General features: G+C 63.4%; 58 protein-coding genes and 1 pseudogene (2 of these 59 running past the window's edge). 38 read left to right on the top strand and 21 right to left on the bottom strand.

Going from position 1 to position 54,716, the window contains the following annotated elements:
• Positions 1–22, top strand: partial view of an SsrA-binding protein SmpB gene (gene smpB, locus BSY16_RS08955; RefSeq protein ID WP_069059336.1) — the 3' end only. It extends 458 nt beyond the left edge of the window; only the last 22 of its 480 coding nucleotides appear in the window; its start codon lies beyond the left edge, outside the window; it ends in the stop codon at positions 20–22.
• 23 nt (positions 23–45) lie between these two features.
• On the opposite strand, the gene BSY16_RS08950 is transcribed toward smpB, so the two are convergent.
• Both BSY16_RS08950 and BSY16_RS08945 read right to left on the bottom strand, forming a co-directional pair.
• On the bottom strand, positions 46–513 hold the full coding sequence (locus tag BSY16_RS08950) for a hypothetical protein (protein ID WP_069059335.1): 468 nt from the start codon (positions 511–513) through the stop codon (positions 46–48).
• A gap of 204 nt (positions 514–717) precedes the next feature.
• The gene (locus BSY16_RS08945; protein WP_069059334.1) at positions 718–1,293 is read right to left on the bottom strand and encodes a LabA-like NYN domain-containing protein; all 576 of its coding nucleotides are present in this window, start codon (positions 1,291–1,293) and stop codon (positions 718–720) included.
• A 411-nt stretch (positions 1,294–1,704) separates the two neighbouring features.
• Between BSY16_RS08945 and rpoZ the strand changes: the two genes are divergently transcribed.
• From rpoZ to era, 8 genes are all read left to right on the top strand, one after another.
• Complete coding sequence (gene rpoZ, locus BSY16_RS08940; protein ID WP_069059333.1) at positions 1,705–2,109, top strand: DNA-directed RNA polymerase subunit omega; 405 nt, start codon at positions 1,705–1,707, stop codon at positions 2,107–2,109.
• 113 nt (positions 2,110–2,222) lie between these two features.
• On the top strand, positions 2,223–4,451 hold the full coding sequence (locus BSY16_RS08935; RefSeq protein ID WP_069059332.1) for a RelA/SpoT family protein: 2,229 nt from the start codon (positions 2,223–2,225) through the stop codon (positions 4,449–4,451).
• Positions 4,452–4,621: 170 nt separating this feature from the next.
• Positions 4,622–4,774: a DUF3563 family protein gene (locus BSY16_RS08930; protein WP_069059331.1), complete on the top strand. Its 153-nt coding sequence runs from the start codon at positions 4,622–4,624 to the stop codon at positions 4,772–4,774.
• Positions 4,775–4,882: 108 nt separating this feature from the next.
• Positions 4,883–5,476: a DUF2062 domain-containing protein gene (locus tag BSY16_RS08925; protein WP_069059330.1), complete on the top strand. Its 594-nt coding sequence runs from the start codon at positions 4,883–4,885 to the stop codon at positions 5,474–5,476.
• Entirely contained in the window at positions 5,473–5,883 is a 411-nt protein-coding gene (gene acpS / locus BSY16_RS08920; protein ID WP_069059329.1) for a holo-ACP synthase, read from the top strand. Before BSY16_RS08925 ends, acpS begins: the two co-directional genes overlap by 4 nt.
• Before the next feature lie 93 nt (positions 5,884–5,976).
• A complete protein-coding gene (lepB, locus tag BSY16_RS08915; protein ID WP_069061455.1) occupies positions 5,977–6,720 on the top strand; it encodes a signal peptidase I in 744 nt (247 codons plus the stop codon).
• Positions 6,717–7,430: a ribonuclease III gene (gene rnc, locus BSY16_RS08910; protein WP_069059328.1), complete on the top strand. Its 714-nt coding sequence runs from the start codon at positions 6,717–6,719 to the stop codon at positions 7,428–7,430. Before lepB ends, rnc begins: the two co-directional genes overlap by 4 nt.
• A 100-nt stretch (positions 7,431–7,530) precedes the next feature.
• Positions 7,531–8,475, top strand: a complete 945-nt coding sequence (gene era / locus BSY16_RS08905; protein ID WP_069061454.1) for a GTPase Era — start codon at positions 7,531–7,533, stop codon at positions 8,473–8,475.
• Between the two features lie 4 nt (positions 8,476–8,479).
• On the opposite strand, the gene BSY16_RS08900 is transcribed toward era, so the two are convergent.
• From BSY16_RS08900 to BSY16_RS08890, 3 genes are all read right to left on the bottom strand, one after another.
• Positions 8,480–9,445 (bottom strand): glycerophosphodiester phosphodiesterase family protein, encoded by a 966-nt coding sequence (locus BSY16_RS08900; protein WP_069059327.1) that lies wholly within the window; start codon positions 9,443–9,445, stop codon positions 8,480–8,482.
• A gap of 69 nt (positions 9,446–9,514) precedes the next feature.
• A complete protein-coding gene (locus tag BSY16_RS08895) occupies positions 9,515–11,878 on the bottom strand; it encodes a putative bifunctional diguanylate cyclase/phosphodiesterase (RefSeq protein ID WP_069059326.1) in 2,364 nt (787 codons plus the stop codon).
• Positions 11,865–12,914, bottom strand: a complete 1,050-nt coding sequence (locus tag BSY16_RS08890) for a polyamine ABC transporter substrate-binding protein (protein ID WP_069059325.1) — start codon at positions 12,912–12,914, stop codon at positions 11,865–11,867. The genes BSY16_RS08895 and BSY16_RS08890 overlap by 14 nt, the downstream gene beginning before the upstream one ends.
• Positions 12,915–13,149: 235 nt before the next feature.
• On the opposite strand from BSY16_RS08890, the gene BSY16_RS08885 reads away from it, so the two are divergent.
• Both BSY16_RS08885 and bla read left to right on the top strand, forming a co-directional pair.
• Positions 13,150–15,459, top strand: a complete 2,310-nt coding sequence (locus BSY16_RS08885) for a Tex family protein (RefSeq protein ID WP_069059324.1) — start codon at positions 13,150–13,152, stop codon at positions 15,457–15,459.
• Between the two features lie 140 nt (positions 15,460–15,599).
• On the top strand, positions 15,600–16,493 hold the full coding sequence (gene bla / locus BSY16_RS08880) for a BKC/GPC family carbapenem-hydrolyzing class A beta-lactamase (protein ID WP_069059323.1): 894 nt from the start codon (positions 15,600–15,602) through the stop codon (positions 16,491–16,493).
• A 30-nt stretch (positions 16,494–16,523) separates the two neighbouring features.
• On the opposite strand, the gene BSY16_RS08875 is transcribed toward bla, so the two are convergent.
• Positions 16,524–16,847 carry an ArsR/SmtB family transcription factor gene (locus BSY16_RS08875; RefSeq protein WP_069059322.1) on the bottom strand — a complete coding sequence of 108 codons (324 nt, stop codon included), beginning with the start codon at positions 16,845–16,847 and terminating at the stop codon, positions 16,524–16,526.
• 72 nt (positions 16,848–16,919) lie between these two features.
• Between BSY16_RS08875 and BSY16_RS08870 the strand changes: the two genes are divergently transcribed.
• Positions 16,920–17,408, top strand: coding sequence for an SRPBCC domain-containing protein (locus BSY16_RS08870; RefSeq protein ID WP_069059321.1), 489 nt, complete (start codon positions 16,920–16,922; stop codon positions 17,406–17,408).
• A 65-nt stretch (positions 17,409–17,473) separates the two neighbouring features.
• On the top strand, positions 17,474–17,836 hold the full coding sequence (locus tag BSY16_RS08865) for a glyoxalase/bleomycin resistance/dioxygenase family protein (protein WP_069059320.1): 363 nt from the start codon (positions 17,474–17,476) through the stop codon (positions 17,834–17,836).
• A 3-nt stretch (positions 17,837–17,839) separates the two neighbouring features.
• Here BSY16_RS08865 and BSY16_RS08860 read toward each other — a convergent pair whose 3' ends face one another.
• The gene (locus tag BSY16_RS08860; protein ID WP_069061453.1) at positions 17,840–18,574 is read right to left on the bottom strand and encodes a L,D-transpeptidase; all 735 of its coding nucleotides are present in this window, start codon (positions 18,572–18,574) and stop codon (positions 17,840–17,842) included.
• 350 nt (positions 18,575–18,924) lie between these two features.
• Between BSY16_RS08860 and recO the strand changes: the two genes are divergently transcribed.
• From recO to vapC, 7 genes are all read left to right on the top strand, one after another.
• The gene (gene recO / locus BSY16_RS08855; protein ID WP_069059319.1) at positions 18,925–19,689 is read left to right on the top strand and encodes a DNA repair protein RecO; all 765 of its coding nucleotides are present in this window, start codon (positions 18,925–18,927) and stop codon (positions 19,687–19,689) included.
• A complete protein-coding gene (locus BSY16_RS08850) occupies positions 19,686–20,195 on the top strand; it encodes a PaaI family thioesterase (RefSeq protein WP_069059318.1) in 510 nt (169 codons plus the stop codon). The genes recO and BSY16_RS08850 overlap by 4 nt, the downstream gene beginning before the upstream one ends.
• Positions 20,196–20,292: 97 nt before the next feature.
• Complete coding sequence (locus tag BSY16_RS08845) at positions 20,293–23,181, top strand: DUF2339 domain-containing protein (RefSeq protein ID WP_069059317.1); 2,889 nt, start codon at positions 20,293–20,295, stop codon at positions 23,179–23,181.
• A gap of 36 nt (positions 23,182–23,217) precedes the next feature.
• The gene (locus BSY16_RS08840) at positions 23,218–23,871 is read left to right on the top strand and encodes an HD domain-containing protein (protein WP_069059316.1); all 654 of its coding nucleotides are present in this window, start codon (positions 23,218–23,220) and stop codon (positions 23,869–23,871) included.
• A gap of 79 nt (positions 23,872–23,950) precedes the next feature.
• A complete protein-coding gene (locus tag BSY16_RS08835; protein ID WP_069059315.1) occupies positions 23,951–24,796 on the top strand; it encodes an MOSC domain-containing protein in 846 nt (281 codons plus the stop codon).
• A gap of 81 nt (positions 24,797–24,877) precedes the next feature.
• Positions 24,878–25,111 (top strand): type II toxin-antitoxin system VapB family antitoxin, encoded by a 234-nt coding sequence (vapB, locus tag BSY16_RS08830; protein WP_069059314.1) that lies wholly within the window; start codon positions 24,878–24,880, stop codon positions 25,109–25,111.
• Entirely contained in the window at positions 25,111–25,509 is a 399-nt protein-coding gene (gene vapC / locus BSY16_RS08825) for a type II toxin-antitoxin system tRNA(fMet)-specific endonuclease VapC (RefSeq protein WP_069059313.1), read from the top strand. Before vapB ends, vapC begins: the two co-directional genes overlap by 1 nt.
• Before the next feature lie 35 nt (positions 25,510–25,544).
• Here the strand turns inward: vapC and BSY16_RS08820 are convergent, their stop codons facing one another.
• Positions 25,545–26,537, bottom strand: coding sequence for a magnesium transporter CorA family protein (locus tag BSY16_RS08820; RefSeq protein ID WP_069059312.1), 993 nt, complete (start codon positions 26,535–26,537; stop codon positions 25,545–25,547).
• 299 nt (positions 26,538–26,836) lie between these two features.
• Between BSY16_RS08820 and BSY16_RS08815 the strand changes: the two genes are divergently transcribed.
• The 5 genes from BSY16_RS08815 (at position 26,837) to BSY16_RS08795 (ending at position 32,540) form a co-directional block, all read left to right on the top strand.
• The gene (locus tag BSY16_RS08815) at positions 26,837–28,072 is read left to right on the top strand and encodes an MFS transporter (protein WP_069059311.1); all 1,236 of its coding nucleotides are present in this window, start codon (positions 26,837–26,839) and stop codon (positions 28,070–28,072) included.
• A 169-nt stretch (positions 28,073–28,241) separates the two neighbouring features.
• Positions 28,242–29,321 (top strand): quinolinate synthase NadA, encoded by a 1,080-nt coding sequence (gene nadA / locus BSY16_RS08810; RefSeq protein ID WP_069059310.1) that lies wholly within the window; start codon positions 28,242–28,244, stop codon positions 29,319–29,321.
• Between the two features lie 87 nt (positions 29,322–29,408).
• A complete protein-coding gene (locus BSY16_RS08805) occupies positions 29,409–31,007 on the top strand; it encodes an L-aspartate oxidase (RefSeq protein ID WP_069059309.1) in 1,599 nt (532 codons plus the stop codon).
• 39 nt (positions 31,008–31,046) lie between these two features.
• Positions 31,047–31,952: a carboxylating nicotinate-nucleotide diphosphorylase gene (gene nadC, locus BSY16_RS08800; protein WP_069059308.1), complete on the top strand. Its 906-nt coding sequence runs from the start codon at positions 31,047–31,049 to the stop codon at positions 31,950–31,952.
• A gap of 69 nt (positions 31,953–32,021) precedes the next feature.
• Positions 32,022–32,540 (top strand): superoxide dismutase family protein, encoded by a 519-nt coding sequence (locus BSY16_RS08795; protein ID WP_069061452.1) that lies wholly within the window; start codon positions 32,022–32,024, stop codon positions 32,538–32,540.
• On the opposite strand, the gene BSY16_RS08790 is transcribed toward BSY16_RS08795, so the two are convergent.
• The 5 genes from BSY16_RS08790 to ygfZ form a co-directional block, all read right to left on the bottom strand.
• The gene (locus BSY16_RS08790; protein WP_069059307.1) at positions 32,541–33,383 is read right to left on the bottom strand and encodes a mechanosensitive ion channel family protein; all 843 of its coding nucleotides are present in this window, start codon (positions 33,381–33,383) and stop codon (positions 32,541–32,543) included.
• 105 nt (positions 33,384–33,488) lie between these two features.
• Positions 33,489–34,466, bottom strand: a complete 978-nt coding sequence (locus BSY16_RS08785; RefSeq protein ID WP_069059306.1) for an NUDIX hydrolase — start codon at positions 34,464–34,466, stop codon at positions 33,489–33,491.
• Entirely contained in the window at positions 34,463–34,996 is a 534-nt protein-coding gene (locus BSY16_RS08780) for a tyrosine phosphatase family protein (RefSeq protein WP_069059305.1), read from the bottom strand. Before BSY16_RS08780 ends, BSY16_RS08785 begins: the two co-directional genes overlap by 4 nt.
• Positions 34,997–34,998: 2 nt before the next feature.
• On the bottom strand, positions 34,999–35,580 hold the full coding sequence (locus BSY16_RS08775) for a YfbR-like 5'-deoxynucleotidase (protein ID WP_286157212.1): 582 nt from the start codon (positions 35,578–35,580) through the stop codon (positions 34,999–35,001).
• Positions 35,581–35,624: 44 nt separating this feature from the next.
• Complete coding sequence (gene ygfZ / locus BSY16_RS08770; RefSeq protein WP_069059303.1) at positions 35,625–36,470, bottom strand: CAF17-like 4Fe-4S cluster assembly/insertion protein YgfZ; 846 nt, start codon at positions 36,468–36,470, stop codon at positions 35,625–35,627.
• 217 nt (positions 36,471–36,687) lie between these two features.
• Between ygfZ and BSY16_RS08765 the strand changes: the two genes are divergently transcribed.
• A complete protein-coding gene (locus tag BSY16_RS08765) occupies positions 36,688–37,290 on the top strand; it encodes an amino acid transporter (RefSeq protein WP_069059302.1) in 603 nt (200 codons plus the stop codon).
• 2 nt (positions 37,291–37,292) lie between these two features.
• On the opposite strand, the gene BSY16_RS08760 is transcribed toward BSY16_RS08765, so the two are convergent.
• From BSY16_RS08760 to BSY16_RS08745, 4 genes are all read right to left on the bottom strand, one after another.
• Positions 37,293–38,075 carry a hypothetical protein gene (locus BSY16_RS08760; RefSeq protein WP_069061451.1) on the bottom strand — a complete coding sequence of 261 codons (783 nt, stop codon included), beginning with the start codon at positions 38,073–38,075 and terminating at the stop codon, positions 37,293–37,295.
• A gap of 58 nt (positions 38,076–38,133) precedes the next feature.
• Positions 38,134–38,403, bottom strand: coding sequence for a hypothetical protein (locus tag BSY16_RS08755; RefSeq protein WP_150129906.1), 270 nt, complete (start codon positions 38,401–38,403; stop codon positions 38,134–38,136).
• A gap of 92 nt (positions 38,404–38,495) precedes the next feature.
• The gene (locus tag BSY16_RS08750; RefSeq protein WP_083242862.1) at positions 38,496–38,921 is read right to left on the bottom strand and encodes a TIGR02301 family protein; all 426 of its coding nucleotides are present in this window, start codon (positions 38,919–38,921) and stop codon (positions 38,496–38,498) included.
• A complete protein-coding gene (locus BSY16_RS08745; RefSeq protein ID WP_069059300.1) occupies positions 38,918–39,352 on the bottom strand; it encodes an NUDIX domain-containing protein in 435 nt (144 codons plus the stop codon). Before BSY16_RS08745 ends, BSY16_RS08750 begins: the two co-directional genes overlap by 4 nt.
• A 60-nt stretch (positions 39,353–39,412) precedes the next feature.
• Here BSY16_RS08745 and BSY16_RS08740 point away from each other — a divergent pair, with 60 nt between their 5' ends.
• Positions 39,413–40,177: an SOS response-associated peptidase gene (locus tag BSY16_RS08740; protein ID WP_069059299.1), complete on the top strand. Its 765-nt coding sequence runs from the start codon at positions 39,413–39,415 to the stop codon at positions 40,175–40,177.
• A gap of 30 nt (positions 40,178–40,207) precedes the next feature.
• Here BSY16_RS08740 and BSY16_RS08735 read toward each other — a convergent pair whose 3' ends face one another.
• Complete coding sequence (locus BSY16_RS08735; protein ID WP_069059298.1) at positions 40,208–40,390, bottom strand: hypothetical protein; 183 nt, start codon at positions 40,388–40,390, stop codon at positions 40,208–40,210.
• Positions 40,391–40,573: 183 nt separating this feature from the next.
• The gene (locus BSY16_RS32330) at positions 40,574–40,732 is read right to left on the bottom strand and encodes a hypothetical protein (RefSeq protein ID WP_171902396.1); all 159 of its coding nucleotides are present in this window, start codon (positions 40,730–40,732) and stop codon (positions 40,574–40,576) included.
• A gap of 302 nt (positions 40,733–41,034) precedes the next feature.
• Between BSY16_RS32330 and cysS the strand changes: the two genes are divergently transcribed.
• From cysS to rarD, 7 genes are all read left to right on the top strand, one after another.
• The gene (gene cysS / locus BSY16_RS08730; protein WP_069059297.1) at positions 41,035–42,468 is read left to right on the top strand and encodes a cysteine--tRNA ligase; all 1,434 of its coding nucleotides are present in this window, start codon (positions 41,035–41,037) and stop codon (positions 42,466–42,468) included.
• Entirely contained in the window at positions 42,465–42,947 is a 483-nt protein-coding gene (locus tag BSY16_RS08725; protein WP_069059296.1) for a GFA family protein, read from the top strand. The genes cysS and BSY16_RS08725 overlap by 4 nt, the downstream gene beginning before the upstream one ends.
• Positions 42,944–43,435, top strand: a complete 492-nt coding sequence (locus tag BSY16_RS08720) for a GFA family protein (RefSeq protein ID WP_069059295.1) — start codon at positions 42,944–42,946, stop codon at positions 43,433–43,435. The genes BSY16_RS08725 and BSY16_RS08720 overlap by 4 nt, the downstream gene beginning before the upstream one ends.
• Before the next feature lie 2 nt (positions 43,436–43,437).
• Positions 43,438–43,911, top strand: coding sequence for a GFA family protein (locus tag BSY16_RS08715; RefSeq protein WP_150129905.1), 474 nt, complete (start codon positions 43,438–43,440; stop codon positions 43,909–43,911).
• Positions 43,908–44,867 (top strand): prolyl aminopeptidase, encoded by a 960-nt coding sequence (pip, locus tag BSY16_RS08710; protein ID WP_069059293.1) that lies wholly within the window; start codon positions 43,908–43,910, stop codon positions 44,865–44,867. The genes BSY16_RS08715 and pip overlap by 4 nt, the downstream gene beginning before the upstream one ends.
• Before the next feature lie 3 nt (positions 44,868–44,870).
• Complete coding sequence (cimA, locus tag BSY16_RS08705) at positions 44,871–46,487, top strand: citramalate synthase (protein ID WP_069059292.1); 1,617 nt, start codon at positions 44,871–44,873, stop codon at positions 46,485–46,487.
• 111 nt (positions 46,488–46,598) lie between these two features.
• The gene (rarD, locus tag BSY16_RS08700) at positions 46,599–47,543 is read left to right on the top strand and encodes an EamA family transporter RarD (protein ID WP_069059291.1); all 945 of its coding nucleotides are present in this window, start codon (positions 46,599–46,601) and stop codon (positions 47,541–47,543) included.
• Positions 47,544–47,606: 63 nt separating this feature from the next.
• Here rarD and BSY16_RS08695 read toward each other — a convergent pair whose 3' ends face one another.
• A complete protein-coding gene (locus tag BSY16_RS08695; RefSeq protein WP_069059290.1) occupies positions 47,607–48,227 on the bottom strand; it encodes an LOG family protein in 621 nt (206 codons plus the stop codon).
• A 161-nt stretch (positions 48,228–48,388) separates the two neighbouring features.
• On the opposite strand from BSY16_RS08695, the gene BSY16_RS08690 reads away from it, so the two are divergent.
• Both BSY16_RS08690 and BSY16_RS08685 read left to right on the top strand, forming a co-directional pair.
• Positions 48,389–50,764 carry a LysM peptidoglycan-binding domain-containing protein gene (locus BSY16_RS08690; RefSeq protein ID WP_171902395.1) on the top strand — a complete coding sequence of 792 codons (2,376 nt, stop codon included), beginning with the start codon at positions 48,389–48,391 and terminating at the stop codon, positions 50,762–50,764.
• A 165-nt stretch (positions 50,765–50,929) separates the two neighbouring features.
• The gene (locus tag BSY16_RS08685; RefSeq protein ID WP_286157196.1) at positions 50,930–52,822 is read left to right on the top strand and encodes an ABCB family ABC transporter ATP-binding protein/permease; all 1,893 of its coding nucleotides are present in this window, start codon (positions 50,930–50,932) and stop codon (positions 52,820–52,822) included.
• Here BSY16_RS08685 and BSY16_RS33235 read toward each other — a convergent pair.
• Positions 52,823–53,469, bottom strand: a pseudogene (locus BSY16_RS33235) (VOC family protein).
• 152 nt (positions 53,470–53,621) lie between these two features.
• On the opposite strand from BSY16_RS33235, the gene BSY16_RS08675 reads away from it, so the two are divergent.
• Both BSY16_RS08675 and BSY16_RS08670 read left to right on the top strand, forming a co-directional pair.
• Positions 53,622–54,131 (top strand): hypothetical protein, encoded by a 510-nt coding sequence (locus BSY16_RS08675; RefSeq protein WP_069059287.1) that lies wholly within the window; start codon positions 53,622–53,624, stop codon positions 54,129–54,131.
• A 106-nt stretch (positions 54,132–54,237) separates the two neighbouring features.
• Positions 54,238–54,716 carry the 5' portion of a phosphatidylserine decarboxylase gene (locus tag BSY16_RS08670; protein WP_069059286.1) on the top strand. 220 nt of this gene lie beyond the right edge of the window, so only the first 479 of its 699 coding nucleotides appear in the window; its start codon is at positions 54,238–54,240; the stop codon falls past the right edge of the window.

The following is a 54,716-nucleotide window of genomic DNA, read 5'->3' as shown; positions in this document are numbered from 1 at the left end:
TCTTCTGCGCGACCGTGGCTAATCCACGTCTTAGACGTTACTCTTTTAGAACTGGCTATAGAGCTGTGCGATCACCGACTGCTGGGCGGTGCGCGCTGCCTGTGCACTGTTGGTCTCGGCAGGCACGTCCGGCGACGGAGCGGGGTTGGCGCTCGGGGTCCGGGTGAGGAACGACGACATCAGGCTGTTGAGGTCGGTGCTCTCGATGGCGAGGCGTGCGGTCGGGTTGCGCTCGGCCGTGACGCGTTCGTTCGTCGCCGCCTGCGAAGGCGGGACCGCGTAGGCGGGCAGGGTGGAGACGCCGGGCAGGCCATTCGGCGCGTAGAGGAAGCTCAGATCACCGATGTCTTCCGCCGTTTCCGACGGCGTCGAAACCCGGGTGACCGGCTGCGGCAGGGCAAGCGCGGCAAGAGCCGCGACGGCTGGCCGGGTTTCGGGCGTGGTCGAGCGCAGATCGAGCACGTTTGATGCGGCCCGATAGCTGTTTGCCGAGAAGGATACTGCGTCGACCATCGTTCTGATATTCCAATGCGAAATGACTGTACGGTATTGGGAATATCAGGCGAGTCTTGAAGAACCTTGATGCCGGGCAATGGTAATTGAATCGATGTTTAACGAAGCCTTGAAACCGTTGGTTTTCAGGCTTTTGCGCGCAAAAAAGCAGAAAACCCCGGCTGTTTCAGGCCGGGGTTTGTGTTCTTTTCCGAGGCGTATGTCTCAGTCGGCGACGGTTTCCACGGGGTCTACCGCCCGTTGCGGACGTTCGGACGGGTCGCGGCCGATTTCAGCCTTGAGCGTGCCGAGGTCGATGAAATAGTCGGCCTGGCGGCGAAGATCGTCGGCGATCATCGGCGGCTGGGTCTGCATGGTCGAGACGACGGAGACCTTGCGGCCCCTGCGCTGCAACGCTTCGACGAGCGAGGTAAAGTCGCCGTCGCCGGAGAAGATGACGAAGTGGTCGACCGTCTCGGACTGCTCCATCGCGTCGATGGCCAGCTCGATATCCATGTTGCCCTTGATCTTGCGGCGGCCGAGCGAGTCGGTGAATTCCTTGGCGGGCTTGGTGACGACCTTGTAGCCGTTGTAATCCAGCCAGTCGATCAGCGGGCGGATCGACGAATACTCCTGGTCCTCGATGAGCGCCGTATAATAGTAGGCACGCAGGAGATAACCGCGCTTCTGGAAGGCCTTCAGGAGTTTCCTGTAGTCGATATCGAAACCGAGTGTTCTGGAAGCCGCATAGAGATTTGCACCGTCGATGAAGAGGGCGATTTTCTCGCGGGGATCGAACATGTCAGGCAATCCTTGAAATGGATGTTGAGGTAAATAGGTGGTTTTCGTCAAAGTGTTATCCGTTCCGGATGCAATATCCAGTTGAATTAACTCTTTTTCATATAATCTTCATTTAGGGCAGTGCGGCGTGCTTTCCAAGCAAACTTAAGTTGCGCCTGCGATTTTTCCCACCGGCATCGTTTCAGCTCAATCGGAATGTGCCAAAATGAAGAATAGTTCCCGCGTCTTAACGTATTTGTCGGATATTTTCGTTTTTGACCTCCCGTAACGTCAGTGTTCAACCGGAAATTACATGGGCAGCCTTACGACACCCATTGCCGGAGGTGCGGGCAAGGAAAAACTTGAATTTTGCGCCCGATGCCTGTATCGGGCATGCAAACTCCTGAAATTCTCGATCACAAAGGACAGGCAATGGCCCGTGTCACCGTTGAAGATTGCATTGACAAGGTAGACAACCGCTTCGAGCTGGTTCTTCTTGCAAGCCATCGCGCCCGCCTCATCTCGCAGGGCGCCGCCATCACCATCGATCGCGACAACGACAAGAACCCTGTCGTGGCGCTGCGTGAGATCGCTGACGAAACCCTTTCGCCCGACGACCTCAAGGAAGACCTGATCCACTCCCTGCAGAAGCATGTTGAAGTGGATGAGCCCGAGCCCGATCCGGCAAGCCTGGTTGCTGATGCCGATTCGGCGACGGCCGCGTCCAACGAAGACGAGGACCAGCCGGAAACGATCACCTTCGACCGCATGTCGGAAGAAGAGTTGCTCGCGGGCATCGAAGGTCTCGTTCCGCCGGAAAAGAGTGACGATTACTGATTTCGGTCCCTTTACCGAAACCTTTGATATTGCGAATGTCGGTGCGCCCCTCATAGGATCGGGGCGCACTTTTTGTTTGCCCCCGCGGATGCGGGGAAGGGAGCCGACCGAGGATGATGCGTCAATATGAACTCGTCGAACGGGTTCAGAAATACAAGCCGGACGCCAATGAGGCCTTGCTGAACAAGGCCTATGTCTATGCGATGCAGAAGCATGGTCAGCAGAAGCGGGCGAGCGGCGACCCCTATATTTCGCATCCTCTCGAAGTCGCCGCCATTCTCACCGACATGCGCCTCGACGAATCGACCATCGCGGTGGCGCTGCTGCACGACACGATCGAGGATACCAGCGCGACCCGCGCCGAGATCGATGAGCTGTTTGGCGAGGATATCGGCGCGCTGGTCGAAGGCCTCACCAAGATCAAGAAGCTCGATCTTGTGTCCAAGAAGGCCAAGCAGGCGGAAAACCTGCGCAAGCTGCTGCTCGCCATTTCCGACGATGTGCGGGTGCTGTTGGTCAAGCTCGCCGACCGGCTGCACAACATGCGCACGCTGGACCATATGACGCCGGAAAAGCGCGCGCGCATCTCGGAAGAGACGATGGACATCTATGCGCCGCTCGCCGGCCGCATGGGCATGCAGGATATGCGCGAGGAGCTGGAAAACCTTTCCTTCCGCCATATCAATCCGGAAGCCTTCGAGACCGTCACGCGCAAGCTGGAAGAACTCTCCCAGCGCAACGAGGGCCTGATCCGCAAGATCGAGGAGGAATTGCGTGAGCTGCTCGTCACCAACGGTCTCGAGGATGCGCTGGTCAGGGGCCGCCAGAAGACGGCCTATTCGGTCTTCCGCAAGATGCAGTCGAAGTCGCTCTCCTTCGAGCAGCTCTCCGACGTCTATGCGTTCCGCATCCTCGTCGACGACATTCCCGGCTGCTACGCGGCACTCGGCATCGTGCACACGCGCTGGCGCGTCGTGCCGGGCCGGTTCAAGGACTATATCTCGACGCCGAAGCAGAACGACTACCAGTCGATCCACACGACGATCGTCGGCCCGTCGCGCCAGCGTATCGAACTGCAGATCCGCACCAAGCGCATGCACGAGATCGCCGAATACGGCATCGCCGCCCATTCGCTCTACAAGGACAAGGAAACGCCGAACGGCGAAGTCGTCCGATCGCCGCGCTCCAACGCATATGCCATGCTGCGCCGGACGATCGAAGCGCTCGCCGAAGGCGACAATCCGGAAGAATTCCTCGAGCACACGAAACTCGAACTCTTCCAGGACCAGGTCTTCACCTTCACGCCGAAGGGCCAGCTGATCACCCTGCCGCGCGGCGCGACGCCGATCGACTTTGCCTATGCCGTGCACACCAATGTCGGCGATACCTGCGTCGGCGCCAAGATCAACGGCCGCATCATGCCGCTCGTCACCCGCCTCAGCAACGGCGACGAGGTGGAGATCATCCGCTCGGGCATCCAGGTGCCGCCGCCGGCCTGGGAAGAGATCGTCGTCACCGGCAAGGCGCGCGCCGCGATCCGCCGCGCCACGCGCGCTGCCGTACGCAAACAATATGCCGGCCTCGGCTACCGCATTCTGGAGCGCACCTTCGAGCGTGCCGGAAAATCCTTCTCCCGCGATGGCCTGAAGCCCGTGCTGCATCGTCTCGGCCAGAAGGAGGTCGAGGATGCGATCGCCTCGGTCGGGCGCGGCGAACTCTCCTCGCTCGACGTGCTGCGCGCCGTCTTCCCGGATTATCAGGACGAGCGCGTCACGGTGAAGCCGAGCTCGGACGACGGCTGGTTCAACATGCGCAGCGCTGCCGGCATGGTGTTCAAGCTGCCGGGCAAGACAAAGGCGGCCCTCGAAGGGGCCGCATCGGAAACGGGTCCCGAGGCACTGCCGATTCGCGGTCTTTCCGGCAATGCGGAGGTGCATTTCTCCGCCGGCGGCGCCGTGCCGGGGGACCGTATCGTCGGCATCATGGAGAAGGACAAGGGTATCACCATCTACCCGATCCAGTCGCCGGCGCTGCAAAAGTTCGATGACGAGCCGGAGCGCTGGATCGACATTCGCTGGGATCTCGACGAGGCGAACAACACCCGCTTCATGGCGCGCATCGTGATCAACGCGCTGAACGAGCCGGGCACGCTGGCCGAAGTCACCCAGACGATTGCCACCAGCGACGTCAACATCCGCTCCATGTCGATGACACGCGTGGCGACGGACTTCACCGAGGTGCATATCGACCTCGAGGTCTGGGATCTCCGCCAGTTGAACCAGTTGATGGGCCAGCTCAAGGAGCTTCAGTGCGTCTCGACGATCAGCCGCGTCTTCACATGACAGTTTCTATGCAAAATTGTGGCAACCTGCCTTGAAAAAGGCAGGTTTGCCCAAGATTTAACCAGGCGTTATGCGCTGTTCGCATGGCTGTGTTGGCATAGTGTCGCTGGTGCCTTTGGGGTGTTGATCCTATCTTCTGTCTCGGGAGGTCAACCGTAAGAGGTTTACCAATGTTGAAGCAGATCAAGAACTTTGCCCGCGCTCTGCGCGTACCGAATGCCGACGACCGCGAAATGGCCTATCTCAATGGCGCCATCGACCGGATCGACCTGGAATACCGCCAGCGTCAGATCGACCGCGGCCTCTTCCGCAAGTCCTACTAAAATCCACGGATCCGTGTGGCGCACCTCAAATGCGCCACGGCGATCGCCGCTGCTGGCGCCATGAGGGCGCCATTGAAATGCCACTAACGGATCGGCTATGTCTGCATCATGTTGTTCAGACGCCGAATAAAGGCCACATGGGCCGACCGGTTGCGGGAATTCTTCTGGCCGCGCAAGGGGTTGACGCGTCCGGCGCGTTACCTCGCCAAGCGAATCCTGCGTCTTTCCGCCTCGCCGCATGCGGTGGCGGCGGGTGTCGCGGCCGGCATCTTTTCCGCCTTCACGCCGCTTATCGGCTTCCACGTCTTGCTGGCACTTGCGCTTGCCTACCTGATGGCGGGCAACCTGCTCGCCGCAGCGCTTGCGACGACCATCGCCAATCCACTGACCATTCCGTTCATTGCGCTCGCGACCTTCCGGCTGGGCGAAGTGCTGCTCGGCATCTCAACCGCAGAGGCGGTCACGGCGAGCGAGCTTTTCCATCGCCTGGAACATCTTGAGCTTTCCGAACTCTGGCAACCGGTGTTGAAGCCGATGCTCGCAGGCGCCGGCATTCTCGGCGTCTCGGCGGCTTTCCTCGCCTATGTGGCCACACGTTTCGTCGTGCGCTCCTTTCGGGCGCGCCGTCATGCCCGGCTTCTGGAACGCGCGACGATTGCCGCGTCCACGCCCGTCCTTTCCCGTGGAGATACTTCCCTATGATCATCGGTATCGGCAGCGACCTCATCGACATCCGCCGGGTGGAGAAGTCGCTGGAGCGTTTCGGCACGCGCTTCACGGAGCGTTGCTTCACCGACATCGAACGGGCGAAGTCCGACGGGCGCAAGAACCGTGCGGCCTCCTATGCCAAGCGCTTCGCCGCCAAGGAGGCCTGTTCCAAGGCGCTTGGCACCGGGCTGGCGCAAGGCGTTTTCTGGAAGGATATGGGCGTCGTCAACCTGCCGGGCGGCAAGCCGACTATGCGCTTGACCGGCGGCGCGCTGGAGAGGTTGGCGCAAATGCTTCCCGCGGGCCACGAGGCGCGCATCCACATCACCATCACCGACGATTTTCCACTGGCACAAGCTTTCGTGATCATTGAAGCGCTGCCGGTCGCAACGCCCGGATAACCGGCTTTCGCGTCTTTTTGACCGATACGATTTCCAACCGACAACCTTTCCTCTATAGAGGGCCCCATGTTTGCAGATAAGGACAGATCCGGCGTGGCAGAGAAGACTGAAAAGGCCCAGAGCGGCCTGTGGGAAAACGTCAAGGTCATCATTCAGGCGCTGCTGCTCGCCGTGGTGATCCGCACCGTACTTTTCCAGCCCTTCACCATTCCGTCGGGCTCGATGATGCCGACGCTGCTCGTTGGCGACTATCTCTTCGTCAACAAGTTCTCCTACGGCTATTCGAAGTACTCGCTGCCGTTCTCGCCGAACCTGTTTTCCGGCCGCATTTTCGCGAGCGAGCCGACGCGTGGCGACATCGTCGTCTTCCGTTTTCCGCCGAACCCGGACATCGACTACATCAAGCGTCTCGTCGGCCTTCCGGGCGACCGCATCCAGGTGCGCGACAGCGAGCTTTTTGTGAACGGCGTGGCGGTGAAGCGCGAGCACAACGGCTTCTTCCGCGCCGACGACCAGTACGATACGGGCGAAGACGTGCCGGTGTTCCGCGAAACCATGGATAACGGCGTGACCTATGACACGCTGGACACCCGTCCGGGCACCGTCGGCGACAACACGCGCGAATTCATCGTGCCCGAAGGTCATTATTTCATGATGGGCGACAACCGCGACAACTCGGCAGACAGCCGCTTCGACGTCGGTTTCGTCCCGGCGGAAAACCTGATCGGCCGCGCCAGCCTGATCTTCTTCTCGCTCGGCAACGACACGTCCTTCAGCGAAATCTGGAAATGGCCGACGAACCTGCGGTGGGACCGCCTCTTCAAGGCTGTTGAATGAAAGGCGCTATCCCGCTGAACGCGAGCAACCGTAACGCTCTTGAGGACCTGATCGGCTACGTCTTCACCGACAAGGACCGGCTTGATCGCGCGATCACGCATGCGAGCGCGCGTCCGGGCAAGGGCAGCAATTATGAGCGGCTGGAATTCCTGGGCGACCGTGTGCTCGGGCTCTGCATTGCCGAGATGCTGTTCCGGACGTTTCGCGATGCGAAGGAGGGCGAGCTTTCGGTTCGCCTGAACCAGCTTGTCAGCGCCGAAAGCTGTGCTGCCGTCGCGGATGACCTCGAGTTGCATCGCTTCATTCGCACCGGCGCTGACGTCAAGAAACTCACCGGAAAAGCCATGCTGAATGTGCGGGCCGATGTGGTAGAGTCGCTGATCGCCGCGATCTATCTCGACGGCGGGCTGGAAGCGGCGCGGGGTTTTATCCTGCGCAACTGGCAGGGCAGGGCGGCGCGCGCGGAAGGCGCGCGGCGCGACGCCAAGACCGAATTGCAGGAATGGGCGCATGCCCGCTTCGGCTTGACGCCGAATTACCGCGTGGACGAGCGGGCTGGGCCGGATCACGACCCGCGCTTCACCGTGACGGTGGATATCAAGGGCGTCGCGCCGGAAACCGGCATCGACCGCTCGAAACGGGCCGCCGAACAGGCGGCCGCGACGAAGATTTTGGAACGCGAAGGCGTCTGGCCCAAGGGCAGCGCCTAGAGCAATTCCAGCAAAGGCGCGGTGCGGTTTTGCTTGTCGAGAATTGCTAGAAACAACGGATGGAGCATTTCGCGGAAATGCCCCAGGATTGACGGATATCATGACCGAAGAAAACGCAAACCCCGCTGAAAGCAGCACGACCGACGCTGGCCCGACCCATTCCGGTTTCGTGGCGCTCATCGGCGCGACGAATGCCGGCAAGTCGACGCTCGTCAACCGCCTCGTTGGCGCAAAAGTGTCGATCGTCAGCCACAAGGTGCAGACGACTCGCGCCATCGTGCGCGGCATTGCCATCCACAACAACGCGCAGATCGTGTTCATGGACACGCCCGGCATCTTCAAGCCGCGCCGCCGGCTCGACCGCGCGATGGTGACGACCGCCTGGGGCGGCGCCAAGGATGCCGACTTCATCATGTTTCTGATCGACAGCGAGCGCGGCCTCAAGGGGGACGCGACGACGATCCTGGAAGGCCTCAAGGAAGTCCACCAGCCGAAGATTCTCGCTCTGAACAAGGTCGACCGGGTGAACCCGGAAGACCTGCTGAAGCTTGCGGCCGCGGCCAACGAGGTTGTCAAGTTCGAGCGCACCTTCATGATCTCGGCGACCACCGGCTCAGGCTGCGAAGACGTGATGGATTACCTCGCTGCCGAGCTGCCGGAAGGGCCGTGGTATTATCCGGAAGACCAGATTTCCGACCTGCCGATGCGCCAGCTCGCCGCCGAAATCACCCGCGAAAAGCTGTTCCTGCGCCTGCATCAGGAGCTTCCCTATTCCTCGCATGTCGAGACGGAGAAGTGGGAAGAGCGCAAGGACGGCTCGGTGCGTATCGAGCAGGTGATTTATGTCGAGCGCGACAGCCAGAAGAAGATTGCGCTCGGCAAGAATGGCGACGCCATCAAGGCGATCTCCACCGCCTCGCGCAAGGAACTGTCGGAAATCCTCGAACAGACCGTGCACCTCTTCCTCTTCGTGAAGGTGCGCGAGAACTGGGGCGACGACCCGGCCCGCTTCCGCGAGATGGGCCTCGAATTCCCCAGGTCCTGACGGATCAGGGCCGTGCCTTGACGGCCGGCCCGATCTCCAGAATGCGGTTGGTCCAGATATAGCCGGGGAATTGCTCCGGCAGGTTTTCGACCTGCGCAGCCGTGTCTATGCCAACCGTTCCGCCGCCCGAATAGGGACCCACCAGGATGACATCGCTGCCGGCATCCTTCATGCGCGTCATGAAGCGGTTCGGCCAGCCCCAGAGCAGCCAGGCGTAGTTGCTTGGCACCGGTACCAGGGTGTTGCGGCAGGCCTCCGGCACGTAGCCGATCCAGGCGGTGCCCAGGTAGCGCATGAGGCAGGACATGGCTGACTTGCCGGTGTAACCCTTCAGGACCGGAATGGCGGCGAGTGTCGCGTCCGTCGGCTCCGCACCGCCATAGACGCCGAAAACCTTGTCCCGCCACGCCGGATTGGCCTGTAGCAGCGCGGCGAGCACTTCGCCTTCCTCCGCCCGCCGGCTCTTGAAGTTGATCAGCAGCTTGCCTGCCGGATTGGCGGCAAAGACCTCCTCCAGCATCGGCATCTGGCCGACGCCCTTGCCGCGGAACGGATAGCTCTTGCCGCCATCTGCCGTATAGCCATAGCCGATGTCGAGCGCTTTCAGTACCGCGCTGTCCGTCTCCTCGGTCACGCCCTTGCCGTCCGTGCGGCAATCGAGCGTCCAGTCGTGGAAGACTGCGAACTTTTTGTCCGGCGTCAGGTGCACATCAATCTCGACCACCTCGGCACCCGCCGCAAAGGCCGCCTGCATGCCGGCAATCGTGTTTTCCAGATAGTCGTGGCTCGGTGGGTCGATCAGCGTCGCCGTGCAGGTATCGTTCTCGACACCCTCATGGCCGAATGCCTGATGGGCACCGCGATGCGCCAGCAGCCTGGTTTCGCCTTCCGGCGCACTGGCGATCAGGGAACTGTTGAAGGACCAGATGAGCAGGGCAAGGCCCAGCACGAAGATCGGCGCATTTTTCATGAAACTCCTCCTGTTGCCCCGGCAGAGTGATAGGGGCAGGACGGGAGGGCGGCAAGCCGTGGAAAATGGTCAGGCGCGGGCGCGGCGTTCCGGATTATGGGCAGCGTCGCGGGCCTGTTCCACAAGCCGCTGCATCGCCCAGATCCCAATCTCCTCGAGGGGGAGAGGGCGGCTGATCAGGTAGCCCTGGTAGAGATCGCAGCCGGCAGCGGCAAGCAGCGCCATCTTCTCCGTCGTATCGACGCCTTCGGCGATCACCGACATGTCCTGCGCGTGGCAGAGCGCGATGAGCGCGCGCAGCGTCGGCAGGGCGGCAGAGCGCGAGAGGCTTTCGACGAGTTCCCGGTCGAGCTTGATGGTCTCCGCCGGATATTCGATAATCTGCTGAACCGAGGTGTAGCCTGCACCGAAATCATCGATCGAGATGCGGAAGCCACGGGCGCGCAGGATCTCGATGTTGCGGCGCGACTGTTCGCCGAGTTTCACGGCAAAGGTTTCCGTCAATTCGATCTCGATCAGGCGGGTATTGACGCCGTGCCGGTCGGCACATTCGCAGAAATGGGTGCTGATCGACTTGGTATAGAGTTCTGCCGACGAGATGTTGATGCAGAGGATCGTCTCCGCGCCGAAGAGCTTCTTGAGCTGGGCATGCTGGCTCATCGCCTGGTCGATCACCCACCAGTCGATCTTGCTGAACAGGCCGGTGGTTTCGGCAATCGGGATGAACTCGTCCGGCGTCACGCGGCCGAGCACCGGAGAGTTCCAGCGCAGCAGCGCCTCGCAGCCCGTCACCTTGCCGTGGCCATCGACGATCGGCATGTAGACGAGATGGAATTCGTTGTCCGGCTCGAGGAGGCGCAGTTCTTCCTCGATTCGGGTTTGGCGGTTGCGTTTCTCGTGCAGCGAGCGGGAGTAGCGCGCCGACCCGTTCTTGCCCTGGGATTTGGCCTGGTACATGGCCGCGTCCGCATTGGCGACGAGTTCAGGCAGCGTCAAGGCATCTTCCGGATAGACGGCGATGCCGATGCTGGCGGTGACCGGGTAGGCCTTTTCCAGCACCTCGAAACCCTCGGCGAAGAGCGCAAGAATAGCGGTCGAGATTTCCGTGATCGTACCGCCGCCCGGCTGGCAGCGCAGCATGATGGCAAATTCGTCGCCGGATAGCCGGGCGAAGAGACCGTTCGGCAGGTCCCGCTCGGAAACGATACGGTCGACGATGGTCGAGATACGGTCGGCCAGCGTCTTCAGCAGTTCGTCGCCGATCTTGTGGCCGTGTTTGTCGTTGACGAACTTGAAATTGTCGACGTCGATGAACAGCAGTGTGCAGCCGATGTCCTCGGCTTCCGCCTCTTCGAGGATCTGCGTGGACCGGATATTGAAATATTCGCGGTTGGAAATGCCGGTCAGCGTGTCCGTCCAGGAGGCGTTCTGCACAAGGTCGAAGGACTGTATGGACTGGTCGTGCAGCCGCTTGACGTTTGCCGAAAGGCGGCCGATCTCGCCGATTTCGTTCATCTCCGGCAGCGCACTGCGGTTGCCCGTCATCACGTCGGTGAGTTGGCGGTCGAGCCGGGCGATTGGATTGGTGATGTAGCGGCGCACCAGCCCGAGCACGAGAGCGATCGTGCAGAGGCTGAGTGCCACGGCGCCGAGGGCGAGCAGGGACTTCAGCGTCGAGAGCCGGTTTTCCAAAAAGGTTGCGTCGGGCGTCAGGCGGGCGAAGAGCGAGGGGCTCAACGACGCCGTTGCCGAAAGCGCGCCCTGTGCCAGGAACTGGTGCTGGCCGATCTCGATCTTCGCACCATACTCCTTTTCAAGCGCCCGCTTCATGTCGAGAAAGGCCTTCGGCCGCACGGCGGTCTGCACGAGGATCGAGTCGCGCTTGGCGCTCGCCACGGGCCGATTGAAGGTCAGCGGGTCGATGAATTCCGAATGCACGATCAGCGGCTCGATTTCCGGCGCATCGATGAAGGCCCAGGACGAGAGCCGCGGGCTATCGATCATCTGGCGGGCATGGTCGAGCTGCTGCCGCGTGATTTCGGCGAACGGATCGTCGCTGTCTTCGAAATAGTAGTCGACGGTCAGCGGAGGGCGGATGATCGCGACCGAGATGAAGCGCTTGCGGTCGTCGGAGAGCGAGGTGATGCTTTGCTGCAGTCGTACGCCGAGTGCGGTGTTGCGATAGGCCGCATCCGGCTCGTTGACGAAGAGGCGCACTGCGCCGCCCTCGACGAGCGAGTAGATGAAGCTGCGGTTCTGTGTCACGTCGTTCTGGAAGACGGCGGTGAGCAAGCCCATCTGCTGCCAGAGGCGCGCACGCTCAAGCCCGAGGATCGATGAACTCTGGAAATAGTAGATAAGCGAGGCCGCGAGAACGTAACCCGCCAGGACGACCGGAAAGATGAGGGAGAGGGCGCGTTTACCGAGCGTCACTGAATTGAGCCAGACTGCTGATGATGCGGCGGCGGGCCTGGACCGATTGAACGGTCAGTTCCTCCTGAAACTGGCTCTTTGCCAGGATTTCCGGTGCGGCATAGATTTCGGGATTGGATCGCATGTCTTCCGGCAGCAGGGCGAGGGCCGTTGTACTTGCGGTCGGCATGTTGAGCTTGATGGCGTTGCGCGCGCCGTTTTTGGCATTGCTGATGTAATCGACCAGCTTCAGCGCCAGGTCCTTGTTCTTCGAGCGTTCGCTGACGGAAATGCAGTCGAGCCAGGACAACGTGCCTTCCTTGGGGACGACGTAGCGCCAGAGGCCGGGCATGCTGACCTTCTCGTTCAGCGTATACTGGTCGCCGCTATAGCCGAGCGCCATGTAGATATTCGGCCCCTTGTCGGCACTCTGGATCGAGGTGACGACGTAGTCGTAGGTCAGCACATAGGGCGCCTGCGCCTTCATCAGCTCGTAGGCGGCCTTCAGTGTTTCGTTATCGTTGGCGTTCACCGACTTTCCAAGCAGCACGAGCGGTGCGACGAAGGCCTCGGCATGATCGTCATACATGGCGATATGGCCGCGCAGGCTTTCGTCGGGCGTCATCATCTCGGCCCAGGAGACCGGCGGCGTGGTGATCTTGTCGGAGCGATAGAGGATGCCCATCGTGCCCCAGAGGTAGGGGACGCCGAAACCGCCGCAGCGTTTTGTCCAGTCTTCGGTGTAGTCCTTCAGGGATGGAACATTCTGGGTGTTCAGTGGCGCGATGACGCCACGGTTGCCGTAAAGCTTCGCGCCGTTCTCGTTGGTCACGACAACATCGACATTGCTGTTGGGATCGGCGAGGATTTCGTCGCGCACATCGCCGCTGTCGTAGAAGGTCTGGCGGACCTCGACGCCGGTCTCGGCCGCAAAGTCGGCGAGGATCTTCTCGTCGATATATGTTTCCCAAATCAACAGGTTAAGCGTTGCCGCGCCCGCGGGGCCGGCAGCCGCAAGGGCCGTCAGTGAGACTGCTGCAAGATACATTCCGCGCATGTCGAAGGCCCCGTTGCCGCTACGTTGGGCAGGATAGTCGGCAAGACTTTATGAAGGGTTACAACCCAAGAGCCCGTCATGGCCTATGTTCAACCATGGCATGGTTCTGACGGCGGCCACCGGACGTGATATATTGTGGACGTGCCCGCCTGTGAGCAGCCTTTCGGTTGGCCTGTCGGAAGCCGCGCACTATGGTCGCCCCCGCCGCCCGTGCGTCACCCCAGAGGAGTTCCCCATGGCCCCGACCCCGCTCAAGATCGCGAACCTGATCGCCGCCGAAATCAAGGCGACCTCCGCGCAAGTGACCGCCGCCATCGGCCTCATCGACGAGGGCGCCACTGTTCCTTTCATTGCGCGTTACCGCAAGGAAGTGACGGGCGGGCTTGACGATACGCAGCTGCGCAATCTTGCCGAACGGCTGACCTATCTGCGCGAACTGGAAGCCCGCCGGACCTCGATCCTCGAGTCAATTTCGGGGCAGGGCAAGCTGACGGACGAGCTCAGCGCCAAGATCGCCGCCGTCACGACCAAGGCCGAGCTCGAAGACATCTATCTGCCCTATAAGCCGAAGCGTCGCACCAAGGCGGAAATCGCCCGCGAACGCGGCCTCGGCCCGCTCGCCGAGCAGATCCTGGCCGACCGCGCGCTGGTGCCCGCGGACCTGGCGGGAAAATTCCTGTCGGCCGACGTGCCGGACGTCAAGACGGCGCTTGAGGGTGCGCGCGACATCGTCGCCGAGCAGCTGACCGAAAACGCCGACCTGCTGAAGCGCCTGCGCGAGTACATGAAGGGCAACGCCTATCTCCGGTCCCGCGTGGTGGAAGGCAAGCAGGAGGCCGGTGCCAAGTTCTCCGACTATTTCGACCAGACCGAACGCTGGGCAACGGTGCCGGGCCATCGCGCGCTCGCCATGCTGCGCGGCTGGAACGAAGAATTCCTGTCCGTCGATATCATCGTCGACCAGGACAATGTCGAGCCGGTCAAGCCCGTCGAGCGCATCATCGCCTCCTTCTATGCGGTCGGCACGAAGCCGGGCGACAAGTGGCTCGCCGAGGTGATCGGCTGGACCTGGCGTGTGAAACTCTCCATGTCGCTCTCGCTCGACCTGATGCGGGAGATGCGCGAGCGCTCGGAAGAGGAAGCGATCCGCGTCTTCGCCCGCAACCTCAAGGACCTGCTGCTTGCCGCACCCGCCGGCACCCGCGCCACGATGGGCCTCGATCCGGGCATCCGCACCGGCGTCAAGGTCGCGGTGGTCGACAACACCGGCAAGGTGCTTGAGACGACGACGGTCTATCCCTTCCCGCCGAAGAACGACGTGCGCGGCACGCAGGCGGAGCTTGCAAGCCTTATCCGCAAGCACAAGGTGGAGCTGATCTCGATCGGCAACGGCACCGGCAGCCGTGAAACCGAAAAACTGGTGGCGGATATGTTGGCCCAGCTTCCAGCGCCGAAGCCGACAAAAGTCATCGTTTCGGAAGCCGGTGCTTCGGTCTATTCCGCCTCGGAGACGGCAGCGGCCGAATTCCCCAACCTCGACGTCTCGTTGCGCGGCGCCGTTTCCATCGCGCGCCGTCTCCAGGATCCGCTGGCCGAGCTCGTCAAGATCGAGCCGAAGTCTATCGGCGTCGGCCAGTACCAGCACGATGTCGATCAGGGCAAACTTTCGCGTTCGCTGGATGCCGTGGTGGAAGACGCGGTGAACGCTGTCGGCGTCGATCTCAACACGGCCTCCGCCCCGTTGCTTGCCCGCGTCTCGGGCCTCGGCAAGTCGTCGGCGGAGGCGATCGTTTCGCATCGCGACGCCAATGGGCCGTTTGGAAGCCGCAAGGAGCTGATGAAGGTCGCCCGCCTCGGCGCCCGCACCTTCGAACAGTGTGCCGGCTTCCTGCGCATCCCGAACGGCAAGGAGCCGCTTGACGCGTCCTCGGTACATCCGGAAGCCTATGGCGTCGCCAAGAAGATCGTTGCCGCCTGCGGCCGCGACGTGCGCACGCTGATGGGCGACAGCGCGGCTCTCAAGCAGCTGGATCCAAAAATGTTCGTCGACGAGCGCTTCGGCCTGCCGACGGTGAAGGACATCCTCGCCGAACTGGAAAAACCCGGTCGCGACCCGCGCCCCGAATTCAAGACCGCGACCTTTGCCGATGGCGTCGATGACATCAAGGACCTGAAGGTCGGCATGCTGCTGGAAGGCACCGTGACGAATGTCGCCGCCTTCGGCGCCTTCGTCGATATCGGCGTGCATCAGGACGGCCTCGTGCATGTCTCGCAGCTCGCCGACCGTTTCATCAAGGACCCGCACGAGGTGGTGAAGGCCGGCGACGTGGTGAAGGTGCGCGTCACCGAAGTCGATGTGCCCCGCAAGCGCATCGCGCTCACCATGCGCAAGGAGGGCGGTGCAGCAGCCGCCCGCGACAACGCCCCCCGCAACGACAAGAATGCGCAGATGAATCCGAAGTTCAGCCAGGCGGCGCCGAAGCAGCAGGCACCGTCGCAGGGCGCATTCGGTGCGGCACTCGCCGAGGCGATGAAACGAAAATAAGGCCAAATTTTCCTAATGGCTGACGGCAGAAATCGTCGTTTGTTCTAGGCCATGCGCTTTTGCATATTGCGGCACGGGCGGGCTCGAACGGGCCGGCAAGGTGCGATGCGCTTCCGGCGACGACAGACAGGAAAATGGATATGACGATGACGATTTCACGCCGGCAGGCGATTGCCGGCGCCTTGCTTGCTGTTCCCGCGGTTTCCGCCTTTGCCGGCGGCACCGCTGCTGCGGCGGGTGGCGCCTTGGAAAAGCGGCTGGCGGAGCTGGAAGCGCGCCACGACGGCCGCCTTGGTGTTGCCATACTTAATCTCGCGACGGGCGCCCGGCTCGGCCACCGCACGGACGAGCGCTTCTTGATGTGCAGTACCTTCAAGGCGCTGCTCGCCGGGCACATCCTCGCTCGCGTGGACCGTGAGGAAGAAGCGCTCGACCGTCGTATCGTCGTCAAAAAATCTGACCTCGTGGACTGGGCGCCGGTGGTGGAAAAACGCGTCGGCGGCGATGGCATTTCGATTGCCGAACTCTGCGAGGCGACGATCACGCTCAGCGACAATGCCGCCGCCAACCTGCTGCTGGCAGCCTCCGGCGGTCCGAAGGCGGTCACGGAATTCCTGCGCGGCTTCGGAGACGATATCACGCGCCTTGACCGCACGGAGCCGGCGCTCAACTATCACGAAACGCCGGACGACGAACGTGACACGACCACCCCGGTCGCCATGGTCGAGACGCTGCGCAAGCTGATCTTCGGCGATGTGCTGTCGCCACGCTCGAAGGCGCAGCTCGCCGCCTGGCTCGTCATGAACAAGACAGGCGATACACGGCTGCGTGCCGGCTTCCCCGCCGACTGGATGACCGGCGACAAGACCGGCACCAACGGTGACAAGGCCGGCAACGCCAATGACGTCGCCATCGGCTGGTCGCCGAACCGCGGTGCGATCATCGTCAGCGCCTTCGTGGAAATGCCCGGTATTTCCGGCGACGAGCGCAATGCCGTCATCGCCGAGATCGGTCGCATCGCCGCCGAAGTCTGATCTTCGCGAGGCGCTGCAGATTGCGGCGCCTCACGCCTCCAGGTCGCCCTTCAGCGCCGACAGCACATTCATCGCATGGCCGGCATACTGGCTGATCCAGCGGTCATGGATCGCCTGGATCGGCAGGGCATTGAGGTGGTTCCAGCGCTCGCGGCCCTCGCGGCGCGGGATGACCAATTCGGCGTCTTCCAGCACCTTCAGGTGCAGCATGACCGTGCAGCGGTCCATCTCCGGAAACTTTTCGCACAGTGCGCCCGTCGTCAGCGGCGCGTGCTTGATCGCGTCCAGCATTTGCCGCCGCTTCCCATTGGCGAGCGCCTTGAAGATGGCGTCTTCTTTCGATTCGCTTGACATGTTATGTTTTTATAACATATTTTGTCCGGGTACAAGACGGAGGAGGGCGCAATCGCCCCGAAGGAGGACGGCATGACGCTGGAATTTCGTGTGAACGGGCGGATCGGCAAACCGGTCGCCGAGGTTTTCGACGCGGTGGTCAATCCGCAAAAGCTGAGCGGCTACTTCACCACGATCGGCGGTGCGAGCGGTCCGCTCGTCGAAGGCACCACAGTCACCTGGTGGAACATGGCGCCTGTCATCGTGGACAAGGTCGAGGAGAACGCGCTCATCGCCTTTCGATGGGACGCCATGATCGAGGAGGGCGAGGAGCCCTACAAGACGCGCGTCGAGATGCGCTTCAAGGAGCTCGATGACGGCGGCACGATGGTGACCATCGCCGAAGCAGGCTGGCGCGAAAACGAACGCGGCCAGAAATCCTCGTACATGAACTGCGAGGGCTGGTCGCAGATGCTCGCCTGCATGAAGGCCTATGTCGAATACGGCATCAACCTGCGCGACGGCTATTACCCGAGCGAACTCAAGGGCGTTGTCGCCGCAGAGCAGCAGGATTTCACCTAGGGCAATTCCAGCGAACGTGTGCAGCGGTTTCGCGTTCGGAATTGCGCAAGAACAAGGAGAGCATCATGACAACGGAAATCAAAGGCGGCATCAATATCGCCATGAAGGTGCCGTCACACCAGTACGAGGCGACGATCGCCTTCTATCGCGACGTCGTCGGCCTGAAACCGTTCGCCGAGAAGGCACCGGCCACGGGTTTCGAACTGGGGCCGAACCGGCTGTGGATCGACGAAGCGCCGAACTACAGCAAGGCGGAAGTCTGGCTCGAGCTCTTCACGCCGGATCACGCGGTGGCGCTTGGCCATCTCGAGCAAAACGGCGCCGTGCGTTGCGATGCCGTCGAGGATCTCGGCGAAGGTTTTCGCGGCGGCTGGATCATGAATCCGGCCAACATCGTGCACATGGTGCGCGAGCCAGACGCCTGGTAAGCCTTAAATTGCTGCCGGCGGCACCAGGCCGTCGGCGGCGGCCATCGGCACGGGCTCATGCGCCGGCGTCTGATGCTGGAGCACCACGACGCGGCTTCCGGTCGGCACACGACCGTAGAGGTCAATGATATCCTGGTTGAACAGCCGGATGCAGCCGCTCGATACCGCCTTGCCGATCGACCATGGCTCGGATGTGCCGTGGATGCGGAAGAGCGTGTCCTTGCCGTCCTTGTGCAGGTAGAGCGCACGCGGCCCGAGCGGGTTGGTCAGTCCCGGCTCCATGCCGGCCGCCCATTTCAGGTTCCGCTCCGGCTCGCGCGCGATCATGTTCTGCGTCGGCGTCCAGCGCGGCCATTCCGCCTTGCGGCCGATGCGCGCGCCACCCTCGAATTCCAGCCCCGCCTTTCCGACGCCGATGCCGTAGCGCATTGCCATGCCGCCATCCTGCACGAGGTAGAGGAAACGATCCTGCGTATCGATGACGATTGTGCCGACCGGTTCCACCGTCTGGTAGGCCACCAGCTGGCGGAAATATTGCGGATCCACCCGGCTGATATCCATTGCCGGCAGCGGGAAACGCTCCTCCGGATGCGGCCCGTACATCGCGACATGCATCGGGTCCGGCCCCTTCTTCTTCACTGGTTTGGCGGTGGTGACGCAGCTTGCAAGCGTGGCGGCAAGCGCAAGGAGAGCGAGGGAACGGAGAGCCGCGCAAGCGCGGATGCGGGACACACACATGAGTTGGGCACCTGTCATTTCGATTTCAGTTTCGGCCTTGGCGGCCTTTGGGCGGTTCTTCGAAGGCAAAGCGGGCATCGGCAGGGCGAGAAGAAAGCGAAACTATGGCAAGGGCTTAGGTGTGGCGATCGGGCCACGCGTCGTTCCGCCGCATGAGGCGCGGCCATGTTTCAGGACCGCCCCCTCATCCGCCTGCCGGCACCTTCTCCCCGAGGGGAGAAGGGGAAGATCGGTGGCTTCACGTTTCCCTTCTCCCCGCCGGGGAGAAGGTGGCCCGAAGGGTCGGATGAGGGGGTTGTGCAAGAGAGCTCCCGCTTGCTCCCAACCGGCCGAGGGCGTAAGGCTTGGCCATGCAGTGGAGTGATGAAGCCATCGTTCTGGGCGTGCGGCGCCATGGTGAGACATCGGTGATCGTCGAGGTGATGACGCGCGACCGTGGCCGCCATCTCGGCATGGTGCGGGGCGGCCGCTCGCGAACCATGCAGCCGGTACTACAGCCGGGCAATTCCGTGGACGTCACCTGGCGGGCGCGGCTCGATGAACATCTCGGCGAATTCCGCATCGAACCTTTGGAACTGCGCGCCGGCCGGCTGATGGAAACGGCAACTGCCGTCTACGGCGTGCAGGCCATGGCGGCACTTCTGCGCTTCCTGCCCGAGCGTGATCCGCATCCCCATCTCTACAATACGCTGGCCGTCATCCTCGATCATCTGCACGAGCCGGCCGATGCCGGCGAACTCTTCGTGCGCTTCGAACTTGCCGTGCTGAACGACCTCGGCTTCGGCCTCGGCCTGCTCGAATGCGCCGCCACCGGTACGCGCGAAAACCTCTGTTACGTTTCGCCGAAATCCGGCCGTGCCGTGTCGCGTGAGGCCGGCGCGCCCTGGGCCGACAAGATGCTGGCACTGCCTGCCTTCCTCGGTGACGAGAGCCGACACGCCGCCGATGCCGCCGCCCTCGCGGATGGCTTCCGGCTCACCGCCTTCTTCCTCAACCGGCATGTCTGCGAACCACGCGGGCTGGAGCTTGCCAGTGCCCGCGACGGCTTCGTACAGGCGGCGCTGAAGGCGCTGAACATGCCAGGACACGATCAACCGAAAGAGGCGAGCGCATGACGGTCGAAATCTATCCCGGCCTGACGGTCGGCGGCATCGGCACGCTGCCGTTTGACGTGGTGAAGCGTGACGGCGGGCTCAAGGTGTTGCAGGCGATGCTTGCCGGCGATCTGCCGGCGCCGCCGATGGCCAGGACACTCGCCTTCAGCATGACCGAGGTGGAAGATGGCCGCGTCGTCTTTGCCGGCATGCCATCGGTCGATCACCTCAACCCGCTCGGCACGGTGCATGGCGGCTGGACGGCGACGGTGATGGATTCGGCGCTTGGCTGCGCCGTCTTTTCCGTCATCAAGCCGGGCGAAGCCTACACGACCATCGAATTCAAGCTGAACCTCGTGCGCCCCGTGTTGCCCGGCATGGGCGAAGTGTTCTGCGAGGGAAAAATCGTCCACCGCGGCCGCACCATCGCGACCTCCGAGGCGTGGCTGCGCGACGGCAACGGCAAGCTGCTCGCCCATGGCACGGAAACCTGCGCCATCTTCCCGATCGAAAATCTCACACGCTGACAAGCGAAGAGAATGCCGGCCTGAAACGTAACCCCATTTGGCGTTTGGAAAAAACCGGGTAGTCTCGCCGCCCGGATACTGCCGTGCTGGAGTCGCAATGCTGGAAATCCTCTCCCTGGTCGCCATCGGCCTGGCCCTCTACACCCTCAATGCATCGCGCAACAGCGCGCAGAAGATCGGCGAAGAGGTGATGCGCCTGAAGCGCGAGGTCGAGGCGTTGAAGGCGGGTGACGTTGCTGTTCTGGCCGAGGCAGCCGCAGCGGCGGCGACGGCGGCAATCGAGGCGGCGCCTGACGAGACGTCGGAGGCAGCGCGGGAAGAGGTGACCGAAGCGCCGGCGCAAACCGAGTTTACGAGCCCCTGGAGCGGCGCGCGGGACGAAGTGGAAAAAGGCCGGTCGATCTTCGGCGGCACGACGCCGGCGACGCCGACGGATGCCGTTGTGGCAAACGAGACGGCTGAAGGCGTCGTTGTTCCTGCTGCTGCTGCCGTCGCAGCTAAGCCGAAGGAAAGCTTCGAAAGCCGCATCGGCGCGCGCTGGGCTGTCTGGGTGGGCGGCATCGCGCTGGCGCTCGGCGGTATCTTCATGGTCAAGTATTCCATCGAAGCCGGCCTGCTCAGCCCAGCCGTCCGGCTGTCGCTTGCGGCGATCTTCGGCCTCGTGTTGATGGCGATCGGCGAGTTCGTGCGCCGCCGCACCCAGCCGCTCATCGCCAATGCCTTCCAGAACGCCATGATCCCCGGTGTGCTGACGGCCGCCGGTGCCATCACGCTCTTTGCCGTCACCTACGTCTCCTACGAATTCTATGGCTATGTCGGCCCGGTGGCGGCGTTCGTCCTTCTGGCCGCCGTTTCTTTCGCGACCATCGGTCTGTCGCTGCTGCACGGGCAGGCGCTTGCCGGCCTCGGCCTGCTTGCCTCCATGCTGACGCCCGCGCTCGTCTCCACCGAAGAGCCGAGCGCCTGGAGCCTGTTCGGTTTCCTGAGCGTCGCCTGGCTTGCCACCTTTGCCGCCTCCCGCATCCGCCATTGGCAGGTCGTGCCGGCGCTCGCCAATGCCGGCATGGCGCTCTGGGCCGTGCTCTACCTGTCCGCGGCGGACAAGGTCGAGGTCCTGCCGGTGCTGGTCGCGCTGCTGGTGCTGGCCGTTGGCCATGGCCTGCTCTGGCCGGGCAACATCGCGGAGGAAGACATGCCGGTGCCGGCCGGTGCCGCCTCTGCCGGTCCGCTGGACCGCCTGTTTACCCCGCCCGCCGTCGCCGTGTCGCTGACCGGTGCGCTTGCCCTGGTCTTCCCGGCACTGCTGCTGGCAAGTGCCGTGCCGGCACTTCCGCGCGCAGATTACGGTTTCGCCATCGTCGTGATGGCGCTGGCGGTGCTCGGCGCCCTGCGCTTCTGGGCGATCTATCCGGCAATCCTTTCCGCGGTCGGTGCCGTCGCCGGCGTGGTGGCGATGGCAAACCTGCCGGGTGGCGTGCTGATCGACGGTTTCGGCGGTCTCGCGCTGCCGGCGCTGGACGGCGTCATTCCCGCGCCACCGATGGCGGAAGGCACTATGCCCGTGGCGGCTCTCGGTTCGGTGCCGGTCAACCTGCTGCTGGTTCTCGCGGTCGCCTATTCCGCCGTCGCTCTTGCGGGGGTACGGCTGCGCATGGCCGGCTCAAGCGCTTTCGCGGCGCTCTGGAGCCTGCTGGCCCCCGCCGTGCCCTTCGCGATCCTCGCCATCAGCTTCCTCAATTTCGGCAATCTCTCCTTCGACCTGAAGCATGGCCTGCTGGCCACTTTGCTTGGCCTCGTCTTCTTCGCCGCAGCGGAGGTCTTTTCGCGCGAACGAGGGGAGGAGGATGGTCTTTTCATTCCGCAATGGGCGCTGGCCGCCGGCGGCTTCGCCTTCCTCGTCCTGGCGCTGCATGCGCTGACGGATGGCCTCGCTACGACACTCGGCCTCATGGTGCTCGGCGCGGCCGCCGTCTTCGCAACGCGTATGCGTGGCTGGCCGGTGCTGCCCTGGCTGTTGGCGGGTGCAGCGGCCGTCGTTGCCGGCCGCATCGCTTGGGAACCAACCATCGTCGGTGCGGCGAACCTGTCGAAGACGCCGGTCTTCAACCAGCTTCTCGCCGGCTACGGCATTCCTGCAGTGCTTCTCGCAATCTCTGCCTTCGAGCTTCGTCGCTGGCCGGGCGAGCGTATCCGCAACCTCATCCAGGCACTCGCCAGCCTCTTCGTGCTGCTGACCGCGGCGATCCTCGTGCGCCATGGCATGAATGGCGGCATGCTCGACAGTTCCGTGCCGACGCTCGGCGAACAGGCGACCTATACATTGCTCGTCATCGGCGCCTCGGCGATCATGATGTCGCTCGATCTGAAGTCGCCGAGCCCCGTTTTCCGCTATGGCTCGATGGTGGTCGGCGGGCTGTCGGTCCTGTCGGTGCTGAGCGCCCATTTCATCGGCCTCAATCCGTATTTCACCGGCGAACTGCTCGGCAAATGGCCGGTCCTCGATCTCCTGCTGATCGGCTACCTGCTGCCCGGCGTGGCCTATGGCGGCCTTGCCTGGTATGCGCGCAATCGTCGTCCGCTGCCCTATGTCATCATGCTGGCGCTGACCGGCGTTGCGCTCGTCTTCGCCTGGGTCACGCTCTGCGTTCGGCGCTACTGGCACGGCGAGGGCATTGCCGACTGGAAGGGGTTCCTCCAGCCGGAGACCTACACCTATTCCGTCGTCTGGCTGCTGCTCGGCGTGCTGCTTTTGGTGGTCGGGTCCAAGGTCGATTCCAAGAGCATCCGCCTGGCGTCGGCCGGCCTCGTGCTGATCGCCGTGATCAAGGTCTTCCTCATCGACATGGCGAACCTCGAAGGCATCCTGCGGGCCCTGTCGTTCATCGGCCTTGGCGCGGTGCTGATCGGCATCGGCCTGTTCTATCAAAAGATCCTCTCCGGAAAGTCCGGGACGGGCGAAAAGGCGGAATTGAACGCAGAGGCGTGACGGGTTAGGTCATGGGCAACCACATCTGGATTGCCCATGTCCTTCACCTGCCTCGCCGCCGCCTTTCAGCCTCTCGGGGGCCTTGCCGAACGTCTGTTGCCGCAGGCCTTTGCCGCCGATGACGGCTCGCACGATGCCGCCCATCTCATCCGCGTGTGGAAGAACGCCCGCCGCATCCAGGCTGAAGAGGGTGGCGACTTGCGTCTGCTCGCCGCATCCGTCCTGCTGCATGACTGCGTGGCGGTCGAAAAGAATTCGCCGCACCGGGCCGAGGCCTCGCGCCTCGCCGCCGAAAAGGCGTCCGGCCTGCTGGCCGCCGAAGGCTGGAACGACGCGGACGTGGCAGCCGTCGCCCACGCCATCCTCACGCACAGTTTTTCCGCCAACATCGCGCCGGAAACGCTGGAGGCGAAGACCGTGCAGGATGCCGATCGGCTCGATGCCATCGGCATGGTGGGTGCTGCGCGCTGCTTCTACATTGCCGGACGCATGGGCAGCGGTCTGTACGATCCCATGGACCCGCTTGCCGAAAACCGCCCGCTCGACGACAAGGCCTTCGCCATCGACCATTTCGAAGTGAAGCTGTTCAAGCTGGCGGATGGCTTCCAGACGGCGACGGGCGCGCGCATGGCCGGGGAGCGCACTCAGCGCCTGCGGGTGATCCGCGACATGCTGCTGGATGAAATCTGAAGAAAAACATGCTTTTGTTCCGCCGGATTGAATCGGTTCGGCAGCGCGTTGAATCGAAATTTCAGGAAAGGTCGCTGCAATGAAGGTCGAAGGCCTCAACATCCACCCGCTGAAGAGCGGCCGCGCCATCCCGGTCGAAAGCGCGAGCGTCCGCTTCGACGGTCTTGCCGGCGACCGGCGCTACATGATCGTTGAGCCCGACGGCCGCTTCATCACCCAGCGCGAACTCCAGGCGCTTGCCCGCGTCGAGGCGACGGCGGTGGGGGAAAGCCTGCATCTCGAAATGGGGGGCCGCCAGCTCTTCGCCAGCTTCGAACCGGACGACCGCCTCGACGTGACCATCTGGGACAGCCCGGTGAGTGCTGCCGTCGCCGACGAGGCGGTCAACGAGACGCTCTCGGAGTGGTTCGTTCGTCCCGTCAAACTCGTGCACATGGATGCGGCGGCCAGGCGTGCCGAGGGCGAGGACTGGGCCGGCGAGCCGGCGCCGGTCGGTTTTGCCGATGGTTTTCCCGTCCTCGTCACCACGACCGGGTCGCTCGCCGATCTCAACAGGACGCTCGCCGCCAAGGGCCAGGAGCCCGTCGGCATGGACCGCTTCCGCACCAACATCCTCGTCACCTGCGACGAGCCCTGGGCGGAAGATCTTTGGGAGGCGATCGAGATCAACGATATCGTCTTCGACTTCGTCAAACCCTGCGCCCGCTGCATCATGACGACGCAGGACCAACTGACCGGCGAACGCATCGGCGGCAACCCCATCCAGGGCCTCGCCGAAAAGCGCATGTCCGCCGACCGCCGCGTGCCCGGCGTGCTCTTTGGCTGGAACGCCGTGCCGCGCGGTGAAGGCGAAATCCGGCTCGGCGATGCGGTGCGCGTGACGAAGACGCGCACCGCACGCTGGCCGATGAAGATCAGGGCTTAACTTCCAGAGGGCGTCTGTTCTTGCGTTTTTCGCCTCCGACTCCTATGTATATCCCAATGGGATATCACAGGGAGAGGGCGCATGGCCAATTCGACCGTTTTCACCAGCAATCGCAGCCAGGCCGTGCGTCTTCCCAAGGCCGTCGCCTTTCCGGAAGATGTGCATCTGGTTGACGTCCTCAAGATCGGCCGCAGCCGCGTCATCGTTCCGCAGGGCCAGAGGTGGGACGACCTCTTCCTGAATGGGCCGCGCGTCAGCGACGATTTCATGAGCGAACGGGAGCAGCCGGTAGCGGAAGAGCGCGAAGCCTTCTGATGCTGACCTATATGCTCGACACCAACATCTGCATCTACGTGATGAAGACCTACCCGCCGGCGGTGCGCGAAAAATTCAACGCGCTCGCCGAGCAGCTCTGCATATCGAGCATTACGCTTGGAGAACTGCACTACGGCGCAGAGAAGTCCGCCCGCCGCGCTGAAAACCTTGTGGCGATCGAGCACTTCGTGGCGCGGCTGGAGATCCTGCCATTTGCCGACAAGGCTGCGGCACATTACGGCCAGGTTCGTGCCGAACTGGAACGAGCCGGCACGCCCTGCGGTCCCCACGACATGCAGATCGGTGGCCACGCCCGCAGCGAGGGGTTGATCGTCGTCACCAACAATCTGCGGGAGTTTGTCCGTATGCCGGGTGTCAGGGTCGAAAACTGGCTGTAATCGACCCTGACACGCAGGACATGCTCTTTAAGGCGCTAAACCCAGCCGCGCCGTTTGAAATACAGGAACGGGATCAGCGCGGAGATGATCATCAGGCCGACCGCGTAGGGATAGCCGAAGTGCCATTGCAGCTCGGGCATCAGCTCGAAGTTCATACCATAGGCTGACGCGACCAGCGTTGGCGGCAGGAAGATCACCGAGGCGACCGTGAAGATCTTGATGATCTGGTTCTGCTCGAGATTGATCAGGCCGAGCGTCGCGTCGAGCAGGAAGTTGATCTTGCCTGACAGGAACGCGGCGTGGTCGCCGAGCGAGACGGCATCACGCTGCACGAGCTTGACGACCTGGCGGATTTCCTTCGAAGGCCGGCGCGTCGGGGTTTCCAGCGCAGCGTGATAGGCGACGAGGCGCGAGATGCTGACGAGGCTTTCGCGCACGCCGCTCAAAAAATCGCCCTTGCGGCCGAGCTGTTCGATCAGCGCTTCGAGGTCCCGCGTCTTCTTGCGCGACGGGCCCTTCTTGCTGCGGAACACTTCGCGCGAAATGCCGTCGATCTCGTTGCCGAGCCGTTCCAGCACGTCCGCCATGCGGTCGATGACAGCCTCGATGACGCCGAGCATGACATCCTCGCCGGTCTCGTAGCTGTGGCCATTGCCGCGCAGGGCCCGGTTGCAGAAGGTGACGAAAGGCTTTGCCTCGGCATGGCGCACCGTCACCAGCGTCGGACCACGAAGGATGAAGGTCACCGGCATCTTGGTCGGCTCGTCACCGTCGAGATTGGTCAGCGCCGTCATCGTCATGAAGGCCGCGCCATCCTCCTGGTAGAGGCGGGCGGACAGTTCGATGTCTTCCATCTCTTCCCGCGTCGGCATGGAGATGCGCAGGGCCGCCTCGACGTCCTTCACTTCTTCATTTGTCGGGCTGAGCAGGTCATACCAGAGGGCAGGGGCGATCGCCTGCTCGATGGCGGGGTTGGAGATTTCGCGCAGGCAAAAGCGGTCAGCCTTGCGGGCATAGATTTGCAGCATGTTTCGCTCCTCTGAGGGCATTCTCGCCATCCGGAGCAAGGCCGTAGCCTCCTACCGGATAGGTCGCTCGATCGCTCTCGATAGTCGACTGTCGGGGTCCATTGATCTTATCCGGGTTTAATTGGCGTCCTGTGACACCGCGGGTGCACATGCGCCCAAAATGCTGTCTCGTCAAGCACATCGGGCCATCGGCGGAATCAGATTGTTTCATCAATCCGGCTGATTGCTTGGTCAATTAAATTCGCTTTTGTTAATTGATGGCTGGACATAGATTCCGGGTCCATATTTCGGAGAAGCCTATGTCCGCCCCATCCATCGCTGCGGCCCCCACCGCAAGCCGGCCCATGCCCTGGCCCATCATCATTGCCGGCTCGTTGATCGCCGTGCTGACCTTTGGCCCACGCTCGGCCATGGGCTTCTTCCAATTGCCCATGTTGCAGGATACCGGCTGGGACCGCACGACGTTCGGCCTCGCCATGGCGTTCCAGAACCTCGCCTGGGGCGTCAGCCAGCCGTTCTTCGGCGCCATCGCCGACAAGTTCGGCACCTGGCGCGTGCTGCTGGTCTCCGGCCTCGTCTATGCGCTCGGCCTGTTCCTGATGTCGCTCGGCACCTCGCCCCTCTGGCTGCATATCGGCGGCGGCGTGCTGGTCGGCCTCGGCGTCGGTTCCGGCTCCTTCGGCATCCTGCTGTCCGCCTTCGCACGCAACGTCACGCCCGAGCAGCGCTCCATGGCCTTCGGCATCTGCACGGCGGCGGGTTCTGCCGGCATGTTCCTGTTCGCGCCGCTGTCGCAGGGCCTCATCAGCGCCTATGGCTGGTCGGACAGCCTCGTCTATCTCGGCATCCTGATGCTTCTCGTGCCGCTGATCGCCATTCCGCTGCGCGGCAACTCCTCCTCCGGCATCACCTCCGCCACGGAATACAAGCAGACGATCGGCGAGGCGCTGAAGGAAGCGCTTGGCCATCGCAGCTATCTGCTGCTCGTCGCCGGCTTCTTCGTCTGCGGCTACCAGGTCGCCTTCATCACCGCGCATTTTCCGGCCTATCTCGGTGATCTCGGCATCGATGCGCGTTATGCGGTGATTGCGCTGGCGCTGATCGGCTTCTTCAACATCATCGGCTCGCTTGCCGCCGGCGTCATCGGCCAGCGCTATTCGAAGCCGTATTTCCTGGCCTATATCTACATCGCCCGCTCGGTGGCGGTGTCGGCCTTCATCCTGCTGCCGAAGTCGCCGGCCTCGGTCATCATCTTCGCCATCGTCATGGGCCTGCTCTGGCTCTCCACCGTGCCGCCGACCAATGCGCTCGTCGCCATCATGTTCGGCACCAAGCATCTCGGCCTGCTCGGCGGCATCGTCTTCCTGTCGCACCAGGTCGGCTCGTTCCTCGGCGTCTGGATGGGCGGCTACCTCTACGACCACTTCGGCACCTATGATCCGGTGTGGTGGCTCGGCGTGGCGCTCGGCATCTTTGCTGCGATCGTGCATTGGCCGATCCAGGAAAAGAGTGTCCTGCGCCCGGCAATGGCCTGAAAAAAATGATGCCGCCGCACGAAAGGAATTCGGGCGGCGCTTCTTGCAAACCGTCATAAAAGTTTCTAAATCTGAACCACCGGCCCATGCCGGTTTTGTTTTACAGCTGTTATGCTCAAATTGAGCAAAATGGCGAGGCCGCGGGAAGGCGGCGGAAAGGGAGGGTTTCATGACCACTCTGGCCCAGAATGCGGCAGGAGCCGAAGTCGTTCGTCCGCTGACTGCTGCGGAACGCTTCGGTGTGCTCGAAAAGCCGGATCTCACCTTCACGCCGGAAATCGCCCGCGAGACCGAGCACCTTTACGAGAAGGTGAAGCAGTTCATCCCCGCCTTCGAATGGCCGGTCTATGCGCCCTATGTCGCCGCCATCAACCGGCTGAAGCGCGAGCGCGGTGCCGTCATTCTCGCGCACAATTACCAGACGCCGGAAATCTTCCATTGCGTCGCCGATATCGTCGGGGATTCGTTGCAGCTTGCCCGCGACGCCGGCAAGGTCGATGCCGAGATCATCATCCAGTGCGGCGTGCACTTCATGGCCGAGACCTCGAAGCTGCTGAACCCGGAAAAGACCGTGCTCATCCCGGATTCGCGCGCCGGCTGCTCGCTGTCGGAATCGATTACCGGTGAGGACGTGCGCCTGCTGAAGCAGCGTTACCCCGGCGTGCCCGTGGTGACCTACGTCAACACGTCGGCCGACGTGAAGGCGGAGACGGACATCTGCTGCACCTCGTCCAACGTGCTCGCCGTCATCGAGAGCCTGGAGAGCGACACAGTGCTCTGCATTCCCGATGAGTACCTGGCGATGAACGTCGCCAAGCAGACCAACAAGAAGATACTGACCTGGAAGGGCCATTGCGAGGTGCATGAGCGCTTCACGGCGGCCGAACTGCTGTCCTACAAGGAAGCCCATCCCGGCATCGAGATCATCGGCCATCCGGAATGCCACCCGGACGTCATCGCCGTCTGCGATTTCGCCGGCTCCACTTCGGGCATGATCAACTACGTGAAGGACAACCGCCCGTCGCGCGTGCTGCTGGTCACGGAATGCTCCATGGCCTCCAACATCCAGGCGGAACTGCCGGGCGTCGATTTCATCAAGCCGTGCAATCTCTGTCCGCACATGAAGCGCATCACGCTGCCGAAGATCCTCGACAGCCTGGTGAACATGACGGAAGAGGTTCTGGTCGACCCGGCAATCGCCGATCGCGCCCGCCTCGCCGTCGAGCGGATGGTGAACCTGAAGCAGTAGGCCGCCCTCGATCTGGAGGAGGGGCCTCAATGCCCCACGGCTAGCCTCTCGGAAGGGAGGCTGGGCGGCGCGTCGGAGGAGTAAGACATGCCTATTGAAAGTTTCCGCCCGCAATCCTGGAACGGCATCGACGATATCGTCATCGTCGGTGGCGGCCTTGCCGGCCTGTTCTGCGCGCTCAAACTTGCGCCGCGTCCCGTCACCATTCTTGCTGCGGCTCCGATCGGCCAGGGCGCGTCCTCCGCCTGGGCGCAGGGCGGCATTGCCGCCGCTATGAGCCCGGGTGACACGTTCGACAAACATGTTGCCGACACGCTGGAAGCCGGTGCCGGCATCGTCGACGAGAAGATGGCGCGCTTCATGGTTTCCGAAGGCCCGGCGCGCATCCATGACCTGCTCGATTATGGCGTGCCCTTCGATCGTGATCTCGAGGGCAAGCTCATGCTCTCTCGCGAGGCCGCCCATTCCGAGCGTCGCATCGTGCGCGTGAAGGGCGACATGGCCGGCAAGGCCATCATGGAGGCGCTCATCGCCGCCGTGCGCAACACGCCGTCCATCCGCGTGCTGGAAGGCTATGTCGTCGAGGAGCTGGTGCGCGAGGGCCGATTCATCTCGGGTGTCGTGGCGCGGCCGGATGCCGGCCAGGCGAAGAACCGCGTGCATTTCCCGGCGCGTGCCGTGGTGCTGTGCTCGGGCGGCGTCGGCCATCTCTTCGCTGTCACGACGAACCCGTGGGAAGCCTGCGGTCAGGGTGTCGGCATGGCGGCACGCGCGGGTGCGATCATCGCCGACCCGGAATTCGTGCAGTTCCATCCGACTGCCATCAATATCGGCCGTGATCCCGCACCGCTCGCCACCGAGGCACTGCGCGGCGATGGCGCCCATCTCATCAATTCCGCCGGCCACCGCTTCATGCTGGATATCCACGAGGACGCCGAACTCGCCCCGCGCGACATCGTCTCCCGCGGTGTCTTCGCCGAAGTCCAGGCCGGTCGCGGCGCGTTCCTCGATTGCACCAAGGCGGTCGGTAGCCATTTCCCCGACATGTTCCCGACGGTCTACGCCTCCTGCAAGGCCGCCGGCATCAACCCGGTGACGCAGCCGATCCCCGTCGTACCCGCCGTGCATTACCACATGGGCGGTGTACTTACGGATGCGGAAGGCCGCACCTCGATCGACGGCCTTTGGGCGGCCGGCGAGGTCACTTCCACTGGCGTGCACGGCGCAAATCGCCTCGCCTCGAACTCGCTGCTCGAAGCCGTCGTCTTTGCCGCGCGCATCGCGGAAAACATCAAGGGTATGCTGCCGGAGCCGAAGATCAACGACTGGGGCAAGAACGCGGGCGAAAGCGACGACCTCGTGACCATCGAGGACAGCCCCGCGCTGACGCGCCTGCGCCGCATCATGAGCGACCATGTCGGCGTCATCCGCACCCGTGACGGCCTCAGAGCCGCCATCCGCGAGATCGCCACATTGGAGCGTGAAAACAGCCGCATGCGCTTCCACAACATCGTCACCACCGCAAAACTCATCGCAACGGGTGCTTATCTGCGCGAAGAAAGCCGCGGCGGCCATTTCCGCTCGGACTTTCCCGAGCAGAAGGCAAACTGGAAGCACCGCACCTTCCTCACGCTTGCAGAGGCGGAAAAGGTGGTTGCGGACCTTTCGGAAACGGCGGCGGCGTAACGGCGCCATCGCGATCAAACAACGAAGCAGGATAAGCCCATGACCACCCCCTATCTTCCCGTCCTCTCGCCGCTGATGGTGGAGGATCAGGTGCGTGCCGCTTTGTCGGAAGACCTGGGTCGGGCGGGCGATATTACCAGCCAGGCGACGATTGCACCGGATGTCGTGGCGAGGGCGGAATTGAACGCGCGCGAGGATGGCGTCGTTGCGGGGCTCGATCTTGCCCGCGCGGCTTTCCGGCTGATGGATCCTGCGATCCACTTCGAGGCCTTCGTGAAGGACGGCGACCGGCTTGCTCCCGGCGCGGTGATCGCCCGTGTTTCTGGTCCCGCACGAGCCGTACTTTCGGCGGAGCGCGTGGCGCTCAATTTCCTCATGCACCTCTGCGGCGTTGCCACGCATACGGCGCGGTTTGCCGACGAGATAGCGCATACGGCGGCGAAGGTCTGCTGCACGCGCAAGACCATTCCGGGCCTGCGCGCGCTGGAGAAATATGCCGTTCGCATGGGCGGTGGCTCGTCGCATCGTTATGGCCTTGATGACGCGATCCTGATCAAGGACAACCACATCGCGGTGTCCCATGGGGTTGCCGGTGCTATCCGCGCCGCCCGCGCCTTCGCTGGCCACCTCGTCAAGGTCGAGGTCGAGGTGACGACGCTGGAAGAACTGGAGGAGGCGCTGGAGGCGCAGCCGGACGTCATCCTGCTCGACAATATGGGACCGGAGTTGCTGCGTCGTGCCGTTGAGATCAACCGCGATTGCGCCGGCCTGAACGACGCGACCTATGCCGCCGATCCGCGTCGCGTGAAGCTTGAAGCCTCGGGCAATGTGAACCTGAAGACGATCCGCGCCATTGCCGAAACGGGCGTCGACTATATCTCGACCTCCAAGATCACCATGGCAGCGCCGACGCTCGACATCGGTCTTGACGTCGTTGTGAGGTGATCGGGCGGAACACGCCACCGCACGATGCGTTCCCGCTCCGTAGGAAATCAATCGGAAGGACGCATCATGTTGAAGATCGTTGCGCTCGCCGCCGCGGCGAGCACCTTTGCGGCACTGGGCGCACCCGCTTTCGCCCAGCAGGCGAAGAACACCGCGCAGGCCAATTTCGTGGACCAGTCCGGCAAGGAGGCCGGCCGCGCGCATCTGACCGCCGGAAATGACGGCGTCCTGTTCGAGGTGGAGGTTTCCGGTCTGGAACCGCGCAAATGGGTGGCGTTGCACGTCCACGAGACCGGCACCTGCGACCATGCCGATGGTCATAAATCAGCCGGAGGCCATTTCAATCCGGATAAGAAGGACCACGGCTTTGCATCCGCAACCGGACCGCATGCCGGCGACCTGCCGAACCAGTATGTCGCCGAAGATGGCGTGATGCGTGCGCAAATCTACACCACCACGGTGCGCCTCGACGATGCCGAGCGCGGAATCCGCGGCCGCGCGCTGATCGTGCACGCCGGTTCGGACGACTATCGGACCAACCCGGCAGGTGGCGCAGGCGATCGGCTCGCCTGCGCCGTGATCGAATAACTACTCGGCCGGAGCCTGCATCGTGTCGGGCTCCGGTTCGCTTGCGGCAAGGCGTTGGCCAAAGGCAATGCGCACGCGGCGGTTCATATCCTTGGTCGTCTTGAACCACTGCCGCGTCGCAACCCAGTAGCGCAGGGTCAGCACCGCGGAGCTTTCTTCCAAACTATCGACAAAGACCTGCGGCGGCGGCACGGATTCGATTGTTGGATCTTCGCTCGCAATGGCCATGAGGCGCTCGATCTCGTCATCGATATCCAGCGCGTTCGGCACCACGACCTTGAGGTCATGTTTTCGGGTGCGCTCGCGGCTATAGTTGGTGACCGGCGTGTTCCAGAGCGTCGAGTTCGGCGCGAGGCGATAGAGACCGTCGCCGGTCTTGAGTTCGGTGGCGAAAAGCCCGACCTCGGTGATCGTGCCGGACACGTCCTTCGTCTCGATATATTCGCCCACTCGGAACGGCCGCAGCACGAGCAGCATGATACCGGCCGCGATATTCTGCAACGTGCCCTGCAGGGCGAGGCCGATGGCGAGACCGGCAGCACCGAGTGCCGCGATGATCGAAGCCGTCTGCACGCCGAATTGGCCGAGGACCGTGACGAAGACGAGGATGAGCAGTGCATAACGCAGGATGTTGGCGAAGAAATGCGCCAGCGTGATATCGATACCACGCACGCGCGAAAGCCCGCTCAGCGCCCAGCGATGCAGCAGCCGCGAGAGAAACCAGCCAAGCACGAGCAGCAAGAGCGCGCCCAGGATAGAGAAGGAGTATTGCACGGCGAGTGCGCTCGCCTGTGCCAGCGCCGCGCGTGTCGCGACGATGATGTCGGTTGCCTGATGTTCCATGGATCCTTTCCCCAATCGTTGTTGCCGGTAGGGGAATGGCAGGGGCGTGGAGAAGTTCCGATTTAAGCAATGCTCGTAAAAGCGCGAAGCGGTTTTGCGCCGCTATCAGCGCATGCCGACCTTGAGACCGGGCGCCGGGCGCTCCTCGAAAATCCGGCGTCGGAAGCGGAAGAGGGCGGCAGGGCGGCCTCCCGTGGCGGCGGTGGAGCCGCCGGTCGGCTCAACGAGTTCGGCGCCCTCCACCAGGCGGCGGAAATTCTGCTTGTGCAGATGCCGTCCGGAGATCGCCTCCACGGTCGCCTGCAATTCGGTGAGCGTGAATTCCGGCGCCATCAACTCGAAGATCACCGGGCGGTATTTGATCTTGCCGCGCAGGCGCGCCATGGCGGTTGCAAGAATTCGGCGATGATCGTGCCGCATGGCAATGCCGGGTGCGGTGCCGCACGATTGGGCACGGCCATCCGTCACGGCCTCTTCGGCAAGGCCGGCCTCGTAGAGCAGTTCGTAGCGCTCGAGGACACGTTCTTCATCCCATGGAAAATCCTCCAGGCCGAAGGCGAGGCGCATCCGGTTGCGCGGCGAAGGCAGGGGGGGAACGCGTTGCGTATTGATCAGTTCGGAAGCCCAGTTTTTCAGCGCCGGCAGGATCAACTGGTCGATGACCGCCGGTCGTCCCTGTCGCCAGTCCTCCCAGGGCAGATACGTGTACCAGTCGCGCCACGCCGCGCCGGTTTCGGCGAGGCGTTCGTTGGCCTCGGCGTCGGTGCGGGTGAGGGCGAGATAACCGACCGAGACCATGTGCGTGCCGGCTTCGTCCGGCAGTTTCTGGCGGCCGCGGTCGCCGAATGTGTAAAGCTGCTCGATATAGCCGAGCTTCAGCGCCGTCTGCGCCTCGACGCTGGCGCGCAGGCTCGTCTCGAAGGTGCGGTGCTGCTGCGGATCGAACGGGCCGAAGGGCAGGGCGTCGCGACCATCCGTGCCGTCACGGCCGATCGCAAGAATGCACGGGCTGCGACCGGAAATCGCGACGACCGCCGCATTGAGGCCGATTTCGACCGGCGGGCGAGCGCTGGTTTCCGTCATCGCACGACCGCCTCCGGCACGGCGGAGAAGGTGAACGGGCTGTCGCCGACATAGTTCGCGCCACGGCCGATCGCCTTGACGGCGGCAATCAGCCTGCCACCGCGCGAAAGCACATGGTCGCCGATCTCGATCAGCCGGGCATTCGGCGTCGCCTGCACGGAGGCGCGGCGCAGGCGCTGTGCCAGTTCATGCTCGTCCTGATCCGGCTCAACGGCCAGCGCGGCGAGCAGGGCTGCCGCCGGCGAGCGGGAGACCCCCATCATGCAATGGACGAGCAGCGGCGCCTGGCGATCCCAGCCGCGGGCAAAGCCGATGATCGCGGTGACATGCTCCTCGCCAGGCGCGACGAGGTTTCCCGTGCCGGCAAAGGCAATGTCGTTGACGCCAAGGATCATGTGACGCTCGGCGGCGATAACGGCCGGCCGATGAAAGCCCTGTTTCGGGGCAACAAGGCTCAGCATTTCGCGACAGCGGTGGCGGACGGCAAGTTCGGCGATTTTTCCAAGCGGTGCGACTACGATCGTGTCCATGGTCACACCGTCGCGGCGAGGGGGCCGCGCCCGCGGTCCAGGGCCTCGAAGCGCTCGACAAAACGGCGCTGCGCGTCGATGGCGGGAAGGGGCGCAACGTCGATCATATCGAGCGTGATGCCGCGCGGCGCGCCGAAGAATTTGACGGCCTCGGCATGGGAAAAGCCGGCCAGTTCCGTTGCCTCGAAGAAGGCGGCGACCTGGTCGGCCTTCTTGATCTTTGCCTTCAGCGCGACGGGCGTTGATGATGGCAGGCCGAAGCGCAAATGGACGGCTGCCTCCAGCCGCTTTTCCACCGTCTTGTAGCCACCGCCGACGACGGCCTTGAAGGGTGAAATCATGTCGCCGATGACATATTCCGGCGCATCGTGCAGCAGAGCGATGAGGCATTCGCCGGCATCGCAGCGGTTCTGCTGGCGGAAGATCGTTTCCACGACAAGCGAATGCTGCGCCACGGAAAAGGCATGGTCGCCGTTGGTCTGGCCGTTCCAGCGTGCGACGCGGGCAAGGCCATGCGCGATGTCGGACAATTCGATGTCGAGCGGCGAGGGATTGAGCAGGTCGAGGCGGCGGCCGGACAGCATGCGCTGCCAGGCGCGAGGCTCCGTCTTCACGCGCGTCGCTCCGCTCATTGCGCCGGCACCTCCGAAGCTTCTTGCGGGAAGGCAAGGCCGGTCCAGGCGGGGAGTTCGAGCGCCACGGGCGCACCGTCGGCAGTGATCGGCGTACCGCTCTGCATGGCGTCGGCCGCGCGGTCGATACGCACGATGGCAAGGCCGAGTGCGCCGGAGACGCTGCCGAGCGTGCCGATCGGCTTGCCGCCGGCGAAAAGCTCGGTGCCGGTTTCGGGAAGGGCGACATCACCCTTGACGATGACGGGCCGGCGCCGGGCGGTGCCGCGATGCTGCATGCGGGAGACGACTTCCTGCCCGACATAGCAGCCCTTGCGGAAGGACAGGCCGCCGGTGAGGTCCAGGATGATATCGTGCGGGAAGGCATCGGAAAGCGCATAGTCGCGGCCGGATTCCACAATGCCGGCGCTGATGCGCAGCGTGTCGTAAAGCGCCGGATCGTCGCTACCGCCGGCGCCCGGGCGGCGCGAGACATCGCGGCCGGCCCCGGCAAACCGGGCGTCGCGTGGTGCATCGGCTTCAACGTCGTCCCAGGCGATCGTCACATCGCCATCGCCGACGATGGCGAGATCGACCGCGGCGCGCAGCTTGTACATGGTGAGCCGCTTCAAAAGTGCATCCCGCTGGTCTTCGGTCGTCTCGATCAGCAAGGCGTCCGCGCCGTCGCGGCGAATCAGGAAATCGAACAGGATCTTTCCCTGCGGCGTCAGCAGCGCGCCGGGGCGGACCTCGCCGTCGGGCAGGTCGGGCAGGTTGGTGGTGATGAGTGCTTGCAGGAAGGTCTCGGCATCCTTGCCGGAAAGGCGGAGAAAGGCGCGGCCGGAAAGCGTGACGGAAGGCATGATTCGATCCAGATTTTTCGCGCACCGGCGCCAGCCGGCGGCAGGCGGTGCACCATCGCACCCGTTGAGACAGAAGTAGAATGGCCCGGCCGCTTTCGCAAGGTCACGGGGCTCTTGCCACAGCGACCGGTGCCCTGTTGGTCATCTGCCCTATTCTCTTGTCCGGAACCTTGGGATGGTTATGAAGGGAGCCCCACCAGAGCGAGGCAGAAACATCATGACACCAGCGCCCCTGCCACACGACGCCTGGTCCGCCTGGCATCCGGCGGAACTCGCGTGCCGGCTTGCCGGTAGCGCGCGGCCGTGGTGCGTCGTCGGCGGCTGGGCGCTCGATCTCTGGCATGGCGTCGAGACGCGGCCGCATGAGGATCTGGAATTCACCATCCTGCGCGATGACTTTGAGCTGTTTCGCACGGCCCTGTCGGGACTGCGTTTCCATGCGGTGGGCGATGGCCATGTCGAGCCGCTTGCTGCACAGGCGCTGCCGCCTGCCGAGATCGCACAGGTCTGGTGCGAGGATGTTGCAGCGCGTCGCTGGCGTGTCGACATGATGCTGGAGGACGGCACGCCGGATATCTGGGTCTACAAGCGCGATGCCTCGATCCGGCGTTTACGCAGCGAGATGGTGTGGAACAGCAGCGACGGCATTCCCTACCTCGCGCCGGAGGCGATCCTGCTTTTCAAGGCTAAATACCAGCGGGAGAAGGACGAGGCCGATTTTGCGCTCGCGCTGCAGAAGCTCGACACGGCGCAACGACGCTGGCTGAGAGCCGCAATCGCAAGGGCTCATCCGGATCACGCATGGCTGGACGTACTATAGGGTCACTCGCCGGTGACGAAGAATTTCCACTGGCCGTCCGGCGTGATGCCGACACGATAGAAATTATAGCTGCCGAATTCCTGCATTTCGGCAAAATCGCCGGCCGTCACGATGCGCAGCAACTCCACCTTTTCCGGCGGCGTCAGGCCGGCGAGGGGCTTTTCGGTGAAATAGGGCCAGACATACATTTCCTCCGGCGTGCCCGCGCCGACATGGGCAAAGCCGGTCGCCAGCACGTCGAGCAGGATTGCCAGCACCTCGATGCCTTCCGGATCGCCGGACTGACCCTTGAGCGTCTCGACCGGGCCTTCCTCGGTCTCGACCATCGAGACCTGCGTCTCGGTCATGCCCTTGCCGAGCAGGGGGCGCAGGCGCTCGATATCGCCGGAGGCGGCAGCCTCGACGATCAGTTCGCGCATGCGGCGCACGGGTTCCGGCGCCTTGCTGATGTCGTAGATCAACTCGACCGGCACATCCGGCTCTTCGACGGTCTTGTCGTCGATGGCGGGTTCATTGTCCGCCGGCTCGGTCACCGCCTGGTTCCGGCGAATCAGCGGGTCGGGCATGGGCAGTTCGAGCGGGCCGGTCTCTTGGTCTTTTTCCTCGGTCTCGACGGGGGGCGCTTTTTCCCCTTCGGCCGGCTTCTGCGGCACCTGGCCCTGTTCGTCCTTCAGTTCGCTGAGGGCAAAGGCCGGGCGCGCGGTCGCGGTCAGCGCCGTCGTTCCAGAAAGCACCGACAATACGATGAGGCCGCTGTAAAACAGCTTTTTGCCGTCAGCCGACATCTGCATGACCTGTCTTCCCAGCCTGGAGCATTTTAAACGCAATTCCGCTGGAATTGCTCTATTGCAGGATGCGCTCGGGGGAGAATTCTCCGGCCAGCATGCGATCGCGCAGCGAATCAAGCATGGCTTCCGCACCGCGTTCGCCCTGCGTGCGAATCGTCTCGCGCAAGGCGAGCGCGATGGCCGCGTCGGCGATGATTTCCGGTTCAATACCGTCCGCCATGCCGTCCGCCCAGGCTTCGTTCTGGTATTCCAGAGCGGCCTGCATCTTCTCGTGTACGATCATCTCGTCGATATCGTTGAGAGTAGGTTCCATTGATCGGTCCATGCGCGGCATTCAGTTCTTACTCGACTGTTAACGACCTTAGCAGCCTTTTCCCAAAACGGCACTGGCTGCTGAAGAAAGAGGTTAATTAACCGCTAATTTCCAAATCGCGCGGTAATTTCTGTGGCAAGTGTTGCACCTTCGTTACGGTATCTCTCTTCTGCGACAACCGCCGAGTCGGTGCAAGCGGTATAGATGGCGGCAAAGGAACGGTATCCACGATTAAAGGCGGCGGTCAGTTTTTCCTGCCGCTTCGGCTCGTTTGCCGCTTCCATGTCGATCAACCGTTGCACGGATGCCCGCCAATTGTCCTCCGCCTTGTCCATGCACAGATTGCGCAGGTAGTGAACCGCGCCGATGATTTCGGAAAGCCGCTCCAGCCGCTCGTCATAGGGCGTGGGCTTTTCCTCGGCGGGGGCCGTGCTCGGCGTTTCCTTGGCTTTGTCGCCGGCCGCCTGCTGGGCGAAAACCGGCGCTGCGAAGAGAAGACTGAAGAGGATAACAAGGCGAATCACCGTCATGCACTCCGCTTCGCCCGCTCGGCTTCCAGCCGGCTGATGCACTCGCGCACGCTGTCGGGCGCGGGCAGGTTTTGGATCTCCTCTGCCGAATACCAGCCAACGCTTGCCGCATCATCGGAGGCGACGGCGACCGCCGTCTCGTCGGCCTTCACCTTGAAGACGGAGAGAAAGAAGGACGGACTGCCGGGGCCGTCTTCATGGCCGGGCAGGTCATAGGTCGCGAAAAGCATGGGTTTTTCGGCGCGAATGCCGGTTTCCTCATGGAGTTCGCGCAGCGCCGTTTCGGCCGGTGTCTCGCCGTCTTCGCCGCGTCCGCCGGGAAAAGCGTACATGGCGTCCGATGGCGGCTTGCTGCGCAGCACGAGCAGATAGCGCCCGTCGCGCTCGATGATGGCGGAGGAGGCGGGCTGGGGCTTCTTCGATTTCTTCATCGCGGTCCGGTTCGCTTGCGCTTCATTGACCCCTTATAGGCAAAGTGCGATGACGACGCCATGTGTGGACGATTTGCATTGCTGGCCAAGGCCGATCTCATGCGCGAGTTCCTCAATGTCGTGAACATGGAGGACCCGCCGCCGCGCTACAATATCGCGCCGACGCAACCGGTGCTGATCGTCGTCGCCAGCGACAAGCACGAGCCCGGCAGCAACCTTCCGGAGCGCAAGGCGATGCTGGTGCGCTGGGGCTTCATGCCGGGCTGGGTGAAGGATCCGCGCGATTTTCCTCTGCTCATCAATGCCCGCGCCGAAACGGCGATCGACAAGGCCTCGTTCCGCGCCGCCATGCGCCACCGTCGCATTCTCGTGCCGGCCTCCGGCTTTTTCGAGTGGCGAAGGCCGGCGGACAAGGGGGCGAAGTCGCAGGCCTATTTTATCCGCCCGAAGAAGGGCGAGGTCGTCGCCTTTGCCGGCCTCATGGAAACCTGGTCCTCGGCCGACGGTTCGGAAGTCGATACCGGCGCGATCCTGACGACGGCCGCGAACAACGACATCGCCCGCGTTCACGACCGCATGCCGGTCGTCATTCGTCCGGAAGACTTTTCACGCTGGCTCGATTGCAAGACCCAGGAGCCGCGGGACGTCGTGGATCTCATGAAGCCGATCGACGACGGCTTCTTCGAGGCGATCCCGGTGTCCGACAGCGTCAACAAGGTCGCCAATATGGGGCCGGATATCCTGCTTCCGGTCGAGGAGATGCCGCCGGAAACGAAAAAGGGCGCACAAGCGCCCCCACCGTCAGATCAGCTTTCGCTATTCTAGGATCAAAAAGTCCTGCTGCCTCGAAGCGGCTCAGTCGTAGAGCGGCTGAAGTACGGCCGGAATGTCATGCCCGCGGCGCTTGTCCTTGGGCTTCTGCTCAGGCTTGCACTGCGTGGCCGCAACGACGGCGCGCAGGCCGAGCGGCTTGTAGCGCTTCTGAAGGTTCTCTTTGGCTTCGGTATTCTGCACTGTTTCAGTGCGTGCGGTAGACATTGTCACTCTCCTGAAGTGTCTTTCATCGGGCGGCCCATTCGAACTTCCCCTGGTCGCTGCCCCAATGACCTATGCATTTACGGGACCTGTTCGGCCAAATTCTGCTCAAATCTTGATCGCTCTGCGGCGAATGGTCGAAAAGGGCGGGTTTTTGCGATCAACAATTGTGACTGCTGATAACATTCATTTGCGCGGCGTCTGGCGCACGCGCCCCTGAAGGAAGGCGGTGATGATGGCGCGCAGGCTGAACGGGTTTTCCTGCTTCTCGCCGGGCTGCGGCCGCTCCTCGCCGTGTTCGGAATTTTCACATGTCTTGGCATCCTCGCATTTCGTATTCCTCATGGCGTTCCCCTGGTTTTCCGGCGCTTCCGGGCCGGTTCGATGGCTCCTTTCTCTCATGCGGACAGAGGGCGCCGTGTCACCGCGGTAACAGGCGGAAGCGCAAAGGATTTTCGTCGGGAAAGCCATTCGCCCGCTTGACCGGACGCGTGCATGGCGCGATAAAGCAGGCCATGAAAACGGTACTCTGCATCCGCCGGAGCATTATTCGCTAGCGCACGCGCTGGCCCGGCCGTTTTCGTCCCCCAAAATCCCTGGATGACAACGACCCGGCCAGCCGGGTTTACGCCTTTTGGGAGATTTCTATGGCCGAAAAACCGGTCCTGACGCTGTACAACACGCTCACGCGGTCGAAGGAGCCCTTTGCGCCCATCGATCCAGACAACGTGCGCATGTATGTCTGCGGCCCGACGGTCTATGACTTCGCCCATATCGGCAATGCCCGCCCGGTCATCGTCTTCGACGTGCTGTTCCGGCTGCTCCGCCATGTCTATGGCGAAAACCACGTCACCTATGCCCGCAACATCACGGACGTCGACGACAAGATCAACGCCCGGGCGCTGCGCGATTTCGGCGGTGAGATCGCGAGCGGCGCACTGTCGCTCAACGCGGCGATCCGGCGCGTGACGGAGAAGACGGCAAACCAGTTCCATGCCGATATCGAAGCGCTCGGCGCCATGCTGCCGACGCACGAGCCGCGCGCCACCGAATTCGTGCAGCCGCGCGAAGACGGCAAGTCGGACATGGTCACCCTGATCGAACGGCTCATCGAACGCGGCCACGCCTATCAGGCGGGCGGCGAAGTGCTGTTCGACACGCATTCCATGGCCGATTACGGCGATCTCTCGAAACGCAACCTCGACGAACAGCAGGCTGGCGCCCGCGTCGCGGTCGATGCGCACAAGAAGAACCCGGGCGATTTCGTGCTGTGGAAGCTCTCCTCGCCGGAAGAGCCCGGCTGGGACTCTCCGTGGGGCCGCGGTCGCCCGGGCTGGCATATTGAGTGCTCAGCCATGGCTGCCGCCTATCTCGGCGAGACCTTCGACATTCACGGCGGCGGGCTCGACCTGATCTTCCCGCATCACGAGAACGAGATCGCCCAGTCGCGTTGCGCGCATGGCACCAAGGTCATGTCGAACGTCTGGATGCACAACGGCTTCCTGCAGGTCGAAGGCCGCAAGATGTCGAAGTCCGAGGGCAACTTCTTCACGATCTCGGAACTGCTGGACGAGGAAAAGTTCGGCGGCCGCAAATGGCCGGGTGAGGTGCTGCGTCTTGCCATGCTGATGACGCACTACCGCGAGCCGATCGATTTCAGCGTGAAGCGCCTGGAGGAGGCCGAACGCCTCCTTGCCAAGTGGCCGGCCGGCGGAAACCCGGCCGACGGTCGCGTGGATGAAAGCGTGCTGGCGCCGCTGCGCGACGACCTCAACACCGTCGCGGCGGTGCAGGCGCTGCATGCGCTTGCCCAATGCGCCAACAGCGATCCGCTGATGCTCCCCGTCTTCGCCGCCAGCGCCGAGCTTCTCGGCATCGCGCCGAAGAAGGCCGAGGTGTCCAAGGCGCTGGAGGAAAGCATCGGTTCGATCATCGAGCTTCGTCTCGAAATGCTGAAGGCGAAGAACTTCGCCGAGGCCGATAAGATTCGCGACGACCTCGCCGCCAAGGGCGTCCAGCTCAAGGACGGCAAGGACCCCGAGACCGGCGAGCGCGTGACGACGTGGGAGGTGAAGAGGTGACCACGCCCTTCTACACCGGCGGATGCCAGTGCGGCTCTGTGCGCTTCCATGTCGAAGGTGCGCTCGGGGATGCGTCGGTCTGTCATTGCCGGATGTGCCAGAAGGCGAGCGGCAATTTTTACCTACCGCTGGTTTCCGTCCGGGCCGCCAAGCTGACCTGGACGCGCGGCGAGCCGAAGCGGTTCCAGTCGTCGAACCATGGTTATCGCGGCTTCTGCGCCGATTGCGGCACGCCGCTGACCTATGAGGCGCCGGACGGCGTGGCGCTCACCATCGCGTCGTTCGACGATCCGGCCGAGATCGCCCCGCGCATCCAGTGGGGCATCGAGGCGAAACTGCCCTATGTGGATACGGTCCATGACCTGCCGGGCGAGGACACGATGGCGGATCAGGATGCCGCCTCCTTCCTCGCCGACCTCGTCTCCTACCAGCACCCTGACCACGACACCGACGACTGGCCGCCGGAGCGCAAGCCATGAGCATTTCGCGCATCTATACCGGCGGCTGCCAGTGCGGCGCGGTGCGCTACCGTGTCGAGGGCACGCTCGGCGATCCGCATCTGTGCCATTGCCGCATGTGCCAGAAGGCGGCCGGCAACTATTTCCTGCCGCTCGCCAATGCGTCGCGGGAGCGTTTTTCGATGACACGCGGCGAGCCCGGCTGGTTCCAGTCGTCCGAGATCGTGCGCCGCGGCTTCTGCCGGGATTGCGGCACGCCGCTGTTCTATGATGGCCTCGCCTCGGTCCATATCAACGTGACACTCGGTTCTCTCGACGATCCCGACGACGTGCGCCCGATCGCGCAATCCGGCGTCGAATCGCGCGTCGTCTGGTTTTCCCAGCTGCCGAAACTTGCCGAAAGCGAAAGCAACGAGGGCGAGGGTGGGGCGGAGCGCCACCTCACGATCCGCGACTCGAACCGTCAGCATCCCGACTACGACACCGATCACTGGCCGCCGGAGGAATAGACATGACCGAGACCGTTCGTACCGGAGGCTGCCAGTGCGGCGCCGTCCGTTTCCGCATCAAGGGTGAGCTCGGCCGTCCGTCGATCTGCCATTGCCGCATGTGCCAGAAGCAGTTCGGCGGCTTCTTCGGTCCGCTCGTCACCGCCAAGGGCGAGACGGAATGGACGCGCGAGGAGCCGGCCTATTTCCAGTCCTCCATCAACATTGCCCGCGGCTTCTGCAGGCATTGCGGCACGCCGCTAACCTACAAACATCCCGGCGGGTTGGAGATCGCCATCGGCGCCTTCGACGACCGCAGCGATCTCGCGCCGCAGATCCAGGTCAATTACGGCTCGCGTCTTCCCTGGGTCGAGGCGATTTTCGCCGCACCCGTGCATGACGATCCGAACTATTACAGCCAGCAGGAGCAGATCATCTCCTTCCAGCACCCCGACCACGAAACCGAAAACTGGCCTGCCCACGGATTGAAATTATGAGTGAAGCCTTGCGGACCCTGTATCCCGAAATCGAACCCTATGCCTCCGGGCAGCTCGACGTCGGCGACGGGCATGTCATCTACTGGGAGCGGGCCGGCACGCCGGGCGCAAAGCCCGCAGTCTTTCTGCATGGCGGCCCCGGCGGGACGATCTCGCCCAACCATCGCCGGCTGTTCGATCCGGCGCTCTACGACGTGACGCTGTTCGACCAGCGCGGCTGCGGCAAGTCCACGCCGCATGCGGAACTGGAGGCGAACACGACCTGGCACCTCGTCGCCGATATCGAGCGGCTGCGCGAAATGGCGGGTGCGGAAAAGTGGCTGGTCTTCGGCGGCTCCTGGGGCTCGACGCTGGCGCTCGCCTATGCGGAAAAGTATCCCGAGCGCGTCTCCGAACTCGTCGTGCGCGGTATCTATACGCTGACCAAGGGCGAACTCGACTGGTACTACCAGTTCGGCGTTTCGGAAATGTTTCCGGACAAGTGGGAGCGCTTCGTCGCCCCCATCCCGCCCGAAGAGCGCCACGAGATGATGCTCGCCTACCACCGCCGCCTGACGAGCGACGACAAGGCGACGCGCATCGCCGCCGCCAAGGCCTGGAGCCTGTGGGAAGGCGAGACGATCACGCTTCTGCCGGAGCCGTCGACGAGCGACAAGTTCGGCGAGGACGAGTTTGCCCACGCCTTCGCCCGCATCGAAAACCATTTCTTCGTCAATGCCGGCTGGCTGGATGAGGGGCAGCTCCTACGCGACGCGCACAGGCTCACCGGCATTCCCGGCGTCATCGTGCATGGCCGCTATGACATGCCGTGCCCGGCCAAATACGCCTGGCAGCTGCATAGGGCCTGGCCGGAGGCGGAGTTCTACCTCGTCGAAGGCTCGGGCCACGCCTATTCGGAGCCCGGCATTCTCGACCGCCTGATCTACGCGACCGATATGTTCGCGGGGAAAGTCTGAAACATGCAAAAACACCGTATCTACCTTTTCGACACCACGCTGCGCGATGGCCAGCAGACGCCCGGCATCGACTTTTCCGTCGAGGACAAGATCGCGATTGCCGGCATGCTGGACGAGTTCGGCCTGGATTATGTCGAGGGCGGTTATCCGGGCGCCAACCCGACGGATACGGCTTTCTTTGCGAAGAAACGCACCGGCCGCGCCAAGTTCGTCGCTTTCGGCATGACAAAGCGCGCCGGCATTTCCGCTTCCAACGATCCGGGTCTTGCAGCGCTCCTCGATTCGAAGAGCGATGCGATCTGTCTTGTCGCCAAGAGCTGGGACTACCACGTGCGCGTCGCGCTCGGCTGTTCCAACGAGGAGAACCTCGAAAGCATCGCCGAATCGGTGAAGGCCGTCGTGGCCTCCGGGCGTGAGGCCATGGTGGATTGCGAGCACTTCTTCGATGGCTACAAGGCGAACCCGGACTATGCGCTGGCCTGCGCCACCACGGCTTTCGCCTCCGGCGCCCGTTGGGTGGTGCTCTGCGACACCAATGGTGGCACGCAGCCGTCGGAAGTGCAGGCGATCGTGAAAACCGTCATCGCCGCCGGCGTGCCGGGCGAAAACCTCGGCATTCACGCGCACAATGACACGGGCCAGGCCGTCGCCAATTCACTGGCCGCGGTCGAGGCGGGCGTGCGCCAGATCCAGGGCACGCTGAACGGCATCGGTGAGCGTTGCGGTAATGCCAATCTCATAACACTCATCCCGACGCTGGCGCTGAAGGAAGCCTACAACGCGCGCTTCGAGATCGGCATCGATACGGAAAAACTGACCGGCCTCACCAAGCTGGCGCACACCTTCGACGAGCTTCTGAACCGCTCGCCGGACCATCAGGCGCCCTATGTCGGCGCCTCCGCCTTTGCCACGAAAGCCGGCATCCACGCCTCGGCACTGCTCAAGGACCCGCGCACCTACGAACACATCACGCCAGAGAGCGTCGGCAACCTGCGCAAGGTCATGGTGTCCGACCAGGGCGGCAAGGCGAACTTCATCAATGCCCTGAAGCTGCGCGGCATCACGGTCGGCAAGGATGACCCGAAGCTCGACCGCCTGATCCAGATCGTCAAGGATCGCGAGGCGACCGGCTACGCCTACGAAGGGGCGGATGCGAGCTTTGCGCTGCTTGCCTCCCGCACGCTCGGCACGGTGCCGGATTTCTTCCATGTCGAGAGTTTTCGCGTGATGGTCGAGCGCCGCTACGATGCGAACGGCCAGCTCAAGACGGTGTCCGAAGCCGTCGTGCGCGTCATCGTCGATGGCGAGACGATGATGTCGGTCGCCGAGGGCCACGGTCCCGTCAACGCGCTCGATCTTGCGCTGCGGAAGGACCTCGGCAAATACCAGGCCGAAATCGCCGACCTGGAACTGGCGGACTACAAGGTGCGTATCCTCAACGGCGGTACCGAGGCGATCACCCGCGTGCTGATCGAATCGACGGATGGAACCGGCGCACGCTGGTGGACGGTCGGCGTCTCCGACAACATCATCGACGCCTCCTTCCAGGCGCTGATGGACTCCATCGTCTACAAGCTCCTGAAGAACCGCGGGGATGCTGGGCGGGTGGCCGCGGAGTAGGGGAGCGAGGTTCAGCGTCGCTCATCCTCCCTTCACCGGAATGAATTGGTGTATTCACGTCTATTGGAGTATTTCCCTCGGAAATTCCATAAATCGACGGGAAATGACACCATGGCCGACGCGAATTCCTCCAGCGGTCTCCAAACCGGCGATTCGCCGCGCGGTTTTGCCTTTGCCTTGACCGCCTATGTGCTGTGGGGCTTCCTGCCTTTCTTCATGAAGGCCGTCGCCCACATTCCGGCTTCGGAAGTGGTGGCGCACCGCATCGTCTGGTCGGTGCCGCTGGCCGGCCTCGTGCTGATCTGGCTCGGCCGCACGGGGGATATCAAGGCGGCACTGCGCTCACCGCGCATGCTTGCCATGGCGACGTTGACGGCCACGCTGATCACCGTCAACTGGGGCATCTATGTCTGGGCGATCGGCGCCGGCCGCACCATCGAGACGGCGCTCGGCTACTATATCAATCCGCTCTTCTCGATCTTCCTAGGCGCGGTCCTGCTGAAGGAAAAGCCGGACCCGGCGCAGATGGTGGCGATCGGGCTTGCTGCCTGCGCGGTGGCGATCCTCGCCTTCGATGCGGGCGGCCTGCCATGGGTGTCGCTCGGCCTCTGCCTGTCCTGGGGTTTTTACGCCTTCTTCCGCAAGACATTGCCGATCGGACCGAACCAGGGCTTCTTCCTCGAGGTGCTGCTGCTCAGCGTGCCGGCGACCGGCTATATCATCTGGCTGGAATCGACGGGGCAGGGCCATTTCGGCGATACCGGCATGACGGACGTGCTCTGGTTGCTCGCCACCGGCGTCATCACGGCCATTCCGCTGATGATCTACGCCAATGGTGCCAAGCTGTTGCGCCTCTCCACCATCGGCATCATGCAGTATATCGCCCCGACGATGATCTTCATCATCGCCGTCTTCGTCTTCGGCGAACCCTTCGGCACCACCAAGCTGATCGCCTTCGTGCTGATCTGGGCAGCCCTGTTCCTCTATTCCGGCTCGATGCTGCGCTCTGCGCGGGCAAGGCGTGCCGCGGCGGCGGAATTGAAGCCGGCGGAGTGACGGGCAAACAGAAAGCCGAAGGTTGCGGACCTTCGGCTTTTTACAATGCTTTAGCAGAACGCTTCAGAGGCGCGCGATAATGTCCGCTTCGCCGTCGCGGTCGACCTGTCCCGCCCAATGATCGACGAGCGCTGCGACGATCTCTTCCGGATCGTCGATGACGAGCGGCTGGACGAGATGGGCGGTATGGATGAAGCCTTCGTCCGCCATGTGGCGGATGAGCTTCAGCATCGGATCCCAGAAGCCGCCGATATTGGCAAAGACCATCGGCTTGCGGTGGCGGCCGAGCTGCGCCCAGGTCATCACCTCGACGATTTCTTCCAGCGTGCCGATGCCGCCCGGTAGCGCCACGAACGCGTCGGCGCGATCGAACATCTTGTGTTTGCGCTCGTGCATGTCGGGCGTGATGATCAATTCGCTGAGCTGGCCCAGTGAATGACGGGTGGCCTCCATATCCACGAGGAATTGCGGTATAATGCCCGTGACGCGGCCGCCATGCGAGAGCACGCCGCTGGCGACCGCCCCCATGATGCCCTTCGTGCCGCCGCCATAGACGAGGCGCAGATGGTTTTCGGCCATCGCCTGGCCCAGACGTCGCCCGGCGGCGATATAGGACGAATCACGGCCCGGCTGGGAGCCGCAGTAAACGCAGACGGATCGAATCGGCAAGGTTTGTTCACTCATGAGGGGATTCAGCCACCCTGCCGGCAGCCCGTCAAGGATAATGACGAAAAAGCACGGGGCCGAAGCCCCGGATTGCCCCCTGAACCTTGTGTAAAACACTGCGAATCGATAGCAATTTCAGGAGGGGACCCCGGGAAACCGGGACAGAAAGAGAGTTGATGATGAAGAACAAGACGGGTCTGGTGGCCTTGATCGTGCTGGCGGCGGCAACGCTGCTCATGGTTTTCTTCGTGCTGCCCAACATGAACAAGGACAAGCCGGCGGAAACGACCGTCGCAAACCTGGTCGACAAACCGGCCGAAGGTGGCGGTGAGACCACGACGGCCGAGGGCAAGCAGTCCCGCCCGGCGACGGCCGAAACCGCGACCAGCGGCGAGGTGACGACCGAGGTCGAGAAGCCGGCTGCCGGCACCGCAACCGGGACGGAGACCGCGACCCAGGAAACGGCCAAGGCCGAGACGACGCCGGCCGACCCCACAACCGGCTGGGTCACGCCCGCCTTCGATCTGCTGCGTGTCGAGCCGGACGGTTCCACGGTGATTGCAGGTCGCGGCCAGCCGAACACCAAGCTGGAAATCAAGAATGGCGAAACCGTCGTCGCGACGGCCGATATCGGCCCGTCCGGCGATTTCGCCGCCGTCTTCGACCAGCCGCTCGCGGCGGGGGATTACCAGCTGACCCTCAACACCAAGGACGACAAGGGCGTTGCCAAGACCTCCGAAGAGGTTGCAACCGTCTCCGTGCCGACGAACAGCAGCGGCGAGCTGCTCGCCATGGTCTCCAAGCCAGGCGAGGCAAGCCGTCTGATCACCGTGCCGGAAACCGCCGAGAAGGCTGTTGGCGAGGCCGCTGGGGCGGCCCAGAAGTCTGTCGAACAGGCGGCCGGCGAAACGGCATCGGCCGTAGGCGAGGTTGCGACGAACCCTGAAGAGAAGGCCGCAGCTGCGACCGCTACCGATGGGCAAGCCGCGGGCACGCAAACCGCTCTGGCAACGGGCGAAGGCACCCAGCCGTCCGGCGAGGTCGCGACGGCTGATACGGCCGCCACCGCGGCGGACGCCACCGACGCCGCCACGAAGGCGCAGGCCCGTGTTTCGGCCGTCGAGCTGGAGGGTGAGCGCATGTTCATCGCCGGCACGGCCAAGCCCGGCGCGCTCGTGCGCATCTATGCTGACGACACGCTTGTCGGCGAGGCGAAGGCCGACGAAGCCGGCCGCTACGTGGCCGATGGCGCGATTAACCTTACGGTCGGTCGCCACACGGTCCGCGCCGATGTGATGAGCCCGGACGGCAGCAAGGTCGATTTCCGCGCCTCCGTTCCGTTCGACCGGCCGGAGGGCGAGCAGGTTGCCGTGGTGGCGCAGGACGATGCAACCGGCAACACCAGCCCGGCGCTCGGCCTCATCGGCGGCGGCATGTTCGACAAGCTGCGCAGTGAAGCCGACAAGGCGATCGCGCTGTTGAAGGGCCTGTACGCGAACGGCAAGATGCCGACCGCCGAAGAGTTGGCTGCCGCCCGCTCTGCCACGGAAATCGCCTTGAAGTCGCTGTCCGAGTTCAAGCCTGGCGCAGAAGAGGGCGAAGCGGCACGCGAGATGGCCGCCAAGGCCTCCGCCGCGGCAACCTCTGCGCTTGCCCGCCTCCAGGCCCTGCCGAGCGATGCCGCTGCCGTTGGCGCCGCCCTGGGGTCGATCGAGACGGCCGTTGCCGATGCGCTGGCACCGGCCATCGAGAAGGCTGAAACCGTGGTCAAGGCTGCGTCGTCCGCTGCCGATACCTCCATCGAGGGCATGGCCGCGCAGGTGACTGTCCTGCAGCAGCAGTTCGTCACGCTGTTCTCCGAGGGCCGCAATGCGGCGCCGGCGGAGATCCAGACCGCCCGCACGGCGCTCGAAGCTGCACTCAAGGGCATCACCGGTTTTGCGCCGCCGGCCGGCGCAGCCGCGGATGTGGCGGCGGCCATCGCGAAGCTGAAGGGCTGGGCCTCGACGGCACTCGACCGCCTCGCTGCCGTACCGGCCGGCGCTGGCAAGGAAGCCTACCAGCAGGCGCTTGCCGCCCTCGAAGGCATGCCCGCGCTCACCGCCGCAACGGCGAATGTCGTGGCGACCGCAACCGAAGGCGTCGGCGGCGCGCCAGTCGCCGAAACCACGAGCCCGGCAGAGGACACGACGACGGCCGGCGGCACTGCGTCCGCGACCGGGAGCGAGACCGGCACGGTCGCCGGTGGCACTGGCACCGGCACTGCTGCGGGCAGCGGCGAAGCGGTTGCGGAAGAGCCCGAAACCGTCGAGCAGGCGCCGCTTCAAGCCAGCAAGACCTCGGTCATCATCCGTCGCGGCGATACGCTGTGGCAGATCTCCCGCCGCATCTACGGCAAGGGCGTGCGCTACACGACGATTTACCTCGCCAACGAGGCCCAGATCACCGATCCGGACCGCATCATTCCCGGCCAGGTCTTCGGCGTGCCGGACAAGGCGATGGAAACCGACGCGGAAGCCGAGAAGATGCACCGCAAGCACGTGCGCGGGAATTGATCCACGGCAATTTCCTGCCGGCTGTTGCGAAGCGGCCGGCAAGGACCTATCTCATGGATGCGGCGCCCAGCGGGCGCCGCATTTTCATTCGAGCAGTCCTGGAGCACCCGAAACAACCGGGACCGGGACTCTATGGGGCCGGGCAGCCGTCCCGCGGAGGCCAGCGTGGCGACGACGAAAAAGACGGTTTCGGCCGATAGCAGCAACCCCTTTCACACGCTGGTGAACCTCTGGCCCTACATGTGGCCCTCCGACCGGCCGGACCTGAAGATGCGCGTCGTCTGGGCCTCGGTCTTCCTGCTCCTGTCGAAGATCGTGCTGCTGCTGGTGCCCTATTTCTTCAAATGGGCGACCGATGCGCTGAACGGCAAGGCGGACGCCGTGGCATTGCTGCCGACCTTCCTGCTCGGTGCGGTGATGCTGGTGCTTGCCTATAATGGCGCACGCATCCTGCAGGCCGGCCTCAACCAGCTGCGCGACGCGCTGTTTGCCAGCGTCGGGCAATATGCCGTGCGCCAGCTTGCCTACCGCACCTTCGTGCACCTGCACCGCCTGTCTTTGCGCTTCCATCTGGAACGGCGCACCGGCGGCCTGTCGCGCGTCATCGAGCGCGGCACCAAGGGCATCGAGACGATCGTGCGCTTCACGATCCTCAACAGCGTGCCGACCTTCATCGAATTCCTGATGACCGCCGCCATCTTCTGGTGGGGCTACGGGCTGCAATACTTGCTCGTCACCGCCGTCACCGTCTGGCTCTACATCTGGTTCACCGTTAGGGCGAGCGACTGGCGCATCTCCATCCGCCGTTCGATGAACGACAGCGACACCGAGGCGAACACGAAGGCGATCGACTCGCTGCTGAACTTCGAGACAGTCAAGTATTTCGGCAACGAGGACATGGAAGCGCGCCGCTTCGATCAATCCATGGAGCGCTACGAAAAGGCGGCGACCCAGGTCTGGACCTCGCTTGGCTGGCTGAACTTCGGCCAGGCGCTGATCTTCGGCGTCGGCATGGCGATCATGATGGGTATGTCGGCGCTTGCCGTGCAGCGCGGCGAGCAGTCGCTCGGCGATTTCGTCTTCATCAATGCCATGCTGATCCAGCTCGCCATCCCGCTCAATTTCATCGGGTTCGTCTACCGCGAAATCCGCCAGGGCCTGACGGATATCGAGCAGATGTTCGACCTGCTCGAGGTGGAGCAGGAGGTGCAGGACAAGCCGGATGCCACCGACCTCGCCGTCTCCGATGGGGCGATCTCCTTCAAGGATGTGCATTTCGCCTATGATCCGGCACGCCCGATCCTCAAGGGCATTTCCTTCGACGTGCCGGCGGGAAAAACCGTCGCCGTCGTCGGCCCCTCCGGTGCCGGCAAGTCAACGCTGTCGCGGCTGCTCTATCGGTTCTACGACGTGCAGGAAGGCGCGGTCACCATCGACGGGCAGGATGTGCGCGACGTGACGCAGAAAAGCCTGCGCTCGGTGATCGGCATGGTGCCGCAGGACACCGTGCTGTTCAACGACACGATCGCCTACAACATCCGTTACGGCCGGCCGGGTGCCAGCGACGCGGACATCATGGCTGCCGCTGAGGCCGCGCAGATCGGCCCGTTCATCCGCCACCTGCCCGAAGGGTTCAAGGCGATGGTCGGCGAGCGCGGCCTAAAACTCTCCGGCGGCGAGAAGCAGCGCGTCGCCATCGCCCGGACCATCCTGAAGAGCCCGCCGATCCTCATCCTCGACGAGGCGACCTCGGCGCTCGACACCCGCACTGAGCAGGAAATCCAGGCCGCACTCGACGTGGTCTCGAAGAACCGCACCACGCTCGTCATCGCGCACCGTCTCTCCACCGTCATCTCGGCCGACGAGATCATCGTGCTGAAGGACGGCGTGATCGCCGAGCGTGGCACGCATGGCGAATTGATGCAGCGCGACGACGGCCTCTATGCCTCCATGTGGAACCGCCAGCGCGAGGCGGTCCAGGCTGAAGAGCGGCTGAAGCAGGTGCGCGAGAGCGACGATCTCGGCATCATCGTGCGTGGTGTGCCGGCGGCCGAGTGATCACTCGCCGGGGCCGGCAAACAGGATCAGGTTGCCGTCTGGATCGAGCACGATAAAGGTGCGCGTGCCCCAGGGCTGCGTCTTCAAGGTCGCGTGGAAGGCGACGCCCGCCGCCTGATAGTCGAGGAAGAGTTGCTTGATGGCGGCTGCGCTGTCGAGCGTGATCGATGCCGACAACAGTTCCTCACGTGCGCGGATATCGCCGACGAAGACCGGTTCCGTGACCTGCCGCAGGCACAGCCGCGCGTGGTCGCGTTCGACAACGCCGTAGAAGGGCGGTTCGCCATAGGCGAAATCGACGGCGAAGCCGAGCTTCTCCGTGAAGAAGGCGAGGGCGGTGGCGAAATCGCGCACATAGAGGACCGGTTCGGCGCCACTGAGCGCGGGGCGTTCCTGTGAGGTTGCGGTGGGTTGCTCATGCTCTGGGCTCCTGCCTTGAGCGCCGGCCAATCCGCAAAACCATTCTGAAGAGCGACAAGCGTCTGTGCATCGGCAAGCGAGAACGGCGCATCCAGCACATCCCGGTCGGTGAGATCCTGGAACTCGGGCAGGGTGGCGCGGATGACCGCGGCCACCGGATGGTGCCGTTCACGATGCCAGCGCACATATTGCTTGGCTTGTTTCCTGAGGTTTTCGAGATTCGGCATGGGCGCAGCTACGGTTTCGGTCGTAGGTGGGCATTGCCCCTTCGGCCTCGCCGATGCGCCCTACAGCAACGGGTAAATTGTGCCTCCGTTGATCAAATCTTGTCAACACCGCGTTAGAGGGATGTGGCACATGAGAGATGTGGAGGTCGATGATGGACAGAATCGGAGAGGATGGTCTGTTTCGGCACCGCGTGCCGGTGCCTCTTGCCCTGCGCATCTTTCTCGTCGCTGCCGGTCTCTTCGTTATCATCATCGCGACCTGGGAGCTTTATCGCGGCGTCTGGCCGTTTAACTTCGCGAGCCCTTTCTTTCTCTTCCTCATTCTCGGCGCCTGGTCGGTTGGCGGGCCGGTCGCCTGGGCAGGCCTGAATGGTGCTTCCGGGGTCTGGATCGTCGGGCCTGGCCGCATCACGATCGAGCGCAAACGCCCGTTCCTCAAGCTCCAGCAGGACGTTTTCAGGGAGGACGATGGCATGCGCCTCGACGTGGTCGAAATGGAGGCCATGGAAGGGGATTCGACCTGGTCCGTGGTTCTGGTCGCCGCGGATGGTCGGCATTTCGAAACGCGTGAACTGCGCACGCGCGCTGCTGCCGAACGGCTACGCGATCGCATCGAATCGGCGTTCACATCGACGGAACCTTTGAAGCCAACGCAGGATTGAGGGGACAGAAGCGGGCTCTCGCTGGGGGCTATTCGCCACGCCGCATTGCTCCCGCCCGGTTTTCACGCTAGGTCCATGGCGTGAAATTGTCAGGAGATGTCGGAAGATGAGTTTGGTCGATACGATACGCAGCACCCTGGTGCCGATCCATCGGGAGGGCTGGAAGTTCGTGGCCGGCTTCTTCGTCGTCTCGCTGCTGCTCGGTGCGGCCTGGGAGCCGCTGATGTGGATCGGCTTCGTGCTCACCGCCTGGTGCGCCTATTTCTTCCGCGATCCCGAACGCATGACACCGCAGGACGACGACCTCGTCATCAGCCCGGCCGACGGGCGCGTCTCGGCGGTTGCCCTGGTGACGCCGCCGGCCGAGCTCGAACTCGGCGACGAGCCGATGATGCGCATCTCCGTCTTCATGAACGTCTTCAACTGCCACGTGAACCGTGCGCCGATGCGCGGCCGCGTCTCGCGCGTCGCCTACCGTGCCGGCAAATTCCTGAATGCCGATCTCGACAAGGCAAGCCAGGAGAACGAGCGCAACGGCCTCGTCATCGAGAGCGCGCATGGACCGATCGGCGTCGTGCAGATTGC

The organism is Sinorhizobium sp. RAC02 (genome assembly GCF_001713395.1).
In the GTDB taxonomy this organism is placed as follows: Bacteria; Pseudomonadota; Alphaproteobacteria; order Rhizobiales; family Rhizobiaceae; genus Shinella.
This window is presented reverse-complemented; position numbering and strand designations above follow the sequence as displayed.

What these genes read in the sequence shown, in the direction of transcription:
- BSY16_RS08845 (WP_069059317.1), top strand. Translation starts at nt 20,293, where the DNA reads ATGCTGGAAATCCTCTCCCTGGTCGCCATCGGCCTGGCCCTCTACACC.
- BSY16_RS08945 (WP_069059334.1), bottom strand. Translation starts at nt 1,293, where the DNA reads ATGTTCGATCCCCGCGAGAAAATCGCCCTCTTCATCGACGGTGCAAAT.
- rpoZ (WP_069059333.1), top strand. Translation starts at nt 1,705, where the DNA reads ATGGCCCGTGTCACCGTTGAAGATTGCATTGACAAGGTAGACAACCGC.
- rnc (WP_069059328.1), top strand. Translation starts at nt 6,717, where the DNA reads ATGAAAGGCGCTATCCCGCTGAACGCGAGCAACCGTAACGCTCTTGAG.
- BSY16_RS08735 (WP_069059298.1), bottom strand. Translation starts at nt 40,390, where the DNA reads ATGTCTACCGCACGCACTGAAACAGTGCAGAATACCGAAGCCAAAGAG.
- BSY16_RS08870 (WP_069059321.1), top strand. Translation starts at nt 16,920, where the DNA reads ATGACGCTGGAATTTCGTGTGAACGGGCGGATCGGCAAACCGGTCGCC.
- BSY16_RS08745 (WP_069059300.1), bottom strand. Translation starts at nt 39,352, where the DNA reads ATGAAGAAATCGAAGAAGCCCCAGCCCGCCTCCTCCGCCATCATCGAG.
- BSY16_RS08720 (WP_069059295.1), top strand. Translation starts at nt 42,944, where the DNA reads ATGAGCATTTCGCGCATCTATACCGGCGGCTGCCAGTGCGGCGCGGTG.
- BSY16_RS08775 (WP_286157212.1), bottom strand. Translation starts at nt 35,580, where the DNA reads ATGCTGTCCGGCCGCCGCCTCGACCTGCTCAATCCCTCGCCGCTCGAC.
- BSY16_RS08820 (WP_069059312.1), bottom strand. Translation starts at nt 26,537, where the DNA reads ATGCTGCAAATCTATGCCCGCAAGGCTGACCGCTTTTGCCTGCGCGAA.
- era (WP_069061454.1), top strand. Translation starts at nt 7,531, where the DNA reads ATGACCGAAGAAAACGCAAACCCCGCTGAAAGCAGCACGACCGACGCT.
- BSY16_RS08750 (WP_083242862.1), bottom strand. Translation starts at nt 38,921, where the DNA reads ATGACGGTGATTCGCCTTGTTATCCTCTTCAGTCTTCTCTTCGCAGCG.
- BSY16_RS08780 (WP_069059305.1), bottom strand. Translation starts at nt 34,996, where the DNA reads ATGGACACGATCGTAGTCGCACCGCTTGGAAAAATCGCCGAACTTGCC.
- BSY16_RS08805 (WP_069059309.1), top strand. Translation starts at nt 29,409, where the DNA reads ATGCCTATTGAAAGTTTCCGCCCGCAATCCTGGAACGGCATCGACGAT.
- BSY16_RS08695 (WP_069059290.1), bottom strand. Translation starts at nt 48,227, where the DNA reads ATGAGTGAACAAACCTTGCCGATTCGATCCGTCTGCGTTTACTGCGGC.
- BSY16_RS08925 (WP_069059330.1), top strand. Translation starts at nt 4,883, where the DNA reads ATGTTGTTCAGACGCCGAATAAAGGCCACATGGGCCGACCGGTTGCGG.
- BSY16_RS08865 (WP_069059320.1), top strand. Translation starts at nt 17,474, where the DNA reads ATGACAACGGAAATCAAAGGCGGCATCAATATCGCCATGAAGGTGCCG.
- bla (WP_069059323.1), top strand. Translation starts at nt 15,600, where the DNA reads ATGACGATGACGATTTCACGCCGGCAGGCGATTGCCGGCGCCTTGCTT.
- vapC (WP_069059313.1), top strand. Translation starts at nt 25,111, where the DNA reads ATGCTGACCTATATGCTCGACACCAACATCTGCATCTACGTGATGAAG.
- vapB (WP_069059314.1), top strand. Translation starts at nt 24,878, where the DNA reads ATGGCCAATTCGACCGTTTTCACCAGCAATCGCAGCCAGGCCGTGCGT.
- recO (WP_069059319.1), top strand. Translation starts at nt 18,925, where the DNA reads ATGCAGTGGAGTGATGAAGCCATCGTTCTGGGCGTGCGGCGCCATGGT.
- BSY16_RS08840 (WP_069059316.1), top strand. Translation starts at nt 23,218, where the DNA reads ATGTCCTTCACCTGCCTCGCCGCCGCCTTTCAGCCTCTCGGGGGCCTT.
- BSY16_RS08715 (WP_150129905.1), top strand. Translation starts at nt 43,438, where the DNA reads ATGACCGAGACCGTTCGTACCGGAGGCTGCCAGTGCGGCGCCGTCCGT.
- BSY16_RS08765 (WP_069059302.1), top strand. Translation starts at nt 36,688, where the DNA reads ATGACACCAGCGCCCCTGCCACACGACGCCTGGTCCGCCTGGCATCCG.
- rarD (WP_069059291.1), top strand. Translation starts at nt 46,599, where the DNA reads ATGGCCGACGCGAATTCCTCCAGCGGTCTCCAAACCGGCGATTCGCCG.
- ygfZ (WP_069059303.1), bottom strand. Translation starts at nt 36,470, where the DNA reads ATGCCTTCCGTCACGCTTTCCGGCCGCGCCTTTCTCCGCCTTTCCGGC.
- BSY16_RS08675 (WP_069059287.1), top strand. Translation starts at nt 53,622, where the DNA reads ATGGACAGAATCGGAGAGGATGGTCTGTTTCGGCACCGCGTGCCGGTG.
- cysS (WP_069059297.1), top strand. Translation starts at nt 41,035, where the DNA reads ATGGCCGAAAAACCGGTCCTGACGCTGTACAACACGCTCACGCGGTCG.
- BSY16_RS08835 (WP_069059315.1), top strand. Translation starts at nt 23,951, where the DNA reads ATGAAGGTCGAAGGCCTCAACATCCACCCGCTGAAGAGCGGCCGCGCC.
- BSY16_RS08860 (WP_069061453.1), bottom strand. Translation starts at nt 18,574, where the DNA reads ATGTGTGTGTCCCGCATCCGCGCTTGCGCGGCTCTCCGTTCCCTCGCT.
- nadC (WP_069059308.1), top strand. Translation starts at nt 31,047, where the DNA reads ATGACCACCCCCTATCTTCCCGTCCTCTCGCCGCTGATGGTGGAGGAT.
- BSY16_RS08690 (WP_171902395.1), top strand. Translation starts at nt 48,389, where the DNA reads ATGAAGAACAAGACGGGTCTGGTGGCCTTGATCGTGCTGGCGGCGGCA.
- BSY16_RS08950 (WP_069059335.1), bottom strand. Translation starts at nt 513, where the DNA reads ATGGTCGACGCAGTATCCTTCTCGGCAAACAGCTATCGGGCCGCATCA.
- BSY16_RS08850 (WP_069059318.1), top strand. Translation starts at nt 19,686, where the DNA reads ATGACGGTCGAAATCTATCCCGGCCTGACGGTCGGCGGCATCGGCACG.
- BSY16_RS08885 (WP_069059324.1), top strand. Translation starts at nt 13,150, where the DNA reads ATGGCCCCGACCCCGCTCAAGATCGCGAACCTGATCGCCGCCGAAATC.
- BSY16_RS08740 (WP_069059299.1), top strand. Translation starts at nt 39,413, where the DNA reads ATGTGTGGACGATTTGCATTGCTGGCCAAGGCCGATCTCATGCGCGAG.
- BSY16_RS08815 (WP_069059311.1), top strand. Translation starts at nt 26,837, where the DNA reads ATGTCCGCCCCATCCATCGCTGCGGCCCCCACCGCAAGCCGGCCCATG.
- BSY16_RS08755 (WP_150129906.1), bottom strand. Translation starts at nt 38,403, where the DNA reads ATGGACCGATCAATGGAACCTACTCTCAACGATATCGACGAGATGATC.
- BSY16_RS08900 (WP_069059327.1), bottom strand. Translation starts at nt 9,445, where the DNA reads ATGAAAAATGCGCCGATCTTCGTGCTGGGCCTTGCCCTGCTCATCTGG.
- BSY16_RS08935 (WP_069059332.1), top strand. Translation starts at nt 2,223, where the DNA reads ATGATGCGTCAATATGAACTCGTCGAACGGGTTCAGAAATACAAGCCG.
- BSY16_RS08760 (WP_069061451.1), bottom strand. Translation starts at nt 38,075, where the DNA reads ATGTCGGCTGACGGCAAAAAGCTGTTTTACAGCGGCCTCATCGTATTG.
- cimA (WP_069059292.1), top strand. Translation starts at nt 44,871, where the DNA reads ATGCAAAAACACCGTATCTACCTTTTCGACACCACGCTGCGCGATGGC.
- pip (WP_069059293.1), top strand. Translation starts at nt 43,908, where the DNA reads ATGAGTGAAGCCTTGCGGACCCTGTATCCCGAAATCGAACCCTATGCC.
- nadA (WP_069059310.1), top strand. Translation starts at nt 28,242, where the DNA reads ATGACCACTCTGGCCCAGAATGCGGCAGGAGCCGAAGTCGTTCGTCCG.
- BSY16_RS08790 (WP_069059307.1), bottom strand. Translation starts at nt 33,383, where the DNA reads ATGGAACATCAGGCAACCGACATCATCGTCGCGACACGCGCGGCGCTG.
- BSY16_RS32330 (WP_171902396.1), bottom strand. Translation starts at nt 40,732, where the DNA reads ATGAGGAATACGAAATGCGAGGATGCCAAGACATGTGAAAATTCCGAA.
- BSY16_RS08890 (WP_069059325.1), bottom strand. Translation starts at nt 12,914, where the DNA reads ATGCGCGGAATGTATCTTGCAGCAGTCTCACTGACGGCCCTTGCGGCT.
- acpS (WP_069059329.1), top strand. Translation starts at nt 5,473, where the DNA reads ATGATCATCGGTATCGGCAGCGACCTCATCGACATCCGCCGGGTGGAG.
- BSY16_RS08785 (WP_069059306.1), bottom strand. Translation starts at nt 34,466, where the DNA reads ATGACGGAAACCAGCGCTCGCCCGCCGGTCGAAATCGGCCTCAATGCG.
- BSY16_RS08875 (WP_069059322.1), bottom strand. Translation starts at nt 16,847, where the DNA reads ATGTCAAGCGAATCGAAAGAAGACGCCATCTTCAAGGCGCTCGCCAAT.
- BSY16_RS08930 (WP_069059331.1), top strand. Translation starts at nt 4,622, where the DNA reads ATGTTGAAGCAGATCAAGAACTTTGCCCGCGCTCTGCGCGTACCGAAT.